The organism is Mycolicibacterium vulneris, from assembly GCF_002104765.1.
Classification (GTDB): domain Bacteria; phylum Actinomycetota; class Actinomycetes; order Mycobacteriales; family Mycobacteriaceae; genus Mycobacterium; species Mycobacterium vulneris.
This window is the reverse complement of record NZ_NCXM01000004.1, coordinates 1-56,943: the sequence shown is the minus strand read 5'-3', so window position 1 is coordinate 56,943 and position 56,943 is coordinate 1. Positions and strand designations below refer to the sequence as shown.

General features: G+C 65.9%; 58 protein-coding genes and 3 pseudogenes (1 of these 61 only partly in view). 31 read left to right on the top strand and 30 right to left on the bottom strand.

From position 1 onward, the window contains the following. Together B8W69_RS05085 and B8W69_RS05080 are read right to left on the bottom strand one after the other, a co-directional pair. On the bottom strand, window positions 1–1,520 hold the 5' portion of the coding sequence (locus tag B8W69_RS05085; protein ID WP_085288871.1) for an FAD-dependent oxidoreductase. It extends 97 nt beyond the left edge of the window; 1,520 of the gene's 1,617 nt are visible here — the first part of the coding sequence; it begins with the start codon at window positions 1,518–1,520; the stop codon falls past the left edge of the window. 14 nt (window positions 1,521–1,534) lie between these two features. Next, complete coding sequence (locus B8W69_RS05080) at window positions 1,535–2,212, bottom strand: IclR family transcriptional regulator (RefSeq protein ID WP_085288870.1); 678 nt, start codon at window positions 2,210–2,212, stop codon at window positions 1,535–1,537. A gap of 126 nt (window positions 2,213–2,338) precedes the next feature. On the opposite strand from B8W69_RS05080, the gene B8W69_RS05075 reads away from it, so the two are divergent. The 8 genes from B8W69_RS05075 to B8W69_RS05040 are packed head-to-tail and all read left to right on the top strand — an operon-like array spanning window position 2,339 to window position 11,495. Then, window positions 2,339–3,202: an alpha/beta fold hydrolase gene (locus B8W69_RS05075; protein ID WP_085288869.1), complete on the top strand. Its 864-nt coding sequence runs from the start codon at window positions 2,339–2,341 to the stop codon at window positions 3,200–3,202. Continuing rightward, on the top strand, window positions 3,202–4,923 hold the full coding sequence (locus B8W69_RS05070) for a bifunctional 3-(3-hydroxy-phenyl)propionate/3-hydroxycinnamic acid hydroxylase (RefSeq protein WP_085288868.1): 1,722 nt from the start codon (window positions 3,202–3,204) through the stop codon (window positions 4,921–4,923). The genes B8W69_RS05075 and B8W69_RS05070 overlap by 1 nt, the downstream gene beginning before the upstream one ends. Continuing rightward, the gene (locus B8W69_RS05065; RefSeq protein ID WP_245843128.1) at window positions 4,871–5,794 is read left to right on the top strand and encodes a 3-carboxyethylcatechol 2,3-dioxygenase; all 924 of its coding nucleotides are present in this window, start codon (window positions 4,871–4,873) and stop codon (window positions 5,792–5,794) included. The genes B8W69_RS05070 and B8W69_RS05065 overlap by 53 nt, the downstream gene beginning before the upstream one ends. A gap of 8 nt (window positions 5,795–5,802) precedes the next feature. After that, window positions 5,803–7,530: an FAD-binding protein gene (locus B8W69_RS05060; RefSeq protein WP_110881849.1), complete on the top strand. Its 1,728-nt coding sequence runs from the start codon at window positions 5,803–5,805 to the stop codon at window positions 7,528–7,530. 2 nt (window positions 7,531–7,532) lie between these two features. Beyond that, window positions 7,533–8,834 (top strand): LLM class flavin-dependent oxidoreductase, encoded by a 1,302-nt coding sequence (locus B8W69_RS05055; protein ID WP_085288865.1) that lies wholly within the window; start codon window positions 7,533–7,535, stop codon window positions 8,832–8,834. Between the two features lie 41 nt (window positions 8,835–8,875). Further along, window positions 8,876–9,703, top strand: a complete 828-nt coding sequence (locus B8W69_RS05050; RefSeq protein ID WP_085288864.1) for a coniferyl-alcohol dehydrogenase — start codon at window positions 8,876–8,878, stop codon at window positions 9,701–9,703. Further along, window positions 9,691–10,680 (top strand): cyclase family protein, encoded by a 990-nt coding sequence (locus B8W69_RS05045; RefSeq protein ID WP_085288863.1) that lies wholly within the window; start codon window positions 9,691–9,693, stop codon window positions 10,678–10,680. Before B8W69_RS05050 ends, B8W69_RS05045 begins: the two co-directional genes overlap by 13 nt. After that, window positions 10,677–11,495, top strand: coding sequence for an alpha/beta fold hydrolase (locus tag B8W69_RS05040; protein WP_085288862.1), 819 nt, complete (start codon window positions 10,677–10,679; stop codon window positions 11,493–11,495). Before B8W69_RS05045 ends, B8W69_RS05040 begins: the two co-directional genes overlap by 4 nt. A gap of 3 nt (window positions 11,496–11,498) precedes the next feature. Here B8W69_RS05040 and B8W69_RS05035 read toward each other — a convergent pair whose 3' ends face one another. Next, window positions 11,499–13,109 carry a multicopper oxidase family protein gene (locus B8W69_RS05035; protein WP_085288861.1) on the bottom strand — a complete coding sequence of 537 codons (1,611 nt, stop codon included), beginning with the start codon at window positions 13,107–13,109 and terminating at the stop codon, window positions 11,499–11,501. Window positions 13,110–13,318: 209 nt separating this feature from the next. Next, on the bottom strand, window positions 13,319–14,086 hold the full coding sequence (locus B8W69_RS05030; RefSeq protein ID WP_085289011.1) for an SDR family oxidoreductase: 768 nt from the start codon (window positions 14,084–14,086) through the stop codon (window positions 13,319–13,321). A gap of 169 nt (window positions 14,087–14,255) precedes the next feature. On the opposite strand from B8W69_RS05030, the gene B8W69_RS05025 reads away from it, so the two are divergent. The 10 genes from B8W69_RS05025 (at window position 14,256) to B8W69_RS04980 (ending at window position 25,152) form a co-directional block, all read left to right on the top strand. Beyond that, window positions 14,256–15,062, top strand: coding sequence for an SDR family NAD(P)-dependent oxidoreductase (locus B8W69_RS05025; protein WP_085288860.1), 807 nt, complete (start codon window positions 14,256–14,258; stop codon window positions 15,060–15,062). 159 nt (window positions 15,063–15,221) lie between these two features. Then, window positions 15,222–15,887 (top strand): TetR/AcrR family transcriptional regulator, encoded by a 666-nt coding sequence (locus B8W69_RS05020; RefSeq protein WP_085288859.1) that lies wholly within the window; start codon window positions 15,222–15,224, stop codon window positions 15,885–15,887. Between the two features lie 11 nt (window positions 15,888–15,898). Then, on the top strand, window positions 15,899–16,093 hold the full coding sequence (locus tag B8W69_RS05015; RefSeq protein WP_085289010.1) for a ferredoxin: 195 nt from the start codon (window positions 15,899–15,901) through the stop codon (window positions 16,091–16,093). A 1-nt stretch (window position 16,094) separates the two neighbouring features. Further along, complete coding sequence (locus B8W69_RS05010) at window positions 16,095–17,339, top strand: cytochrome P450 (RefSeq protein WP_085288858.1); 1,245 nt, start codon at window positions 16,095–16,097, stop codon at window positions 17,337–17,339. 153 nt (window positions 17,340–17,492) lie between these two features. Further along, window positions 17,493–18,554, top strand: a complete 1,062-nt coding sequence (locus B8W69_RS05005; protein WP_181447337.1) for an amidohydrolase family protein — start codon at window positions 17,493–17,495, stop codon at window positions 18,552–18,554. Next, window positions 18,554–19,807: a M24 family metallopeptidase gene (locus B8W69_RS05000; RefSeq protein ID WP_085288857.1), complete on the top strand. Its 1,254-nt coding sequence runs from the start codon at window positions 18,554–18,556 to the stop codon at window positions 19,805–19,807. Before B8W69_RS05005 ends, B8W69_RS05000 begins: the two co-directional genes overlap by 1 nt. Continuing rightward, on the top strand, window positions 19,797–20,924 hold the full coding sequence (locus B8W69_RS04995) for a M24 family metallopeptidase (protein ID WP_085288856.1): 1,128 nt from the start codon (window positions 19,797–19,799) through the stop codon (window positions 20,922–20,924). Before B8W69_RS05000 ends, B8W69_RS04995 begins: the two co-directional genes overlap by 11 nt. A gap of 2 nt (window positions 20,925–20,926) precedes the next feature. Beyond that, entirely contained in the window at window positions 20,927–21,922 is a 996-nt protein-coding gene (locus B8W69_RS04990; RefSeq protein WP_085288855.1) for an enoyl-CoA hydratase/isomerase family protein, read from the top strand. Continuing rightward, window positions 21,922–24,351, top strand: a complete 2,430-nt coding sequence (locus B8W69_RS04985) for a CaiB/BaiF CoA transferase family protein (protein WP_085288854.1) — start codon at window positions 21,922–21,924, stop codon at window positions 24,349–24,351. Before B8W69_RS04990 ends, B8W69_RS04985 begins: the two co-directional genes overlap by 1 nt. A 6-nt stretch (window positions 24,352–24,357) precedes the next feature. After that, complete coding sequence (locus tag B8W69_RS04980) at window positions 24,358–25,152, top strand: SDR family NAD(P)-dependent oxidoreductase (RefSeq protein ID WP_085288853.1); 795 nt, start codon at window positions 24,358–24,360, stop codon at window positions 25,150–25,152. A gap of 11 nt (window positions 25,153–25,163) precedes the next feature. Here the strand turns inward: B8W69_RS04980 and B8W69_RS04975 are convergent, their stop codons facing one another. After that, the gene (locus B8W69_RS04975; RefSeq protein WP_085288852.1) at window positions 25,164–26,003 is read right to left on the bottom strand and encodes an SDR family NAD(P)-dependent oxidoreductase; all 840 of its coding nucleotides are present in this window, start codon (window positions 26,001–26,003) and stop codon (window positions 25,164–25,166) included. A gap of 85 nt (window positions 26,004–26,088) precedes the next feature. On the opposite strand from B8W69_RS04975, the gene B8W69_RS04970 reads away from it, so the two are divergent. Beyond that, window positions 26,089–26,580: a MarR family winged helix-turn-helix transcriptional regulator gene (locus B8W69_RS04970; protein WP_085288851.1), complete on the top strand. Its 492-nt coding sequence runs from the start codon at window positions 26,089–26,091 to the stop codon at window positions 26,578–26,580. A 17-nt stretch (window positions 26,581–26,597) separates the two neighbouring features. Next, window positions 26,598–27,014 (top strand): DUF5313 domain-containing protein, encoded by a 417-nt coding sequence (locus B8W69_RS04965; RefSeq protein WP_085288850.1) that lies wholly within the window; start codon window positions 26,598–26,600, stop codon window positions 27,012–27,014. Window positions 27,015–27,017: 3 nt separating this feature from the next. Here B8W69_RS04965 and B8W69_RS04960 read toward each other — a convergent pair whose 3' ends face one another. Then, window positions 27,018–27,866 carry a mycofactocin-coupled SDR family oxidoreductase gene (locus tag B8W69_RS04960; RefSeq protein WP_085288849.1) on the bottom strand — a complete coding sequence of 283 codons (849 nt, stop codon included), beginning with the start codon at window positions 27,864–27,866 and terminating at the stop codon, window positions 27,018–27,020. A 235-nt stretch (window positions 27,867–28,101) separates the two neighbouring features. After that, the gene (locus B8W69_RS04955) at window positions 28,102–28,752 is read right to left on the bottom strand and encodes a TetR/AcrR family transcriptional regulator (RefSeq protein WP_085288848.1); all 651 of its coding nucleotides are present in this window, start codon (window positions 28,750–28,752) and stop codon (window positions 28,102–28,104) included. 243 nt (window positions 28,753–28,995) lie between these two features. Between B8W69_RS04955 and B8W69_RS04950 the strand changes: the two genes are divergently transcribed. Continuing rightward, window positions 28,996–30,183, top strand: coding sequence for an acyl-CoA dehydrogenase family protein (locus B8W69_RS04950; RefSeq protein WP_085288847.1), 1,188 nt, complete (start codon window positions 28,996–28,998; stop codon window positions 30,181–30,183). An 8-nt stretch (window positions 30,184–30,191) separates the two neighbouring features. On the opposite strand, the gene B8W69_RS04945 is transcribed toward B8W69_RS04950, so the two are convergent. The 8 genes from B8W69_RS04945 to B8W69_RS04910 form a co-directional block, all read right to left on the bottom strand. After that, window positions 30,192–30,461: a DUF4190 domain-containing protein gene (locus B8W69_RS04945; protein WP_085288846.1), complete on the bottom strand. Its 270-nt coding sequence runs from the start codon at window positions 30,459–30,461 to the stop codon at window positions 30,192–30,194. A 147-nt stretch (window positions 30,462–30,608) separates the two neighbouring features. Further along, a complete protein-coding gene (locus B8W69_RS04940; RefSeq protein WP_439330591.1) occupies window positions 30,609–31,367 on the bottom strand; it encodes an acyl-CoA dehydrogenase family protein in 759 nt (252 codons plus the stop codon). Window positions 31,368–31,442: 75 nt separating this feature from the next. Then, a complete protein-coding gene (locus tag B8W69_RS04935) occupies window positions 31,443–32,540 on the bottom strand; it encodes an acyl-CoA dehydrogenase family protein (RefSeq protein ID WP_085288844.1) in 1,098 nt (365 codons plus the stop codon). 17 nt (window positions 32,541–32,557) lie between these two features. Continuing rightward, entirely contained in the window at window positions 32,558–33,028 is a 471-nt protein-coding gene (locus tag B8W69_RS04930) for a nuclear transport factor 2 family protein (protein ID WP_085288843.1), read from the bottom strand. Beyond that, the gene (locus B8W69_RS04925; protein WP_085288842.1) at window positions 33,006–34,226 is read right to left on the bottom strand and encodes a metal-dependent hydrolase family protein; all 1,221 of its coding nucleotides are present in this window, start codon (window positions 34,224–34,226) and stop codon (window positions 33,006–33,008) included. The genes B8W69_RS04930 and B8W69_RS04925 overlap by 23 nt, the downstream gene beginning before the upstream one ends. A 3-nt stretch (window positions 34,227–34,229) precedes the next feature. Then, a complete protein-coding gene (locus B8W69_RS04920; RefSeq protein WP_085288841.1) occupies window positions 34,230–34,553 on the bottom strand; it encodes a hypothetical protein in 324 nt (107 codons plus the stop codon). Next, window positions 34,537–35,814, bottom strand: a complete 1,278-nt coding sequence (locus B8W69_RS04915; protein ID WP_085288840.1) for an aromatic ring-hydroxylating oxygenase subunit alpha — start codon at window positions 35,812–35,814, stop codon at window positions 34,537–34,539. Before B8W69_RS04915 ends, B8W69_RS04920 begins: the two co-directional genes overlap by 17 nt. Window positions 35,815–35,833: 19 nt before the next feature. Beyond that, the gene (locus tag B8W69_RS04910; RefSeq protein ID WP_085288839.1) at window positions 35,834–36,352 is read right to left on the bottom strand and encodes a carboxymuconolactone decarboxylase family protein; all 519 of its coding nucleotides are present in this window, start codon (window positions 36,350–36,352) and stop codon (window positions 35,834–35,836) included. Window positions 36,353–36,740: 388 nt separating this feature from the next. On the opposite strand from B8W69_RS04910, the gene B8W69_RS04905 reads away from it, so the two are divergent. The 9 genes from B8W69_RS04905 to B8W69_RS04865 all read left to right on the top strand — a co-directional run bounded on the left by B8W69_RS04905 (window position 36,741) and on the right by B8W69_RS04865 (window position 44,553). Further along, window positions 36,741–38,039 carry an amidohydrolase family protein gene (locus tag B8W69_RS04905; RefSeq protein ID WP_085289008.1) on the top strand — a complete coding sequence of 433 codons (1,299 nt, stop codon included), beginning with the start codon at window positions 36,741–36,743 and terminating at the stop codon, window positions 38,037–38,039. 127 nt (window positions 38,040–38,166) lie between these two features. Next, window positions 38,167–39,333, top strand: coding sequence for an acyl-CoA dehydrogenase family protein (locus B8W69_RS04900; RefSeq protein ID WP_085288838.1), 1,167 nt, complete (start codon window positions 38,167–38,169; stop codon window positions 39,331–39,333). Between the two features lie 52 nt (window positions 39,334–39,385). Next, window positions 39,386–40,213 (top strand): enoyl-CoA hydratase/isomerase family protein, encoded by an 828-nt coding sequence (locus B8W69_RS04895; protein ID WP_085288837.1) that lies wholly within the window; start codon window positions 39,386–39,388, stop codon window positions 40,211–40,213. A 4-nt stretch (window positions 40,214–40,217) separates the two neighbouring features. Next, on the top strand, window positions 40,218–41,372 hold the full coding sequence (locus B8W69_RS04890; RefSeq protein ID WP_085288836.1) for a thiolase family protein: 1,155 nt from the start codon (window positions 40,218–40,220) through the stop codon (window positions 41,370–41,372). Window positions 41,373–41,501: 129 nt separating this feature from the next. Continuing rightward, a complete protein-coding gene (locus tag B8W69_RS04885; protein WP_064951214.1) occupies window positions 41,502–42,116 on the top strand; it encodes a TetR/AcrR family transcriptional regulator in 615 nt (204 codons plus the stop codon). Then, window positions 42,113–42,619 carry a hypothetical protein gene (locus tag B8W69_RS04880; protein WP_085288835.1) on the top strand — a complete coding sequence of 169 codons (507 nt, stop codon included), beginning with the start codon at window positions 42,113–42,115 and terminating at the stop codon, window positions 42,617–42,619. Before B8W69_RS04885 ends, B8W69_RS04880 begins: the two co-directional genes overlap by 4 nt. Window positions 42,620–42,781: 162 nt before the next feature. Continuing rightward, window positions 42,782–44,053, top strand: coding sequence for a cytochrome P450 (locus B8W69_RS04875; RefSeq protein WP_085288834.1), 1,272 nt, complete (start codon window positions 42,782–42,784; stop codon window positions 44,051–44,053). Then, window positions 44,050–44,238, top strand: a complete 189-nt coding sequence (locus B8W69_RS04870) for a ferredoxin (RefSeq protein ID WP_085288833.1) — start codon at window positions 44,050–44,052, stop codon at window positions 44,236–44,238. Before B8W69_RS04875 ends, B8W69_RS04870 begins: the two co-directional genes overlap by 4 nt. A gap of 30 nt (window positions 44,239–44,268) precedes the next feature. Further along, the gene (locus B8W69_RS04865; RefSeq protein WP_085288832.1) at window positions 44,269–44,553 is read left to right on the top strand and encodes a DUF1330 domain-containing protein; all 285 of its coding nucleotides are present in this window, start codon (window positions 44,269–44,271) and stop codon (window positions 44,551–44,553) included. A 3-nt stretch (window positions 44,554–44,556) separates the two neighbouring features. Here B8W69_RS04865 and B8W69_RS04860 read toward each other — a convergent pair whose 3' ends face one another. The 10 genes and pseudogenes from B8W69_RS04860 to B8W69_RS04815 all read right to left on the bottom strand — a co-directional run bounded on the left by B8W69_RS04860 (window position 44,557) and on the right by B8W69_RS04815 (window position 52,396). Next, window positions 44,557–44,757 (bottom strand): ferredoxin, encoded by a 201-nt coding sequence (locus tag B8W69_RS04860; protein WP_007777398.1) that lies wholly within the window; start codon window positions 44,755–44,757, stop codon window positions 44,557–44,559. Between the two features lie 10 nt (window positions 44,758–44,767). Beyond that, entirely contained in the window at window positions 44,768–45,973 is a 1,206-nt protein-coding gene (locus B8W69_RS04855; protein WP_085289007.1) for a cytochrome P450, read from the bottom strand. 268 nt (window positions 45,974–46,241) lie between these two features. Beyond that, window positions 46,242–46,348: pseudogene (locus B8W69_RS32180) on the bottom strand (NAD(P)-binding domain-containing protein); the annotation flags it as partial. Next, window positions 46,345–47,160: an NAD(P)-dependent oxidoreductase gene (locus B8W69_RS04845; RefSeq protein WP_085288831.1), complete on the bottom strand. Its 816-nt coding sequence runs from the start codon at window positions 47,158–47,160 to the stop codon at window positions 46,345–46,347. The gene B8W69_RS04845 and the pseudogene B8W69_RS32180, both read right to left, overlap by 4 nt. After that, window positions 47,161–48,114, bottom strand: a complete 954-nt coding sequence (locus tag B8W69_RS04840; protein ID WP_085288830.1) for an alpha/beta hydrolase — start codon at window positions 48,112–48,114, stop codon at window positions 47,161–47,163. Then, window positions 48,111–49,766, bottom strand: coding sequence for a thiolase C-terminal domain-containing protein (locus B8W69_RS04835; RefSeq protein ID WP_085288829.1), 1,656 nt, complete (start codon window positions 49,764–49,766; stop codon window positions 48,111–48,113). Before B8W69_RS04835 ends, B8W69_RS04840 begins: the two co-directional genes overlap by 4 nt. 152 nt (window positions 49,767–49,918) lie before the next feature. Then, window positions 49,919–50,242, bottom strand: coding sequence for a hypothetical protein (locus B8W69_RS04830; RefSeq protein WP_085288828.1), 324 nt, complete (start codon window positions 50,240–50,242; stop codon window positions 49,919–49,921). Window positions 50,243–50,413: 171 nt separating this feature from the next. Then, window positions 50,414–50,757: pseudogene (locus B8W69_RS04825) on the bottom strand (acyl-CoA dehydrogenase family protein); the annotation flags it as partial. A 41-nt stretch (window positions 50,758–50,798) separates the two neighbouring features. Continuing rightward, a complete protein-coding gene (locus B8W69_RS04820; protein WP_065031036.1) occupies window positions 50,799–51,095 on the bottom strand; it encodes a ferredoxin in 297 nt (98 codons plus the stop codon). Continuing rightward, on the bottom strand, window positions 51,092–52,396 hold the full coding sequence (locus tag B8W69_RS04815) for an NADH-ubiquinone oxidoreductase-F iron-sulfur binding region domain-containing protein (RefSeq protein ID WP_085288827.1): 1,305 nt from the start codon (window positions 52,394–52,396) through the stop codon (window positions 51,092–51,094). The genes B8W69_RS04820 and B8W69_RS04815 overlap by 4 nt, the downstream gene beginning before the upstream one ends. A gap of 36 nt (window positions 52,397–52,432) precedes the next feature. Here B8W69_RS04815 and B8W69_RS04810 point away from each other — a divergent pair, with 36 nt between their 5' ends. Beyond that, entirely contained in the window at window positions 52,433–52,906 is a 474-nt protein-coding gene (locus B8W69_RS04810; protein WP_085288826.1) for a hypothetical protein, read from the top strand. A 17-nt stretch (window positions 52,907–52,923) separates the two neighbouring features. Here the strand turns inward: B8W69_RS04810 and B8W69_RS04805 are convergent, their stop codons facing one another. From B8W69_RS04805 to B8W69_RS31780, 5 genes and pseudogenes are all read right to left on the bottom strand, one after another. Beyond that, on the bottom strand, window positions 52,924–53,790 hold the full coding sequence (locus B8W69_RS04805; protein ID WP_085288825.1) for an alpha/beta fold hydrolase: 867 nt from the start codon (window positions 53,788–53,790) through the stop codon (window positions 52,924–52,926). Between the two features lie 15 nt (window positions 53,791–53,805). Next, window positions 53,806–54,204, bottom strand: a complete 399-nt coding sequence (locus B8W69_RS04800) for a Rieske (2Fe-2S) protein (protein ID WP_085288824.1) — start codon at window positions 54,202–54,204, stop codon at window positions 53,806–53,808. A gap of 1 nt (window position 54,205) precedes the next feature. Continuing rightward, a complete protein-coding gene (locus B8W69_RS04795) occupies window positions 54,206–55,351 on the bottom strand; it encodes an amidohydrolase family protein (RefSeq protein WP_085288823.1) in 1,146 nt (381 codons plus the stop codon). 29 nt (window positions 55,352–55,380) lie between these two features. Beyond that, window positions 55,381–56,472 (bottom strand): amidohydrolase family protein, encoded by a 1,092-nt coding sequence (locus B8W69_RS04790; RefSeq protein WP_085288822.1) that lies wholly within the window; start codon window positions 56,470–56,472, stop codon window positions 55,381–55,383. Between the two features lie 205 nt (window positions 56,473–56,677). Then, window positions 56,678–56,821, bottom strand: a pseudogene (locus tag B8W69_RS31780) (NAD(P)-binding domain-containing protein); the annotation flags it as partial. Between the last annotated feature and the right edge of the window lie 122 nt (window positions 56,822–56,943).

Below are 56,943 nucleotides of genomic sequence, written 5' to 3'. Positions count from 1 at the left end.
GCCCGTCCGGTCGCGCCGCCCATCGCGTTGCCCGCAGCGAACAGGCCCGGTATCGGCTCGCCGCCGACATGCAGAACGCGGGCATCGTGATCGGTGCGGGGGCCGCCCTTGGTTCCCATCGCGCCGATGCTCACCGGCACCGCGTAGAACGGGGCGGTATCTATCGGGCCCAGCGTCTTACCGGTCGGTGTGGTCGCGCTGTCGTCGCCCCAGTAACCGTCGTAGGCGCTAGAGCCACGGCCGAAGTCGGGGTCGGCGCCGGCGGCCACGTGACGGTTCCAGCTCTCGACCGTGCGGGTCAGGCCGTCGGCGTCGATACCCGTCTTGGCGGCCAACTCGGTGAGGTCCGCCGACTCGCAGAACCAGTCCGGGACGGGTTGTCCGGGTTCGATCCCAAGAAAACCATAGCGCTGCAGGTGAATCGAGTCGAATACCATCCATCCGCGATCGTTGACGTAGCCGTCACGAGGATCCAGGTAATGGAAGGCGCCGGCCATCGAGTTGTAATCGCATGCCTCGTTGACAAAGCGTCGGCCCGCCGAGTTGACGATGATGCTGCGCGGCCGTGTTCGCTCCAGCCGCACGCTGCGGCTGCGCGGCTTGCCCTCGATGGTGTCGCCCGGGATTTGCACGATCGGTACCCACCAGGCCTCGCCCATGTTGGCCAGGTCGGCCCCGTGCTCCATTGCCATGCGCAAGCCGTCGCCGGTGTTGTTGGGCGGCGAGACCGCGCCGTGCATGGGGCCGCGCAGAAAAGCTTGTGTCAGAGCGGGATCCCACTCGAAGCCGCCGGTGCCCAGGATGACCCCGTGCCGGGCGCGAACACTGATCGTCCGATCCGGCAGGGCCACGCGCACCCCGGTGATTTCGCCGTCTTCGGCGATGAGACCCACGGCCCGAGCGTTGGTGTGTGGGGTCACCCCGGCGTCCAGCAGGCCTTTGAGCAGGCCCGCGATCAGCGCGGTGCCGGCGACGCACAGATGGCTGGTTCGTTCGTCGATCGCCGCGTGCAGGCGCGCCCTGGTCTCGGCATCGAAGCCGACGTTGGACCAGTCGGCCGGGAAAGACGTTATCTGCGTGGCCCATTCGCCGAGTTGAGCCAGGTCGAAGGGGGCCGCGCTGAGCGACCGGCCGCCGCCCGGCTGCCCTCCCGGCAACTCGGGGCGGTAGTCGGGGAATCCGGTCGCGATCTCGAACTGAAGACCGCTGTGTGCCTCGATGAAATCGAGCATCGCCGGCCCGGTGCGCACGAACGTTTCCACCAGCTCGTCGTCCATCGATCCGAGCGACTGGGCACGCAGGTACCGCAGCGCGTCGGCGGCCGTCAATGCGCCATCGGGAGAACGGTTGTGGGCGGGAATCCACACGATGCCGCCGGACACGGCGGTGGTGCCGCCGACGGTCGGGGCCTTCTCGTAGACCTCAACCGAGGCGCCCGTGACGGCCGCGGTCAGTGCGGCGGTGAGGCCGGCGCCGCCGCTGCCGAGCACGACGACGTCGACTTCGTGGTCCCATGGCATGGACTGCTGACCCTTCAGCTCAGTAGCTCCGACAACTGCTTGGCGGCCTTGACGACCGCATCTTTCCCGCGCATCACGACGTCTTCCCGGTGCGAGATGAGGTTGATGCACGTTGGTGGGGACGGCACCGGACGGCGCACCCCCACGGCCAAGCCGTAGGTATTCGGTTCGATCTCACCGTAGGTCGTCACCCAACCACGTTCGCGCGCACGGGAAACCAGCTCTCGTTCACCCGGGCGTGGAGGCATGCATGCGAGCAGGGCGATCCCGGCGGCGCCGCGGTCCAGCGGGTAGCGGCTGCCTTCGTGGAAGGAAAGCTGGTAGGCGACATGGCTGGGCACGATGACCGCGATGGCCACCTGCTGGTCGCCTTCCGCGATGAGCAGGGACACGGTGGTGCCGAGCTCGTCGGCCAGCGCCCGCAGCGTCGGCAGGCTCACTTGTCGCACGTTGCGGTCGAAGGAAGCGCCGAGCACTGCCAGGCCCGCGGCCGGCCGGTAGCGGCCGTCCTCCCCCTTGGCCACCAGCCGGAACTCGGCCAACGTCGTCAACAGCCGATAGGCGATGGTGCGATGCACCCCGACCTGATCGGCGACCTGTTGCACCGTCAGTCCGCCGGGGGAGTCCGCCACCATCTGCAGCGCGGTCAGACCCCTGGCCAGGGTCTGCGAACCGGTACCTGACCCCGTCACAGCCTTGACAGACCTTCCCGCGAGAGCGAAGCTCTATATATAACGCACATTAGTGTGCGATATTAGCACACTAGGTAAGCCGAAAACGAGAACGAGATTTTCCCGATCTGGAGGCCGGACAGCGCCGTGACGGAGTTCGAGAGCATCTGGAGCGATCTCCAGGGCGTCGCGTTTGAGCAGGGCTACCTAGACGCCGGAGGAATACGGACCCGCTACCTGCGTGCCGGTGATCCGGGCAAGCCGGTACTGGTGCTGCTGCACGGGTCCGGTGGCCACGCGGAGGCCTACGTCCGCAATTTGGGCGCGCACGCCGAGCATTTCTGGACCTGGTCGATCGACATGCTGGGCCACGGATACACCGACAAGCCGGGTCATCCGCTGGAAGTCACGCACTACGTCGAGCACCTGATGGCGGTGTTGCGCACCATCGGTGTGGACCGCGCCTACATCAGCGGCGAATCGCTTGGGGGCTGGGTGGCCGCCCGCACCGCGGTCGACCATCCGGATGTGGTTGAGCGGCTGGTGCTTAACACCGCAGGCGGTTCGCAAGCCGATCCCGTGGTGATGCAACGGATCATTGCGCTGTCGATGGCCGCCGCCGAGAACCCGACCTGGGAGACGGTGCAAGCGCGCATCAAATGGTTGATGGCCGACAAGTCGAAGGGCTACGACGACCTGGTTGCCAGCCGCCAACGAGTTTATCGCCAACCGGGATTCGTCTCCGCGATGAGCGACATCATGGCGTTGCAGGATCCGCAGATCCGCGCGCGCAACATCCTCGGACCGGACGAATACGGGTCGATCATCGCCCCGACGCTGGTGCTGTGGACCAGTGACGACCCCACCGCAGACGTGACGGAGGGACGCCGCATGGCGTCGATGATTCCGGGCGCGCGCTTCGAGGTGATGCCCGGCTGCGGCCACTGGCCGCAGTACGAGGACCCCAAGGCGTTCAATCAGTTGCATCTCGACTTCCTGCTGGACCGGTAATGGTTGCACCGGGGCGGGAGGTACCTGACATCGAGACCGATGTGCTGGTGGTGGGCGCGGGGCCGGTCGGCTTGACCCTCGCCAACATCCTTGGCCTGCAAGGCATCCGCACGGTGTTGGTCGACGAGCGGGTCACCCTCATCGACTACCCCCGCGGGGTCGGCCTGGATGACGAGGCGCTGCGGACCTTCCAGTCGATCGGGCTCGTCGAGCGGGTGCTGCCGCACACCGTGCCCAACCAGATTCTTCGGTTCGTCGACGCCAAGCGCCGAGTGCTCGCCGAAATGGCGCCACCGGACGCACGTTTCGGGTGGCCGAAGCGAAATGGCTTCGTGCAACCGCTCGTGGATGCCGAATTGCTGGCCGGCCTGGACCGATTCGAACACGTTCAGGTGCGCTGGGGATGCCCGATGACGGCATGCCAGGAGAACGCCGACGGGGTGACCGCCGAACTCGGCAACGCCGACAACGACGGTGACACCTCACGCGTGCGGGCGCGCTATGTGGTCGGGTGCGACGGCGGCCGCAGCATGACCCGGCGGGTGATGGGTGTGTCGTTCGACGGCACGACGTCGTCGACCCGGTGGTTGGTGGTCGACATCGCCAACGACCCGCTCGGGCACCCGAACAGTGAGGTCGGCGCCGACCCCGAACGCCCGTACGCCTCGATCTCGATCGCTCACGGAATTCGCCGCTTCGAGTTCATGATTCACGCCGACGAGACCGACGAGCAGGCCGAAGATCCCGCGTTCCTGACCCAGATGCTGGCCCGAATGGTGCCCCACCCCGAGCGGGTCGACGTGATCCGGCGCCGGGTGTACACCCACCACTCGCGGATCGCCGGGGCATTCCGCCAGGGTCGGCTGCTGCTGGCCGGCGATGCGGCCCATCTGATGCCGGTGTGGCAGGGCCAGGGGTACAACAGCGGGATCCGCGACGCGGCGAACCTGGGCTGGAAGCTCGCCGCGGTGGTGAGTGGGCGGGCCGAAGACAAGCTGCTGGACACCTATGACGTGGAACGCCGCAAGCACGCCCGCGCGATGATCGACCTGTCCACCATGGTGGGCCGGGTGATCTCGCCGACCAACCGCCGGGTGGCGACCGCGCGAGATCTGTTGGTGCGCTCGGCGTCAATTGTCCCGTCGCTCAAGCGATATGTGCTGGAGATGCGGTTCAAGCCGATGCCGCGCTATGAATACGGGGCCGTCGTACACGCCGCGCCGGGCCGCACCGATTCGCCGGTGGGAACCCTGTTCATCCAGCCCCGCGTCGACACCCGGGACAAGCAGAACGTGTTGCTCGACGACGTGCTCGGTCCGTGGTTCGCCGTGCTGTGCTGGAATAACAACCCGCGCAAGATTCTCGGCGATGTGGCGTTCGCGAACTGGAAAGCCGTAGGAGCCCGGTTCTTCGCGCTCCGCCCGGCGACCCAACTGCACTGGACCGGACACGACGACCCCGATGTCGTGGTCGTGGGTGACCGGCACGGTGGCCTCAAATCCTGGTTCGACACCCACTCCGACTCGGTGCTGTTCCTGCGTCCCGACCGGTGCATCGCGGGTGCCTGCATCGCTCAGCGCGCCCCCGACCTGAGCGCCGCGCTCCTTGGCGTACTTACACTCACGCCGCGAGGAGGTGAATCGCAAAGTGGCACTGGCTCTGTGCTGTATGTCGCACAGCCCTCTCCTGAATCTTCCGGGGCCGTCGCAGGACCTGCTTGACGACATCGAAGGCGCGATCGCCGCAGCGCGCGGCTTCGTCGAAGAGTATGACCCCGAACTGGTGGTCAGTTTCTCTCCCGACCACTACAACGGCTTCTTCTACAAGGTGATGCCGCCCTTCTGCATCGGAACCAGCGCCTGCGGAGTCGGCGACTACGGCACCCATGCCGGCCCGCTGAACGTGCCGGAAATGCTTGCCACCGAATGCGCGAAGGCGGTCCTCGACGCGGGCGTCGACATCGCGGTGTCGGCCAGCATGGACGTGGACCACGGCACGGTTCAGCCGCTGGAAAAGCTCTTCGGTGACGCCACCGCCCGTCCCGTGATACCGATCTTCGTCAACGCCATCGGCGTGCCGCTGGGCCCGATGCATCGCTGCCGTGCGCTCGGCAGGGCCGTCGGCGACTATCTGGCCACCCTGGACAAGCGAGTTCTGATCCTGGGATCCGGTGGGCTCTCGCACAGCCCGCCGGTGCCGACCCTGGCCACCGCGCCCGCGCCCGCGCCGGTGCTGGAGCGGATCGTGCATGGCCGGCCGATGACGTCCGAGCAGCGGCAGGCCCGACAGGCAGCCGTCATCGACGCGGCCAAGAGTTTCGCCGCCGGCGAGAGCGAGCTGCAGGCGCTCAACCCGACGTGGGACCGCCGATTTCTGGAGATCATCGACGGCGGATGGCTAAGCGAATTGGCCGGGTGGTCGAATTCGTTTGTCGCCCATGAGGGCGGCAGCTCCGCGCAGGAGATCCGCACCTGGGTGGCGGCGTTCGGGGCGCTGGAAGCGGCGGGGCCCTACGAGACCACTGACCGCTACTACAAGCCCGCACCCGAACTGATCGCCGGTTTCGCCATCAGAACGGCACTTCCGAAATGACGGGTGCGTTGGACGGTTTCGATCACGTTGTCGACGTGCTCATCGTCGGGTCCGGCGGTGGCGGCATGACGGCCGCGCTGACGGCGCAGGCCGCCGGGCTTGACGCACTGGTGATCGAAAAATCGTCCCACTTCGGGGGTTCCACCGCTTTGTCCGGTGGCGGCATCTGGGTGCCCGGGGCTCCCGCGCAGCGGCGGGAGGGCTATGTGCCCTCGCCCGAAGCCGTCGTGGGTTACCTCAAGCTGATCACCGACGGATTGGTCAGCGAGGCCCGGCTGCGGCAGTACGTCGAGAGTGCGCCGCAAATGCTGCAGTTCTTGGAGCAGCTGTCCGGATGGTTCGAATTCGTCTGGAAGCCCGGTTATGCCGACTACTACCCCGAGCTGCCCGGCGGCTCCGAGCTCGGCAGCACGATCAACGTGCCCGCGATCGACCTGCGGAAGTTGGGTCCCGACGAGCAAAAGCTGCTCGCGCCCCTGGCGCTGGCCCCGAGGGGAATCTGGTTGGGACCCAAGGACCTGCGCACGTTCTATCGGATCAGGCAGTCGTGGGCGGGCAAGGCCGTGCTGCTCAAGTTGATTGGCCGAATGGTCCGGGCGAGGGTGTTCGGCGAGCGGATGGCCGCGATCGGACAGTCGCTGGCGGCCCGGCTCCGGCTGGCGTTGCGGGAACGCGGCATCCCGCTCTGGCTGGACTCGCCGATGGTGCAGCTGCTCACCGACGCCGACGGGTCGGTCACCGGCGCGGTGGTGGAGCGCGAGGGCAAGGCGCAGCGGATCGGTGCGCGGCTGGGCGTCATCCTGGCGTCCGGCGGATTCGACCACGACCTGGCCTGGCGCAAAGAGCTTCTACCCGAGGTGGACCAGGACTGGAGCTTCGGCAATCCCGCGGCCATGGGCGACGGCATCCGCGCGGGTCAAAAGGTCGGCGCTGCAACGGATCTGCTCAACGAGGCCTGGTGGTTTCCGGCGATCCAGTGGCCGGACGGCCGTATGCAGTTCATGCTCAACGAACGGATGATGCCGGCGCAGTTCATCGTCAACGGCGCCGGTGAGCGATTCATCAACGAGGCGGCTCCCTACATGGACTTCGGGCACGCCATGATCGACGGCCAGCGATCCGGCGTCACGCATATCCCGTGCTGGCTGATCACCGATCGCAGATCGTTCAACCGCTACGTAGTCGGGGGGCACCTGCCGATACCCAAGATTCCGGGAGCGCCGGTTCCCACCGGCCGCAAGATGCCGCCGGCCTGGCTGGAATCGGGCGTCGTCAAAGCGGCCACGACGTGGGACGAAATGGCGGCCAACATCGGCGTGCCCGCGGGCCAGCTCGCCGAAACCGCCCGCCGCTTCAATGAACTCGCCCGCAAGGGCCACGACGACGATTTCAACCGCGGCGACAGCGTGTACGACAACTACTACGGCGACCACACCCTGCCCAACCCGAACCTGTATCCGCTTGGTGATCCGCCGTACTACGCCTTCCGGATCGTGCTCGGGGACCTCGGGACCTCGGGCGGCCTGCTGACCGACGAACACGCCCGCGTGTTGCGGGACGACGGCAGCGTGGTGCCGGGCCTGTACGCGGTGGGCAACACGTCCGCGCCGGTGATGGGCCGCAGCTACGCCGGTGCCGGTGCGACCATCGGCCCAGCCATGACCTTCGGGTATGTCGCGGCGAAACACGTTGCGGCCCAGGCAGCCAACCGTGCCATTAATACTCATAGGAGGTAACGATGAAAATCTCACTGTTCTACGAATTCGCACTGCCCCGGCCCTGGGCGCCCGACGATGAACACGTCATGCTGCAGGACTGTCTCAACGAGGTCGAGGCCGCCGACAAGGCGGGCTTCTCCACCGTGTGGCTGACCGAGCACCACTTCCTCGAGGAGTACTGCCACTCGACGGCACCGGAGATCTTCTTGGCCGCGGCCAGCCAGCGAACGAAGAACATTCGCCTGGGATTCGGCATCATGCACCTGCCGCCGGTGGTCAACCACCCTGCCCGGGTGGCCGAGCGCATCGCCACCCTCGACCTGCTGTCCAACGGCCGCGTCGAATTCGGTACCGGCGAGTCGTCGTCGGTCGGTGAACTCGGCGGATTCAACATCGACCCCGCCGACAAGCGCGCGCAGTGGGAAGAGGCCCTCGAGGTGTCGATCCGCTGCATGATCGAGGAGCCGTTCACCGGGTTCAACGGCGAATACGTTCAGATGCCCGCGCGCAACGTCGTTCCCAAGCCGCTGCAGAAGCCGCACCCGCCGGTCTGGGTCGCCTGCACGCGGCCGGCCAGCGTGCAGATGGCGGCCCAAAAGGCGATTGGCGCATTGAGTTTCGCCTACACCGGTCCCGGACCCCTGACCGAGCGGGTCAACGGCTACTACAAGGAGTTCGAGGAGAACGGCGTACCGGTAACTCCCCGGATCAACCCGAATATTCTGGCCATCGGCGGGGACCTGTCCATGATGGTGGCCAAGACCGACGAGCAGGCATTGCAGCGGCTCGGGCAGGGCGGCGGCTTCTTCTCGTTCGGAATCATGCACTACTACATGACCGGAGTGCACACGCCGGGGCGCACTGGAGTCTGGAAGCGCTATCTCGAAGAGGTGGAGAAGGATCCGACGCTGGCGTACGGGCCCGGCCGGGGTGCCATCGGCTCTCCGGCCACGGTGCGCGAGTTCCTGCGCGGCTACGAGGAGAGCGGCGTCGACGAGATCATCTTGCTGCTCAACCCGCGTAGCCACGAGGGCACCATGGAATCCATCGAGCTGATGGGCAAAGAGGTGCTCCCCGAATTCATCGAACGGGACGCAAAGGCCCTGGCGGAAAAGGCGAAACGGCTGGAGCCCGTCATCGAAAAGGTGGAGGCGCGCCGCCCGAAATCGACCGCACCGCAATTCGACGAGGATTACTCGTTTGGTGGACTCCCGACGGGTCGCGGCGGTAAATTCACCGCCAGCGAGATCCCCGAAGCCATGGCGGAGATCAACGAAGGCCGTGTACAGGCGGCGCAGCGCGCAAAGGACCAGCAGAAGTAGTGCCCGACGGCATCTGAGTCGGGAGAATTTCGAGGCGAGCCTTGGGAGAGATCGACGAGCTGTGGCGCTACGACGGCCGTCGTGCGGTGGTGACCGGATGTGCTTCCGGCATCGGCGAACACGTGGTGCGTCAGCTCACCGAGCTTGGTGCCGAAGTCATCGGGTTGGACAAACGGCGACCGGACTTCGCGACCGACGAGTTCCATGAGGTCGATCTGGCCGATCAAACGTCGATCGAGTCGGCGGTCGGCGCGGTGACGGGTCAGGTCGATGCCCTGTTCAACGTTGCGGGCGTGTCGTCCGGGATCGGCGATCCGCCACTCGTCGTGACCATCAACTTCCTGGGGATGCGCCACGCCACCGAGGCACTGATTCCGAAGATGGCCGCCGGGTCATCCATCGTGAGCGTGTCATCGCTCGCGGCGGCGGCGTACCGGGAGCACCTGGCGGAGGTGGCGCCGCTGCTTTCCACCGCGACGATGCAGGAGGGTATCGACTGGTGCGCCCTGCATCCCGATGCGCTGGGGACCGGCTATCAGTTGTCCAAGGAAGCGATCATCCTGTACACCATGCGCAGCGCGACGCCGCTGGGCGCGCGGGGAATCCGCATCAACTGCACCGGCCCCGGGGTCACCGAGACGCCGATCCTGGACCAGCTGCGCACGGCGTACGGGCAGGGCTTCCTCGACGACATTCCCAAGCCGTTGGGCCGCGTCTCCGGCCCCGCCGAGCAGGCCTCGGTGCTGCTCTTCCTGAATAGCAATGCCGCCAGCTATATTTCGGGCCAGGTGTTGTGGGTCGACGGCGGAAACGTGGGCGCCGCAATCGCGCGTGAACTCGAGGAAGGGCGTGCCCCGTGGCCAGTGTGACCGACTTTCGCCGGACCGCTCGCGATGTCAGCAACTGGGGCCGTTGGGGCGATGACGACGAACTCGGCACACTGAACTTCATCACCGAGGAAAAGATCGCCCAGGCCGCAAGTCTGGTCCGGCACGGCAAAGTGTTTCCACTCGGCGTGGATTTCGGCTCGTCGGGGCCTCAGGGCGCCTTCGGTTTTCGGCACAATCCGATCCATGTGATGACGGTGGACGGCGGTGACGCCAGCACGCTGGCCCAGTACGGGCCGGATTGGCACCGGAACCCGACGGCGGCGCAGATGGGTCCGTACTTCGTCGACAACCTGTTCCGGTTCAACGACGACATGATCATCATGCCGTTGCAGGCGGCTACCCAATGGGACGCGTTGTCGCACGTCTATTACGACGACCAGCTCTACAACGGGATCCCCGCGGGTTCGGTGACCAGCCTCGGCGCCTGCCGGCTCGGCATCGAAAAAGTGGACGGTAAGGGCATCACCTCGCGCGGTGTGCTACTGGACCTGGTGCGTCACCGCGGCGCGGAGGTCTTCCTGGAGCACGGAAACCCCATCACACCGGAGGAATTGGACGACGTGGTCCGCGCGCAGGGCGTGACGATCGGACGTGGCGACGTTCTGCTCATCAAAACCGGTTGGTGGACACGGTATCTGCAGACGGGAAACAAGACCGAACGATATTCCGGCCTGGACTGGCGGTGCGCGCAGTGGCTGCACGATCATGAGATCGCGGCGGTCGCGTCCGACAACCTCCAGGTCGAAGACCCGGTGTCCGGGGTTGATGGCGTGTTCTTACCCTTCCATCTGCTGACGCTGCGCGACATGGGGCTGATGCTCGGTGAGTACTGGGACCTGACCGCACTGGCGGCCGACTGCGCCGCCGACGGCGTGTACGAGTTTCAACTCATCGCACCACCGCTGAGATTCGTTGGGGCAGTGGGCTCACCGGTGAACCCGATCGCGATCAAATGATGCAGCGCAAAACCCTGTCAGTTGACGGCCTGGCCACCAGCTATCTGGAAGCCGGCGACGGCGACCCGGTGGTACTGCTGCACGGGGGTGAGTTCGGCGCCGGCGCCGAACTCGGCTGGGAACGCAACATCGCCGCGCTCGCCGCGCGGTATCGGGTCCTGGCGCCGGACCAGCTGGGGTTCGGGGAGTCCGCCAAGGTCATCGACTTCGTCGACGGCCGCGGCATGCGGATCCGGCATGTGGCGCGGTTCTGCGAACTGCTCGGCGTCGATTCGGCGCACTTCGTGGGCAATTCGATGGGCGCCATCAACCTGCTCACCGACGTCACGTCCGACGCGCCGCTGCTCCCGGTGCGCAGCTTGGCGATCATCTGTGGCGGTGGCGAGATCCAGCAGAACGAGCATTTCGAGGCGCTGCAGAACTACGACGCGACGTTGCCCGCGATGCGCCGCATCGTCCAAGCGCTGTTCTTCGACTCCGGCTACCCCGCCGACGACGATTACGTCCGCCGCCGCTACGAGTCGAGCACCGCGCCGGGAGCATGGGAAGCCATCGCCGCGGCAAGGTTCCGCCGCCCCGGCGCCACGCCGTCCGCAACCCCGTCGACCGCCCGGGCCTACGAACGCATCGGCGTGCCAACGTTTGTCGTCGAAGGGGCGGGGGACAAGCTGCTTCCCGCGGGCTGGGCCGCCGAGATCGCCAAGCAGATCGACGGGGCCCGTTCGGTTGTGGTCGACAAGGCCGGACACTGCCCCCAGATCGAGCAGGCCCCGGGGGTCAACGAATTACTGATGGATTTCCTGGGCGCATTTTGAACATCAGAAGACGTAATCCAGCCGGGTCATCATTCCGGCGACCTGGTGATAGGTGTTGTGGCAGTCCATCACCCAGGTCCCGGGATTGTCGGCGACCAGGACGGCGACCAGCTTCTGCTTCGGCAGCACCATGACGGTGTCCTTGCGGGCGCCGAGGCTGCCGTCGGCCCTGATCACCTGAAACGTATGCCCGTGCAGGTGAATTGGGTGATACATCATCGTGGCGTTGTCGAACGTGATGCTGGGCCGTTGGCCCTGCTGGACGTGCAGCGGATTGGTCTTGCTGTAGCGCTCCCCGTTGATCGTCCAGTTGTATTGCATCATGTTGCCGCCCAGGACCACGGGGAGATCGAGGCTGGGATCGGGACGTCCTAGGTTGACCGGCGTTGTGGCCGTGAACATCTCGACGGTGCCCACCCGTTTGGTGAGTTCGCCCGGCTGGAACTGCGGGTCGGGGGCGCTCCCCGAAGCCGTGGAGAGCAAGGCGCGGGCCACGCCGTTCTTGCCTTCGGCGACCGCGACAAGTGGGAAGACACCGTCCGCGGCGGTCACGGCCACGTCGTAGCGTTCGGCCATCCCGATGAGAAGCGCGTCGACTTGCGCGGGGACCACGGGGTAGCCGTCGGTGTGAGTCACCGTCATCGCATGGCCGGCCAGTGCGACCCGGAAGGTGGTGTCGGACGCGGTGTTGATGAAGCGGATCCGGATGCGCTGGCCCGGCTTGGCGTTAAACGTCATGGGGGAAGCGGGGATTCGCCCGTTGATCAGATAGTACGGGTAGGCGATGTCTCCGGCGTCGCCACCGAGCAGGTCGCTGGTGCCGACGCGTGCCGCCGCGGCCGTCGGGCTGGTCGACGTCGTCTCGGTCGTCGTCGTGGGCGACGTCTCGGTCGTCGTCGTCTCGGTGGTCGTCTCCGAAGTCGTCGTCTCGGTCGTCGTTTCGGTCGTGCTCTGCGGAGGCTTGTTAGGGTTGCTCAGTTCGCTGTAGAGCTGCTGCGGGCTCTTCCCGACGCCATCGGTCCAATCGTCAAGGACGACGATCCATTCGGCGTCGTAATTGCCCTCGGTCGGGTCGTCGACGATGATCGGCAGATACAGACCGGTGTCCTCGTCCAGGCCGGTGTGCGGATGCGCCCAGTAGGTACCCGAATTCGGCACGGAGAACCGGTAGGTGAAGTCGTGGCCGGCCGCGATGTCGGGTGTGGCCGGCTCGGCGCCGTCCATGTCGTTGCGCAGCGCGATGCCGTGCCAATGCACCGAGGTCGGATGATCGAGCCGGTTCGACACCGTCACCTCGACCTCGTCGCCGATACGGGCCCGGATCACCGGGCCCGGGATGCTGTTGCCGTAGGCCAGCGTGCGCACGACCGGCCCACCCAGGTCGACCTCGACCTGCTGGGCTGTGAGCTTGGCGGTGACGGTACGGCCGCTATGCGGTCGGCCGGCCTCGGTTTCGGCGATGGCGGCGGCCAACCGTGCGTTGCCCGTCGCCTCCGGTTTCGATTGGCCGCACGCCGCAAGCGCCAATCCGCCGGCGATGCCCGCGGCCATGAAACCGCGCCTGGTGAGCCGAGTTCTGTCGACAGGGACACCGCTTGTGGGCTGCACGGGCAATCGGTGCTCCTCGTCTTGGGCTCGCCCTAACGTTCTCGTGCTTGGATGCTAGGCGGAGCGCAACCGCGAGCGCTAGACCCTCCAATGATCGCGCGAAGGCATACGCCCGAGCGCGGCGGCAGTACGCAATCACTTCAATGTGATTCCGCGTAAACGCATCTGGGGACTGCGACCGCTACTCGATGTCGCCACTTGCTCGCACTCTGGCCCTACTGGGCACCGCTTGCTGCCTGCGCAGCCATCCAGTCGCTGAAGGTGGTGGGGTAGACGGCCACTTCTTCGTCGTCGGTGGGAACGATGCTGCGGTCGTCCAGAACCGCACCGTAATAGCGGGCATCGTCATCCGTCACCACCGTGCGCGCATCACCTGTGGCCGCCAACCGCGTGCGGATGAAGTCGTCCATCCCATGCTTCTCGGGACCGGCGACGTTGATCACGGCGTTGACCGGATCGTCCGTCGCCGCGCGGGTGACCGCCAGGGCCACATCCGCGGCGGCAATCGGCTGGAACGCCCCGTGCGGGGCACGGACGGTGTCGCCCTCGGCCAACGAATCTGCAATGCCGTCAACGAATTCGAAGAATTGCGTTGCCCGCACGATCGAATACGGCTGTCCCGATTCCACGATAACTTTTTCCTGCGCGACCTTGGCCCGCATGTAACCACTCTCGGTCGCCCGGTCGGCTCCCACGATCGACAGGGCGACGTGGTGCTGCACGCCCCCGGCCCGCTCCGCGTCCAGCAGATTGCGGGTAGACGTGGTGAAGAAGTTCAGGACATCGTCGTCGGCCCAGGACGGCGAGTTGGACACGTCCACCACGGTGTGGACTCCCGCGACGGCGTCGGCGACACCTTCACCGGTCACGGCATTGACGCCCGTGCTCGGCGACGCCGGGACCGCCTCGTGTCCCAGCTCGGTGAGCCTGGCGACGACCTGTGACCCGATCAGCCCGCTGCCACCTATCACCAACACCTTCATGATCACGCCTTTCCCGTTTCCCGACGAACTGGCCTCCTCAGCATGGCGCAGACGCCGGAGGGCGGGAGCCCCGGGAGGTTCCGTGGTCCTGGCGCACACGAGGATCCGTCTGCCATCGCGTTAAATCAGTTGCTTGACTTAACGCGGCATGCGCCGATTAACTCGTCGTGTGGTTAACGAATTGGACGGCAAGGTCGCCGTCGTCACCGGCGCGGCGTCCGGCATCGGCCGCGGCCTCGCGGAGCGGTTTGTGGCCGAGGGCGCACGGGTCGTCATCGCCGACGTCGAGACCGACCGGGGCGAGGCGCTGGCGCAGTCGCTCGGTGCCAATGCCGTCTTCTGGCAGACCGACGTCTCCGACCCCGAACAGGTGGGAGCCCTGGTGTCCGGCGCCGTCGAGACGTTCGGCGGCCTGCACGTCATGGTGAACAACGCCGGGATTTCCAGCCCGCTGCGCAAGCTGCTCGACGATGACCTCGCCGATTTTCACCGCGTGATGGGGGTCAACGTGCTCGGCGTGATGGCGGGTACCCGGGATGCCGCGCGGTACATGGCCGAACACGGCGGCGGGTCGATCATCAACATCACCTCGATAGGCGGCATCCAGGCCGGCGGCGGCGTGATGATCTATCGCGCCTCGAAGGCCGCCGTTATTCAATTCACCAAGGCCGCGGCAATTGAGTTGGCATACCACGAGATTCGGGTCAACGCCATCGCGCCGGGCAACATCCCGACGCCGATCTTGGGGAAGTCGGGGACCGGCATGGACCCCGAGCGGCTGAAGCAGTTCGAGGCGCGGATCCGCGAGACGATGCGCGAGGATCGCCCGCTGAAGCGCGAGGGCACGCCCGAGGACGTCGCCGAGGCGGCGCTGTATTTCGCCACCGACCGCTCGCGCTACGTCACCGGGACGGTGCTCCCGGTCGACGGTGGGACCGTGGCGGGCAAGCCGATCCGATCGAAGAAGCAGGCCTGACATCGCCGAAGGGCCCGAGCGTGACGATGCGGTCACGTTCGGCCTCCGGCGTGACGATGCGGTCACGGTCGGCCCGCGCACGGCGGTGGTCGGCCGGCGGCAGCCAACAATTTAAATCAATCACTTGACTTAAACTCGGCTACGAGGTTGACTGATCCGATGACCACCGCCGGCCGGACCGTTCGTACCGAGCGGGCCAGTTCCACCCAAGAGGCGATCCTGGTGGCCGCCGAGCGCCTATACGCCGAGCATGGCGTGTTCGCGGTGTCCAACCGGCAGGTCAGCGAGGCCGCGGGCCAGGGCAACAACGCGGCCGTCGGTTACCACTTCGGCACCAAGGCCGACCTGGTGCGGGCGATCGAGCAGAAGCATCGCGGGCCCGTCGAGCAGCTACGCGAACAGATGGTGACCGAACTGCTCGACACGGGCGGTTCGACCGAAATGCGCAACTGGGTGGCCTGTTTGGTGCGCCCGCTCACCGATCACCTGGACGAGCTCGGAAACCCCACCTGGTACGCGCGTTTCGCGGCCCAGGCGATGACCGACCCGGCCTACTACAACATCATCGTCAAGGGAGCGCTGAGCTCCTGGTCGCTGGTCCAGGTGGTCGAGGGCATCAACCACTGCCTGCCCGAACTGCCGGCCGAAGTGCACTTCGAACGCAACATCATGGCCCGAAACCTGTTGATGCACACCTGCGCTGACCGTGAACGCGCGCTGGCCGCGGGCGCGGTGACGTCTCATCGTTCATGGCGGGCCGCGGCGTCCGGGCTCATCGACGCGATCGTGGGCCTCTGGCTGGCGCCCGTGACGGCGTACGAGTGAGGGACTCGCAGATGAAAGTGACTGTCGATCAGAATATTTGCGCTTCTTCGGGCAACTGCGTGATGAACGCGCCCGAAGTGTTCGACCAGCGCGATGACGACGGCGTCGTCGAACTGCTCAATCCTAATCCCACAGCCGAACAGGCCGAAGGGGCGCGGCGGGCGGCGGCGGCCTGCCCCGCGCTTGCCATCCACATCGAGGAATGACATGTCAGACACATTGACGAGCACCGCGACAGCGCAGACCTCCGATATCCCGGACTACCCGATGGCCAGGGAGCCGCGCTGCCCGTTCGCGCCGCCACCGGACGTCATGGCGCTGGCCGAGGCCAGGCCGATGTCCCGGGTGCGGATCTGGGACGGCAGCACGCCGTGGCTCATCACGGGCTACGAGCAAGTGCGCGAACTGTTTTCGGATTCGCGGGTCAGCGTCGACGACCGCCAGCCCGGGTTTCCGCACTGGAACGAAGGCATGCTGTCCACGGTGCACAAGCGCCCGCGGTCGGTGTTCACCGCGGACGGCGAGGAGCACACCCGATTCCGGCGCATGCTGTCGAAACCGTTCACATTCAAGCGAGTCGAGAACCTGCGCCCGACCATCCAGCAGATCACCGACGACCACATCGACGCGATCCTCGCCGGACCCCAGCCTGCCGACATCGTCACCGCGCTGGCGCTGCCGGTGCCGTCGCTGGTGATCAGCCAGCTGCTGGGCGTTCCCTACGAAGACGCCGACATGTTCCAGCACCACGCGAACGTCGGCCTCGCGCGTTACGCCACCGGTGAGGACACCGTCAAAGGTGCGATGAGCCTGAACAAATACCTCGCCCAGCTGGTCGAAGCCAAGATAGAGAATCCGGCCGAGGACGCGGTGTCCGACCTCGCCGAGCGGGTGAAGACCGGTGAGCTCAGCGTGAAGGAGGCGGCGCAGCTGGGCACCGGCCTGCTGATCGCCGGACATGAGACCACCTCCAACATGATCGGGCTCGGCGTGCTCGCCCTGCTGCATAACCCCGACCAGTTGGCCGTCATCCGCGAGGCCGAAGATCCGAAGGTCGTCGCCAGCGCGGTAGAAGAACTCCTGCGCTACCTCAGCATCATTCAGAACGGTCAGCGCCGCGTCGCGCTCGAAGACATCCACATCGCCGGCGAGACGATCCGTGCCGGCGAGGGCATCATCATCGATCTGGCCCCGGCCAACTGGGATCCGGACGCGTTCGCCGAACCGGACCGCCTGTACCTGCACCGCTCGGGCGCCGACCGCAACGTCGCCTTCGGCTACGGCCGGCACCAGTGTGTAGGACAGCAGCTGGCCCGCGCCGAGCTGCAGATCGTGTTCCACACCCTGGCCCGGCGCATTCCCGCACTTCAACTTGCCATTCCGATCGAGGAGGTTCCGTTCAAGGACGACCGACTCGCCTACGGCGTCTATGAACTGCCGGTGAGCTGGTAGCCCGGCTCGCTACTTATCAAAACTGCGGATCCGAACGGAGGGTCAATGATGACGACTCAAACAAGCACGCTCTACCCGCCCGGAGGCTATGGCGCTCCGAAGGATCGGCGTGGCCACGCCGTCGGCAGCGACATCGGTCTACCGCAGGGGACCGTGGTCTTCTCGGCCGACAACCACATCTCGCTCGCGGATGACATCTTCTACCAACGCTTCCCGGACGACCTGAAGGATAAGGCGCCGCGGATCTGGTACGAGGACGGCGCCTACCAGGTCGGCCGCAAGGGACAGTCGTTCCTGCCGGGCGACTTCAGCGCCGTGCTGATGCAGTACGACGACCTGCCCGGGGCGGCGAGCACCAACATCGAGGCCCGGATCCAAGAACTGCACGACGACGGCGTCGAGAAGGAACTGGCGTTCCCCAACGCGGTGCTGGCGCTGTTTCACTACCCGGACAAGCAGCTTCGCGAACTCGCCTTCCGCATCTACAACGAATACATCGCCGAGCTGCAGGAGCGCTCGAACGGTCACTTTTACGGCGCCGGGCTGATCAACTGGTGGGACCCGCAGGGTGCCCGCAAGACGCTGGCCGAGCTGAAGTCATTGGGAATCAGGACCTTCCTGCTGCCGCTCAACCCCGGCAAGGATGACGACGGCAACATCATCGACTACGGCAGCACCGCAATGAAGCCGGTCTGGGACGAGATCGAGGCCGCCGGTCTTCCAGTGGCCCACCACATCGGGGAGACGCCGCCGAAAACCCCGTGCCAGTTCAACAGCGTGGTGGTCGGCATGATGATCAACATCGACGGCTTCCGCGAACAGTTCGCCAAGTACCTCTTCACCGGAATTCTCGATGATCATCCCGGGCTGAAAATCGGCTGGTTCGAAGGTGGGATCGCCTGGGTGCCTTGGGCTTTGCAGGACGCCGAGCACCTGATGGGGTCGTACCAACACATGTTCAACCGGACCCTCGAGCACGAACCGCGCTACTACTGGGACACCCACATGTGCGCGTCGTTCATGGTCGACCCGCTGGGCCTGCAGCTGATCGACCAGATCGGCGTGGACAAGGTGATGTGGTCCAGCGACTACCCGCACAACGAGAGCACCTACGGCTACTCCGAGAAATCGCTGAAATCCGTTGTGGACGCGGTGGGTCCGGAGAACGCGGTGAAGATCGTCAGCGGCAACGTCACGAAGTTCCTGGGTCTGTAGTGACGACGTTCGCGCAACTGGATATCAACACCGGCAACGGACTGGTGATCCCGGAAACGGCCGACCTGGCTCGCCTGCGCCGCGAGACGGGGGCCCGGCTGCGTTCGGCGATGTCCGAGCGCGGGGTCGACGCGATGATCCTGCTGGGCAACAACGCGGTGGTCTACGCCACCGGTGCCAGCTGGCCACTCGGCGACGCCGGATTGTCCTACGTCGAACGGCCGGTGGCCGTGGTGCTCGCCGACGACGCATGGCCGCACCTGTTCCTGCCCTTCCGCGAGGGGGCCTCGCAGGAGTCGGACCTGCCCGCCGACCACTTGCACGGGCCCGTTTACCTCGAATTCGACGAGGGCGTACAGCATTTCGCGCATCAGCTGGCAGACCTCATTCCGGCCAAAGCGGTGGTCGCGGTCGACGAGTTCACCGGCGCCATGTCGCGCGCCGCGAAGCTCCTGTTCCCGGCCGGTGCTCCGGTTGATGCCGCGGCCATCGTCAGCGCCGCCAAGTCTGTAAAGACGCCGGACGAATTGTCCTGCATGCGCACCGCGATCCGGATCACCGACGAGGCGATGGTCGAGGTCCAGAAGAGCCTGGCCCCCGGAATCCGGCAGATCGATTTGTCGGCAAGCTTTTTGCGCCTTGCCTTCGAGCTGGGCGCCACGGCCAGCATGCTCGAGCCGATCTGGCAGGTGATGCCGCCGAGTAAGGCCGAGGGAGTCTGGACCACGCACGGCGATTTGGCGCTGCCGCTACTGACCACTGAACGCGAGCTGGCCGAAGGTGATGTGTTGTGGACTGACGTCAGCATCACCTATCGGGGCTACTGCTCCGACTTCGGGCGCACCTGGATCGTCGGGCAAGATCCGTCGCCGCGTCAGCGGGCGCAGTTCGACAAATGGTTCACGATCATGAGCGCAGTCCTCGGCGTTGCCAAGGCCGGTGCCACCGCGGCGGACCTGGGCCGGGCCGCCATCAAGGCGAACGGCGGCACCAAGCCGTGGCTGCCGCACTTCTACCTGGGCCACGGCATCGGGGTCAACGCCGCCGAAATGCCGATGATCGGAACCGATCTCGGGCAGGAGTTCGACGAGAACTTCGTCCTGCAAGCCGGGATGGTGCTGGTTCTGGAACCCGTGGTGTGGGAAGACGGCACCGGCGGCTACCGCAGCGAAGAGGTCCTGGTGATAACCGAGGAAGGCTGGATCCGTTTGACCGACTACCCCTATGACCCGTATGGCTGCCATGTCAGTTGAAGTTTGCCCTGACGAGCGCACGCTGCGCTCGGGGCGGCGCCAGCGGGCGCTGGCTCAGATGGCGGCACACGATCTCGACGTCCTGGTCCTCGGCCGGCAGGCCAACGTCCGTTACGTCACCGGCGCGCCGCAACTGTGGGTCGCCGGCACCCGGCCGTTCGGCCCGACCTGCGTGCTGGTGCGTGAGACCGGCGCCGTGCACCTCCTGAGCACCTGGGATGAGGGCGTTCCCGAGGACATCCCCCACGAGAACCTCTACGGCATCTCGTGGAACCCGATGAACACGATCTCCGCCCTGCAGCGTATCGACGGCGCGGCAACCGCCCGGCGCGTCGGAACCGATGCGCTCTCGCCGGTTTTCGCGCAGCTCCTGCCGACCGCGTTTCCGAACGCGCAGCTGGTCGATGGCGAGCTCGCCATGCGCGCCGCACGCCGCATCAAGACACACGAGGAGATCGCCGCGCTGCGCGAGTCCGTCGCGGTGGCCGAGTCTGCGCTGGCGGCCGCGGTCTCCGAGTTGCGGCCGGGCGTAACCGAACAAGCGCTGGCCGGAGTCTTGCTGGAGGCCTCTGCGGCCGGCGGTGTGAGCACACCGTCGAATCAAGATGTCGCATGGGTGACATCGCGCACGCACCCCTGGCGACGCGCCCGCGGCGACGGTCGCATTCAGGACGGCGACCTGGTGGCGTTCTCCGCGGGAGTGCTGGCGGGAGGCTACGTCGGCGAAGTGGGCCGGACCTGGCCCGCCGACAACCGACACGCGCCCGGCGGCGCCGCGGCCCTGCACGGGCGATGGAAACGACTGTGGGACAAGCTGATTGCTGCATGCCAGCCCGGCGCGGGCGCGAGCGAACTGCTCGGAGCCTACCCGGCTGCCGACGAGCCCGAGCCGCCGATGCCGGTGGCCCGCGGTCTGGGCATGGGGTTCGACCCACCCGTCGTTTCCAAGCACCTGCCTAACACCGCGTCCGACGAACGCCTGGAGCCCGGGATGGTGCTGGCCGTGACGGGCCACGTGTGGGACGAAGGAGTCGGGGCGGTATTCGGGCGGGAAGCGGTCCTGATCACCGCGGACGGCCCCGAAGTGCTCACCGCGAGCCCGTTCTGGCAGCCCTAGCCGTGCCCGAGCCTTCGGAGCCGGTGGCCGAAGAGATCATCCGGTACCACAAAGACGCCGCGACGCGGATCGCCACGATCACGTTCGACCGGCCGGACTATCTCAACGCGCCGACGGTCGCCGCTCGCCTGCGCTACGCGGACTTGTTGCACCGGGCCGGCATTGACGACGACGTCAAGGTTCTGGTGGTCCGCGGAGCGGGTGACGACCTTGGTTCGGGTGCGGATCTGACCGAGGTGATGCGGATGCGTGATGCGGCGGACCAGAGCCCGCGGCTTGCCGAATACCGGATCGGCGCCGACGAAGTCCGGTATCCGCCGCAGGGTTCGTTCCGCAACGGCGCCACCCTGGGCCAGTGGTACGCCAACCCGAACTCTGGCATCCGCGGCCTGCAGGACTTCAAGAAGATCTCGATCTTGGAGGCCAAGGGCTACTGCTACGGCTGGCACTTCTACCAGGCCGCCGACGCCGATCTGGTCATCTCCAGCGACGACGCGCTGTTCGGGCATCCGTCGTTCCGGTATTACGGCTGGGGTCCCCGGATGTGGTGGTGGGCGCAGACCATGGGCATACGCAAGTTCCAGGAAATGGTGTTCACCGGAAGGGCGTTCACCGCCGCCGAGATGTATGACTGCAACTTCGTCAACAGCGTGGTGCCGCGGGACGAACTCGAGGCCGAGGTAAAGAGATACGCGTTGGCCTGCGCGAGAAACCGCCCAACCGACACGGTGTTCATGCAGAAGGTCTTCTTCGAGATCATGAAGCAGTTCCAGGGCGAATACCTCGGCAGCATGCTCAGCGGCGTCTTCGAGTCGATGGGGGGCAGCGTGCGCCCGGATGGCGGCGACGAGCTGATGCTCGACGACGCGATCAAGCGGGGTCTGGGCGACGCGGTCAAGGACAACGACGACAAGTTCCCCGCCGAATGGCGGCTGAGCAAGAACGCGCGCAAGAAGGCGCGTGCCGACAAGGACGCGAAAGCGAAGAGAAAGAAATAGTGACGCCACACCGCGTCGAACCGCCGCTGGCCGGCTATACGGTGATCGACCTGTCCACCGGGATAGCCGGCGCGTACTGCACCAAGCTGCTCGCCGACGGCGGTGCCGACGTCGTGAAAATCGAGTCACCCGAGGGTGATCCGCTGCGCCGGTGGTCGGCATCGGGCGCCACCATCCCGGCCGACGGTGACGGCGCCCTGTTCAGCTTCCTCGCCGGGGCGAAACATAGCGTCGTTTGCGATCTCGCCGACGACGCCGACGCCGAGCTGGTGAACCGGCTGCTCGCGTCCGCGGACGCGGTGGTGTGGTCGGCCGGCTCGAAAGTGGCCGAGCACCGGGACTTTACGCCGGACGCCATCCACCGTCGCCACCCGCAGCTCACCGTCACCTCGATCACACCGTTCGGGCTGGAAGGCCCCTGGCGAGACCGCGCCGCGACCGAGTTCACCCTGCAGGCGTGGTCGGGAGGGATCGTCGGGCTCGGCCGCGGCGAGCAGGAGCGTGCGCCCGTGTTCGTCGGTGGTCAGGTCGGTGAGTACCTGGCCGGCGTCTATGCCAGCGCGGCCACCCTGGCGTCGCGCTGGCGTCGAATCGACGGCGGAGCAGGCGAAGTGCTGGACCTGTCGATGCTCGAGACACAGATTCTGTGCCTCACCTATTACCCGGTGTCCTACTTCGAAGTGCTCGGACGGCCGTGGCGAGACATGCGACGGCCGACCATCCCGGGTGTGGCCCAGGCCAAGGATGGGCTGGTGGATCTCGGCTGCGGGACCGCGCAGCAGTGGTTCGACCTGTGCGCGATGGTAGGCCACCCGGAGTGGATCGATGAGGAATCGCCGCTGTCGATCACCGAGCAGGCCAACATCCACTCCCAGGAGCTCTTCTCCTGGCTGGCGGAGACCCCTGTCGACGAAATCCGGGAGCTGGCCTCGGCCTTCCGTATTCCCAACGCGCCGGTGGCCAACGGCGCCAACGTTACTTCTTTCGATCAGTTCGTGGAGCGCGATTCATTCGCACGCAATCCGCGCGATGGCTTCCAGCAGCCGAGGCACCCGTATCGCATGCGGCCCGCGCAATTGCGCGCCCCCCAGCCGGCGCCGCGGCTGGGCGAACACACCGAGCGCTACCGCACCGCACCTCTTCCGGCGCGGCCGGCACCGACCGGAGCGGCGAAAGCGCTGCCGCTCAGCGGCATTCGAGTGCTGGACATGACGACGTTCTGGGCGGGCCCGTGCTGCACCCATTCGCTGGCATTGCTCGGGGCCGAGGTCATCCATGTCGAGTCGACCCGCCGTCCCGATGGCACACGAATGATCGCCGGCGTCCCGATCACCGAGGACCAGTGGTGGGAGAAGTCACCGATCTTCGAGGCCCTCAACACCAACAAGAAGGGCCTGACCCTGGACCTGCAGAGTCCGCAGGGCCGCGAGTTGCTGCGTGAGCTCATCGCGACGTGCGACGTTGTGGTGGAGAATTTCACCCCGCGGGTGCTGGACCAGATCGGGCTGGATTTCGCCACGGTGCAATCGATTCGGCCGGACACCGTGATGGTGCGGATGCCCGGCTTCGGCCTTGAAGGTCCGTGGCGAGACAACCCCGCTTTTGCCTACGTCATCGAATCCGCGTCCGGCGTGAGTTGGCTTACCGGCTATCCGGATCGAACGCCGTATGACCCGTATTCGATCGGCGACCCATGCGCGGGTGTGCACGCGCTCAACGCGATACTGCTCGCGCTCGAGCACCGGCGTCGCACCGGCGAGGGCGTGTTCGTCGAGGCGGCGATGGTCGATGCCGCGCTCAGCATCGCCGCCGAGCAGGTCATCGAGTACACGGCGTACGGGGCGCGGCTGGAGCGGGCCGGCAACAGGGGGCCGACCGCCGCGCCGCAGAACCTCTACCTCAGCGGCGACATCGACGAATTCGGCCGGCTCGACAGCTGGATCGCCATCGCGGTGGCCACCGACGATCAGTGGGACCGCCTGTGCCGGGCGCTCGGATCGCCCTCCTGGGCAACCGATCCCAAGCTCTCCACCGAATCCGGCCGGCGCACACACCACGACGCCATCGACGAGCAACTCGCGACCTGGTGCGAGCACCGCAGCCGCGACGAAATCGTCGCCGTCCTGTGGGACGCCGGCGTGCCGGTCGCCAAAGTCATGCAACCGCACCGCCAATCCGAGCTGGAACAGTTGGCGTTCCGGGATTTCTTCGAAGAGGTCGACCATCCGGTCAACGGCCCGGCTAGGCTCAGCAGCGTGCCGATGAGGTTCTCAGCCGGGCCCCACAAGTTCCACACCGAGCATGCGCCGCTGTTGGGGCAGCACAACCATGAACTGCTGTCCGCCCTGGGCCTGTCCGATCCGGAGATCGCCGGCCTGGAAGCCGACGGGGTGATCGGCAGCGCGCCTGCCGTGCGCGCGAGGAGTTGATCGACCATGGCGATCGATCCCTCGAACATCCTGCTCACCGGTCGGGTGGCGGTGGTGACCGGTGGGGGAGCCGGTATCGGGCGCGGCATCGCGGCCGGGATGGCGGCATTCGGTGCCCGGGTGGCGATCTGGGAACGCGACCCGCAAACCTGTGCGCAGGCAGCCGAATCCATTGGTGCCCTGGGCATCGTCACCGATGTCCGAGACAGTGAGCAGGTGGACGCCGCACTGGCGCGCACCAGTGCCGAACTCGGCACACCCACGATCCTGGTCAACAACGCCGGCGGCGTGTTCTCCTCGCCACTGCTGGAAACCAGCGAAAATGGCTGGGACGCCTTGTATCGTGCGAACCTGCGCCACGTGTTGCTGTGTAGCCAGCGGATCGCCCGGCAGATGGTGTCGGCGAGCCTGCCCGGCAGCATCATCTCGCTCACCTCGATCGAGGGCGTACGAGCCGCCCCGGGCTACGCGGCATACGCCGCCGCCAAGGCCGGTGTCATCAACTACACCAAAACCGCCGCGCTGGAACTGGCCCCGCACAGCATCCGGGTCAACGCGATAGCGCCGGATATCACGCTCACCGAAGGGCTGGCGAACCTTGGCGGCGAGGCCGCGACGGCCGCCATGGGCAACATCGTGCCGCTGGGGCGTCCCGGTCATGTCGACGAAATCGCCAGTGCCGCAGTATTTCTGGCCTCCGACATGTCGGCCTACCTGACCGGCCAGACGCTACACGTCGATGGCGGCACCCAGGCGTCCAGCGGCTGGTATCACGATCCGCGGACCGGCGACTACCGGTAGGGGCCGGCGGGCTAGTGCGTCCAGCCCTCGGCGGCCTGTTCGTCGAAGGTGCGGTCGATGCGCTCGAACCTGCGCTTGACCGACGCCCGGGCCGCTTCGTGCGGCAAGATGTACAAACGGTTGGCCAGAATCGCGTCGGCCGTCAGCCGTGCCACGCCATCGACCGACACCGTGTCATCCTGCGTCGGCGGGAGCTGTCCGAAGCCGCTCGTCAGGTCTGGCGCCGACGCGAGCCCGTCGTCCGCGCCGCGGATTCGTTCCGAGTTCGCGACCAACCCCGTCTCGATGACCATCGGGCAGAGCACCGAGACGCCGATGCCGTTGTCCCTGACTTCGCGGGCCAGCGTCTCGGCCAACCCGACGACGCCGTACTTGGCAACGCCGTATGCCCCGAGGCCGGCGTTGGGCACCAGCCCGGCGAAGGACGCGGTGAAAGCGATATGGCCGCCCCTGCCCTGCTCGATCAACTTCGGCAAGAACGCCTCGACGGCGTGGATCGAACCCCACAAGTCGATATCGATGACCCAGCGCCAGTCCTCGTGCGTCATCGCCGCGAGCGGACCGGCGACGACGATGCCCGCATTGCTGAACACGACATCGACCTGACCGAGCAACCGGAAGGATTCATCCGCGAGGTGAACCATTTGATCGAGATGCCGCACGTCGCACGTCACCCCGTGCGCGTCGAACCCCTCGTCCTTCAAGTGCGCCACGGCTCGTTCCAGCGCGGACTCATCGACGTCGGCCAGCACCACGCGGGCCCCGCGGCGGGCGAATTCGGTGGCGGTGGCCAAACCGATGCCACTCGCACCGCCGGTGATGACTGCCCCGCGTCCCTCGAAACCGTCCATGGATTCCGAGCGTATTACTCGTCCAGGAGACGGTATGAAAGACATCATGTAGATAGCACCCTAGCAATTAGGGCACCATATAAGTATGGCCGCTCCCACTGCGCGCGACATCGATCCGCTGGCGCTCGAACACCAGGTGTGCTTCGCGCTGGCGACGACGAACCGGGCGGTCCTGGCGGTGTATCGGCCCCTGCTGGAGCCGCTCGGCCTGACCCACCCGCAATACCTGGTGATGCTGGCGCTGTGGGATCACCGCAAGGCGCCCGGGGCGGATGAGTTCCCGTTGTCGGTCAAGCAGATCGCCGCCGCGTTGCAGATGGACTCCGCCACGCTATCGCCCATGCTCAAGCGCCTGGAGGCGCAGGGACTGATCACCCGCGCCAAGAACGCGGTCGACGAGCGCACCACCGACGTGATGCTGACGCAGCGCGGAATCGCCTTGCGGGAGCGGGCGCGTGAGATTCCGCCCGCCGTGGTGGCGCGTCTGGGTGTCGAGCTGGCCGAACTCGAGAACCTACGTCGGGTCCTCACCCGTATCAACGCCGCCGCCGTAACGGCCGGCGCATTGCAATCCTGACACCCCGAGGAGCCATCATGACCGACGCGAAACCCAATCTGTGGCAGCGGATCGGCTATTCCTACGGCCGGCGACTGCCCGACTCGATGCGCACCTGGGTGGCCCGCGACCTGGCCGGGGAGGGAGCCGTCCGCCGGCACATGATCAGGTGGGCCATCCCGCCCCTGCTTGTCCTTGCACCGTTCTGGCTGCTGCCAGCCTCGCTCTACGTGCACACGGAGATGACCGCGCCGCTCTACATCTGGGCGCTGCTGATAATTCTTGCCCTGAACAAGGTCTGGCGCCGGCACCGGCTGGCGGTCCATGGACTGGACCCGAACCTGGTCGACGTGATCGCCCGACGGAAACAGGCGCGGATGCACGAGGACTACATCGCCCGCTACGGGCCGCGACCCGAATCGGCCGAATGGCAGTCCAACAGCAGCCCCTTCTAGCGGCTACTTCAGGCAGCTACCCGCGTCGATGGGCAGCGTCACACCGGTGATGTAGCGGGCTTCGTCCGAGGCGAAGAACAACACTGCGTTGCTGATGTCGATCGGCTCGACCCAGGGGATAGGCAGCGTGTGGAACAGCTGGCAGATCGGCGCCATGTCGTCCGGGCCCGGGTTTTCCAGGTCCGGGCGGAACATCTTGAAGGTACCCTCGTTGTGCAGCATGGGCGTTTTGACGTGGGTCGGGTGCACGGAGTTGACGCGAATCATATACTGTCCCAGCTCAACTCCGAAGGCGCGCATCAGCCCGACGACGCCGTGCTTGGCCGCGACGTAGTGGCCGGTGTGGGGGTAGGCCTTGAGCCCGCCCACCGAGCTGGTCAGGATGATCGAACCGCCGTTACCGCCCGCGATCAGGTGCGGCACACCGGCTTTCACCGTCTTCCACACACCGGCCAGGTTGATGTCGATCATCTCGGTCCAGTCTTCTTCACTGGTCTTGTCCAAAGTCTCGCCGCCGTTGCCGATTCCGGCGTTGGCCACGATGATGTCGAGCCGGCCGAGCTGCTCGACGCCGGTGTCCACCACCGCCTTGAGTGCGTCGAAGTCGCGTACATCGACTTCGGCCGTGAAGATCCTGCGGTTGTGGCCCTTGACCAGGTCGGCGGTCTCGGCGAGGTCTTCGGGCGTCGACGCCGGGATCGCGGTGTCCACCACACCCTCGCGGATGGGCTTACAGATGTCGACGGCGATGATGTCGGCACCCTCCTGGGCCAACCGCACCGCGTGGCTGCGGCCCTGACCGCGCGCCGCTCCGGTGACGAAAGCGACTTTGCCCTCAACACGTCCGGTCATGGCTACCTCAACTCCTGACTTTCGATCGGCACGCCTCGGCGGGGAACAAGCGCGTTCGGAGGACCGCGGGTCTTGCCGCCCTTGAACTCTGTCATTCGGCCGTCACGGGTGTCAATGACGGATCCGTTTCGGCTATCTCTGGTTCTAGATATTAGAGAATCGCATTCTCACCGGCAAACGGCGTGCGCTATTTGCTCACCGAGAGATGAGGGGGGTGCGGCGGTCTCGGGGTGTACTACGCGACGAATCCGCGTGCGCAGAAATCCCATACCTCGTCGGCGGTGATGGGGTGCATCGTCGCGTCGTCGGGCCCGCCGCTGGATTGCGCGATGAACATGACCGTCTGCATGGTCATGGCGGCCACCCGCTTGGGGTTGATGGTGGTGCGCAATTTGCCGGCGTCGTGGGCCGCTTCCATCAGCTCTGTCAGCAACGCGAGCAGCGGCGCATGAGCCACTTTGACCTCGGCGGGGTGGGTTACCAGCAACCTCGGAGCAAAGTCGGTGAACAGCGGACGCTTGGCCGTGGGGTCCGGACGGGACGCCTCGTAGAGGAGCTGGACGGCGACCTGCAGCCGCTCCAGCGGATCGGCTTGGCTCTCGGTGGCGGCGCGGATCTGGTCGGCCGACCGGCTCAGGGCGTCCTCGAACAGCGCCAGCAGCAACTCGTGCTTGCCGTCGAATTGCAGGTAGAAGCTGCGCAGCGACTGGCGGGAGCGGTCCACGACCTCCTGCACGGTAAAGTCCGTGCTGCCCTTTTCGATGATGATGGCCTGGGCCGCGTCGAGGAAGCGCTGAACACGTTGCGCCGCGCGCAGTTTGGCAGTCTTGATGGACCGCTCGACGGCGCGCTGCTTCCAGGCCGGCTCTTCGCTGGGGTTGGTCACGGCCGGCTCAGCTGATTGCCGCGAGGGGAGAACATGGTTGGACTCTACCGGAGAACGCCGTGACATCGCTGCGCTCGACCCCCCTCACGGATCACGTGTCGGAGATTGTAACTTTCTTACCACGAGAATACTATTCTCCGAGACGTGTGTTTGGAAGCGTAATCGTAAGAGTGAACCCCGTCGTCGGCGGAAACCCGAATCTACCGACGGTGCGGTGCGCTCGGAATCGTCCCGGGAAGTGCTGTGCAGCTGACGTTTGACGCCGATGTGGAGGCGTTCCGAGCCGAATTCGTGGCTTTCCTCGACGCACATCTGCCTCCCGAGGCCGAGGCGCTGGTGCGGCCGCAGTCCAGTTCGGACATCCCGGAGTGGGCCCGCCGCTGGCAACGCCTGCTGTTCGACAGCGGATGGCTACAGCCCGGCAACCCGCCGGAGTTCGGCGGGCGCAACGCCACGCTGTTGCAGCAATACGTGTACCAGGAAGAGCTGTCCCGCCGGCGCATCTATCAGAGTTTCAATCCGCAGGGCGTGGGCATCATCGCGGCGTCATTGCTGTCGTTCGGCACACCCGAACAAAAGCAGCGTTGGGCGGTGCCGATCCTGCGCGCGGAGATCACCGCGTCGCTGGGGATGAGCGAACCCGGCGCGGGCTCGGATCTCGCGTCGCTGAAGACGCGCGCAGTGCGCTCGTCTGATTCAGAAGGCGACCACTTCGTCGTCAATGGCCAGAAGGTGTGGACGTCGGGCGCCCATCACGCCGATGTGTTGCTGACATTTGTGCGCACCGATCCGGACGCGCCAAAACACAAGGGCATCAGTGCTTTACTGATTCCGACCGACACCCCCGGTGTGGTCCGTCGCCCCTTCGCATCGGTGGGCGACATCGAAGACGTCGACTTCAACGAGGTCTTCTTCACCGACGCGCGGGTGCCGGCCGAGAACTTGGTGGGCGAACTCAACGCAGGCTGGCGCGTCGCGACCGGTTCTCTCGGCCACGAACGCGCGATGCTCTGGCTCGATTACGCAAACATGTTGCACGCGTTGACCGTCGAGTCCAGGCCCGCGGGGCCCGTCCAGCGGGATCACTACGCGACGCTGGTGATGGATTTCTACGCGATGCGCCTGCTGGGGTCGGCGACGCTGGCCAAAGCCGCACGCGGCGAGGAGGACGTGCCCGCCCAGTCGGTGCTCAAGCTGCTCGGCTCGGAGGCGATGCAACGCGCCAGCGAGGACCACCTCAATGCCAAGGACGGCGACGGACTGGCACTGCGTGCGGTCACCGCCCCTTTCGCGCCGCTCAACCTGGACAGCCACTACGGCAGCTGGTTCGACCGGTACACCCGCACCTTCGCCGCGACCATCGCCGGCGGCACGTCGGAAATCCAGCGCAACATCATCGCCGAACGCGTACTCGGGCTGCCGCGCAATTGAACTGTGCGTCAGTGATTCCGGGCGTCCAACTGGGCGTAGTAGCCGATGGCGACCAGACCCGCCACTATCGCGATCGCCCCTAAAACCATGCCGGCTACGGCAGTTCGGCGGTTGTTCGCCTCCCCGCGGGCAACCCGACGGCGGGCGATGTCGCCCGTCACCACTGCCGCGATGCCGAAGGGCACTCCGAGCAGCAACCAGCAGGTGAGGAGTCCCACCAGGCCCAGCAGCAGCGAGGCGACGCCGAACTGGTTTTGTGGTGCGTCGGGGTGACTCATTTACGTCCCAACCTCCTCGGGCTGACAGCCGGCGCCGGTTGGCCGCCGCGCCCAGTCTGCTCCGCGCTGCGCCCGCTGGACAAGAAAGGGGCATACCGCGCCCTGATGGCCGACGCGTCGTCCCGCGCGGCCTCCGGGGGCGTCCCGCTACAGTTGCGCGAGCCGTGGCGCAGATCCGGCCGCCACCACCGCTTTTCCAGCGGCACGCGTCAGTTCGCGAGAGTTGCCCAATAGTCCGTCGAGAATCAGCGACCGCTTGATGTGGTGGTGCAACGGATGCTCGGCGGTGAACCCGATACCGCCCAGCACCTGCTGGCAGTGGCGTGCGGCGGTCAGCGCGGCCTGGCCGGCCGCGGCCTTGGCCAGCAGGGAAGCCAGTCCCTGCGGGTCGTCGCACTCCGTGGCGGCCTGCAGTGTGGCCTCGGCACCCTCGATCACGACGAGTGTCTCGGCCAGCCGGTGCCGGATCGCCTGGAACGAGCTGATGTGCCGGCCGAACTGAACGCGGTCCACAGCGTGCTGACGGGCCAGTGACAGCATGGCGCGGCTGGTGCCGACCAGCCACCAACCCAGAGCTCGCCAACCCGCTTGCAGTGCGGCCGACGGCAAGGGATCTGCTTGCGGCACAGGGTGTATCGGCAGCAGCTCGTCGATCGCGGAGCCGGGATGGTCGCGGCGCTCCCACAGCACCCAGGAGCCGCCGGCGAACGGCAGCGGCAGCGTGCCCCCTGGCGCGTCGCCAACTGCGCGTAGCACCACATCGTTGAGCACGGGAGCATGCGCCCCGGTCTCACCGAGCAGCTTGAACACCAGCGGGATTGCGATATCTGGCATTTCGTCGAGCATGTCACGCCAGCCGAGGTCGGTCAGCGCCGTGTCAAGTTTGGCTCCCGAGGCGGCGCTCATCGTCGTGCGCAACGAGTCCGCCAGCAGGCGCAGCGATTCGGGGTCTGAGTCGGTGTCTGTCGAAGGGGCCACGGTTCACTCCTTCCCGAGGTCGAGCAGCCGGCGGGCGATGATATTGCGCTGGATTTCGGCGGTGCCGCCGTAGATCGTTGCCGCGCGCGAGTACAGGTATTCCGAACGCCACGACGTGTCTTCGAGCTCGAGCGTCCCCGGCAACACGTCGCGGACGGCGTCGTAGAGCCGCTGCTCGGCGGAGGCCAGCAGCACCTTGTCGATTGAGGTGTCGGGCCCCAGTCGGGCTCCGTCGCGCATTCGGTGCTGGGTGGCACGCGACCGACAGCGCAACGTGTGCAGCGCGAGATAGGCTCCGCCGAGCGCGGATTCGTCGGGCTCGCCGGTTTCGGAGGCCGCAGTGATCAGGTCGTCGAAACGCGAGTAGAGGTAGGCGATTCGCTGCCAGAAACAGGCGGAACGCTCATAGGGCAGCAGGTCCATGGCCAGTCGCCAGCCATCGCCGGGCTTGCCCAGCATCCGGCTGGCCGGGATCACCACGTCGTCGTAGTACACCTCGCAGAATTCGTCGACCCCGTGCATCGTCCGCAGCGGGCGGACGGTGATGCCCGGCGTATCGAGGTCGACGAAGAACGCGGTGATTCCGTCATGCCCGGGCGCGGTGCGGGTGAGCAGAACGCACCGGCTGGAGAACTGCGCGAAGCTGGTCCAGACCTTTTGGCCGTTGACGATCCAGTTGTCGCCGTCCTGGACCGCGCGGGTCGTCAACGAGGCTAGGTCGCTGCCCGATCCCGGCTCGGAAAAGCCTTGGCACCATTGCTCTTCGCCGCTGAGCAGGCGCGGCACCATCTCCTTGGCCAGCTCCGCCGGTGCGTAGTCGATCATCGTTGGCGCGAGCACCTCGAGCATCGAGTAGGGGCCGGGTTCGGCCAGCCGACGACCCACCACCTCTTCGCCGACGATCGCGCGCAACACCGCGGGACCGCCCAATCCGCCGACCTCGACCGGCCAGCCGAACCGCATCCAATCGGCGTCGTAGAGCGCACGGCTGACCCGGGCGAACTGCCGCATGTGTCCCTGCAGCGAGTGGTCGGGCTCGGGGGTCAGATCGTTGTCGTCGAGCCACGCGCGCAGGTCGGCCCGGAACTGCTCGACATTCACTTCGATTGGTCGGCTCCTTAAGTCGTTGCCTGGGCCGCGGAGTCACCGGCGGGACGCCCGATGGCGTGCGGGCGTCCGGAGTCGTGCACACCGCTGCGGCGGATGAAGGTCATGGCGCGGGTCTTCAACCGCCACCCGTCGGCGGTCCGCAGATAGGTGTCGCGGTAGTAGCCGATCCGCATGTCGTGAGTGGCGTGATCGATGAAGCACAGCGGCTGGGTGCCGCTGGCTGCATCCCCGTCCAGGTCGACCACCGCGGTTCCGGTGAGGAACAAGCCCTTTGGGGCCGCGGCCACCAATTCCGGGAATCGGCTCAGGCTGTAGGTTTCACCAAAAGCGCTGTAGGTGCCGTCGGGAGTGAACACGGCGACGAGGCCCTCGATGTCCCCCTGGGTGATGGTGACCGCGTAGCGGCCGAGCAGCTGCTGAATCTCGACCAGGTCGTCAGTTCTGGTTGGGCCGCTCTTAGGCTGATCGGGCGTCGACATAGACCTTGCCGCCTTTCATCACGAAGCTGACGTTCCGGGTAACGGTGATGTCTTCCAACGGGTTTCCGGGTACCGCGATGATATCGGCGAGCTGGCCCGTCGCGAGGCGCCCCCTGTCGGTGACATTGATCAGGTCGGCGGCGACGATCGTGGCGGCCCGCAGCACCGCCAGCGGCGGCATGCCCCATTCCACCAGCGTGACGAGCTCGTCGGCGTTCTTACCGTGTGGGATGGCCGGCGCATCGGTGCCGACCGCGATCTTCACCCCGGCCTCGTAGGCGGCCTTGATCGATGTTTCGGCCTTGGGGAACATTTCGGCCGCCTTGTCCTGCAATGCCTTCGGAGCGCGGGACACATCCATCGCCTGGGCGAGCCTGCGGGTGGTCACCAGGAACCTGCCGTTATCGACCAGCATCTGGATGGCCTCGTCGTCCATCAGGAAGCCGTGTTCGATGCAGTCGATACCGCACGCGACCGCGTGCTTGACCGCTTCCGCTCCGTGGGTGTGCGCGGCGACGCGCAGCCCGCGCCGGTGTGCCTCGTCGACGATCGCACGCAGTTCCTCGTCCGAATAGTGTTGTGCCCCAGCCTCACCGGTCAACGACATCACACCGCCGGAAACGCACACCTTGATCAATTGGGCGCCGTGCTTGATCTGGTAGCGCACCGCCTTGCGGATCTCGTCGACGCCGTTGGCGATGCCCTCTTCGATCGTGAGCTCGAGTGCGCCCGGCATGAACGCGGCGAACATCGTCGGGTCCAGGTGCCCGCCGGTGGGCGTGATGGCGTGGCCGGCCGGGACGATCCGGGGTCCGTCGATCCAGCCCGCGTCGATGGCCTTGCCCAGCGCGACGTCGAGCAGGTAGCCGCCGGTCTTGACGAACAAGCCCAGGTTGCGCACGGTGGTGAAGCCGGCGCGCAGCGTGCGTCGGGCGTTGCCGACCGCGCGCAGCACCCGCGTCGGTGGGTCATCCTGAACCTGGGACAGCCCGGGCGTCTCGCCGCGGCCGCCCATCAGGAGGTTGACCTCCATGTCCATCAGGCCCGGCAGCAGAATCTGGTCGCCCAGATCGATGATCTCGCCTTCGGGGTCGCCCCCGACGCCGACGATCCGATCGTCGTCGACCTTCAGGATGCCGGGCCGAACGATCTCGCCGCCATCAACATCGAGCAGCCCCGCGGCCTTGAGCGTCAGCACGTGTCAGATCACCGGCTCCCGGATCACTTCAACCCACGCCGCGCCGCTGTCCGGGACGCGCGGTTGTTTCCACGCCTCGATCGGGAACGACACCATGACCAGCGACTGCATCATGTGCATCAGGCTCTTCGCGTCGTCGGGCAGGTCGTCAAGCGAAAACTTGTCGCAGTACGCGATGACGTCGTTCAGCTTCGGGAACGCCACGTCGTAGAACGCCTGCATCTCGGCCATCGTCGAAGCCAGCCGCTTCGCGTAGCGCTCGGGCTCGGTGGCCAGATCCCAATCCAAATAGGGCTCTAGGGCGGCGAATTCAGACGGTAGCGCCATTGCGCTGGTACTCCTTCACGTAGTTACTTGTCGTCTTGTGCAGGTGGCGGATCAAGACTTCCTGGTCACACAACAGGAATTCCTTGACGGCCCGGGTGCCGACCATGGTCTGCGTCGCTTCCAGCGTATTGGCGTCCTGCAGCGCGTACTCCTTGAACGTCACCGCGGCCAGCTCCTGGGCCAGGCGCTCCCGCGCATTGCGCGGCGGCACGAAATACAGCGAGGACTCGAAGATGTGCTTGTCCACCGCGGTCGGCCAGTAGTGGTAGGTCAGGTACCAGCCCGGCTCCCAGATCAGCAGCATGAAGTTCGGGTAGAAGAGCCACGAGTCGATGCCCCACTGCGGCACCCGCTTCACGTTGACACCCGGTGGCAGCTCGAGGTTCTCGATGATCTCGGGCTTGTCCCACGGACCGAACAGACCGCTGCGCAGCACCTGGTCCATCGGCTTCACCATGCTCATGTCCACCGGCGGCGCCTGGCCACCCCAGGTCGACTGCAGGTTGTGCGGGCCGGCCAGTTCGTAATGCAGCGCCTCGTAGCCGAACTTCTGGATCTTGGCGGCTTCTTCCTTGGTGTACTGCCCCTGGTGCAGGATCGGCGCGTGGTAGAACTCGACGAACGCGTCGATGAACAACTTCCAGTTGCTGCCTACCTCGGCCCGGTAGGAGTAGGTCTCCGTCATCTCGCCGAAGGGGTAGCCCTCGATGCTCTTGGCCAGCGGCCCGAGGTAGTCGATCAGCGGCGCTGCGTTGTCGTCGAAGTTGATGAAGATGAAGCCTTCCCACACCTCGCAGCGGACGGCTGCCAGGCCGTAGTCGCTCTTGTCGAGGTTGAAGAACTCTTCTTCCTGTTGGACGAAGGTCAGGTCACCGTCGAGGCTGTAGCGCCAGGCGTGGTACTTGCAGGTGAACTGGCGGCAGGTGCCGGAGGTCTCCTCGTTGGGAAAGTCGTTCCACACCAACTTGTTTCCGCGGTGCCTGCAGACGTTGTGGTACGCCTTGACGGTCCCGTCCTTGGTCTTGGTGATGATCACCGACGTGCCCTTGCCGGCCGACGGCAGTTCCCTGGTGAAGTAGCTGCCGGTGCGGGGGAGTCGTTCGACCCGGCCGACGTTGAGCCAGGTCTTCTTGAAGACGGCTTCGCGCTCGGCTTCGAAAAACGCCGGATCGATGGAGTCGGTGTAGTCGACCGGCTCGGTCCCCAGGTCGGGGTAGTTTTCTGTCCAGCTGCCGGCGGCCGGCTTGGGGAAGTGCGGCAACGTTCTTACTCCTCTTGTGTCAGTGCTGTTCGGCGTGTTCGAGCTGGATGCCAAAAGTGTTGAAGGCCATGGCCAGCAACGCGTAGCAGCCGACCGTGAAAACGAAATCCATGCGTTGCTGGTCGTCGAGGCGCTCGCCGAGCGCCGCCCAGGTCTGGTCGGACAGCTCTGATTTCTCGTCGAGCTCGTCGACCCCGGTGATCACGGCTTGGTCGAACGCGTCGGCGGCCTTACCTCGTTGCAGCGCTGCGATCTGGTCGTCGGTGATTCCTTCGTCCTTGGCCATCCGCACGTGGTGCGACCACTCGTAGGCGCACTGCCGGCGATGGGCCACCCGCAGGATGGCCAGCTCGCGGATGCGTGGCGGCAGCGTGGACGTCATCAACAGGTGCACGTTGAAGCGGAGAAACGACTTGGCCAGCGCCGGGTGGTGGGCCAGCGTGGAGAGCGCGTTATTAGTGTCCGCGCCACGCATGGCTGAGAGTGCCTGCCGGGTCGCCTCGTCCCACTGGTCAGCCGGCAGCGGCTGCAAGCGCATCAGCAGTGTCCTCTCGGTGAAAGAGAATCAGATTCTCATTTGCAACTAACAGACTGGCACGAAACGCTCGCCCGGTCAATGCCGGCGTGCCGGACGCCAAGAGTGCGGCCGCCACCCAGTGCGCCCAAGCGGCGAGATGGCTCAAAACTCGGCAGGCACCGCGCGCAGACGTGTCACGCCGGGTCCTACCTCATCGCATTGCCGTTCGAGGCCGAGAAATTCGCCGATTCGCTCGGCCGCTGGTCAGGCGGGTGCGGACGGGCTCAGCAACTTATGGATGTTGATTCTCGCCTGGCGAGAAGATAGTTTTCATTTTAGTGATCTTGGCACGGGAGAGTGATTCGCCGAGGCTGCAATCGATCCGGTGGATCCGATGGAAGGAACGGCCATGAACAAAGAAGACATGATCCTGATCAGCGTCGACGACCACACAGTCGAGCCGCCTGACATGTTCAAGAACCACCTCTCGAAGAAGTATCAGGACGACGCTCCCCGGCTGGTGCACAACGCCGACGGTTCGGACATGTGGAAGTTCCGCGACACCGTCATCCCCAACGTGGCGCTCAACGCGGTGGCCGGACGGCCCAAAGAGGAGTACGGCATCGAGCCGACGGGGCTCGACGAGATCCGGCCGGGTTGTTACAACGTGGACGAGCGCGTCAAGGACATGAACGCCGGCGGCATCTTGGCCTCGATCTGCTTCCCCTCCTTCCCGGGTTTCGCGGGCCGCCTGTTCGCCACCGATGACAACGACTTCTCGATCGCGCTGGTGCAGGCCTACAACGACTGGCACATCGACGAATGGTGCGGCGCCTACCCGGCGCGGTTCATTCCGATGGCGATACCGGTCATCTGGGACGCCGAGGCGTGCGCCGCCGAGGTGCGACGGGTCGCCAAGAAGGGTGTGCACGCCCTGACCTTCACCGAGAACCCGGCCGCGATGGGCTACCCCAGTTTCCACGACGACTATTGGGCCCCGCTGTGGAAGGCGTTGTGCGACACCGGCACCGTGATGAACGTGCACATCGGTTCCTCGGGGCGGCTGGCCATCACCGCGCCGGATGCGCCGATGGACGTGATGATCACGCTGCAGCCGATGAACATCGTGCAGGCCGCCGCCGACCTGTTGTGGTCCAAGCCGATCAAGGAATACCCGGACCTCAAGATCGCGCTGTCCGAGGGCGGAACCGGTTGGATCCCCTACTTCCTGGAGCGCGCGGACCGTACCTTCGAGATGCACTCCGCCTGGACGCACCAGGATTTCAAGGGCAAGCTGCCCAGCGAGGTTTTCCGCGACCACTTCCTGACCTGCTTCATCAGCGACAAGGTCGGGGTGGCGCTGCGCAACGAGATCGGCATCGACAACATCTGCTGGGAAGCCGACTACCCGCACAGCGACTCGATGTGGCCGGGCGCGCCGGAAGAGCTCTGGGATGTCTTGTCCATCAATAACGTTCCCGACGACGAAATCAACAAGATGACCCACGAGAACGCCATGCGCTGGTACTCGTTCGACCCGTTTACGCACATTTCGCGCGAACAAGCGACCGTCGGTGCGCTGCGCAAATCCGCCGAGGGGCACGACGTGTCCATCAAGGCCAAGGGCCACGACAAGGACAGGCGAGGCGGTTCATCCTTCGCGGATTTCGCGGCCAACGCCAAAGCCCTAACCGGCAACAAGGACTAAACAACACATCGCCGGAGGGCAAGCGTGCCCGTGGCGGTCGCAAGCGCCGCGCAGCCCGGCGCAGCGGGCCGACACTGAATGCCGGTGCGTTTCGATCGAAGGAGAATGAGCAGTGCCCGGCGCCGGAATGAACTTTGAGCTGACCGATGACCAGGAACTGATTCGTCGGTCAGTGGCTGAGCTGGCGCGCAAATTCGACGACCAGTACTGGATGGAAAAAGACCAGGCGCACGAATTCCCGACCGAGTTTTACCGCGCCATCGCCGACGGCGGCTGGCTCGGAATGACCATCCCCACCCAATACGGCGGTCACGGACTGGGCATCACTGAGGCGACGATCCTGCTCGAAGAGGTCGCCAAGTCCGGTGGCGCCATGAACGCCGCCAGCTCGATTCACCTCTCCATCTTCGGCATGCAGCCGGTGGTGGTGCATGGCTCCGATGAACTCAAGTCCCGGACGTTGCCCTCCGTCGCGACGGGTGAGGTGCACGTCTGCTTCGGCGTCACCGAACCCGGTGCCGGGCTTGACACGTCGCGTATCACCACGTTCGCCAAGCGGGACGGCGATCGCTACATCGTCAACGGTCGCAAGGTCTGGATCTCCAAGGCGATGGAGTCCGACAAGATCCTGTTGCTCACCCGGACGCAGAGCTACGACGAGGTCACCAAGAAGACCGACGGGATGACGCTGTTCCTCACCGATCTCGATCGGAGCCGGGTCGACATCCGCCCGATCCGCAAGATGGGCCGCAACGCCGTCAGCTCCAACGAATTATTCATCGACAATCTCGAGGTTCCGCTCGAGGATCGAGTTGGCGAGGAGGGCAAGGGCTTTCAGTACATCCTCGACGGCCTCAACCCGGAGCGGATGTTGATCGCGGCCGAGGCTCTGGGTATCGGGCGGGTAGCGCTGGAAAAGGCGGTGAAGTACGGCAACGAGCGCGAGGTCTTTGGCCGGCCCATCGGCATGAACCAGGGATTGCAGTTCCCGCTCGCCGATTCACTGGCCCGCCTCGATGCCGCCGAGCTGATGCTGCGCAAGGCCACCTGGCTCTACGACAACGGCAAATCGTGTGGGCGCGAGGCCAATACCGCGAAGTATCTCTGCGCCGATGCCGGCTTCGCCGCAGCGGACCGGGCCCTGCAAACCCACGGCGGCATGGGTTACGCAGAGGAGTACCACATCGCGCGATACTTCCGCGAGGCCCGGCTGATGAAGATCGCGCCCGTCAGCCAGGAGATGATTTTGAACTTCCTGGGAGCCAACGTCCTGAAGTTGCCGAGAAGCTACTGATGGCCACTGCCGGTGGACGACAGCATGGCGATCTGCCGCTCGTTCGACGTCGATGACCACAACCGATGGCCGCGTGCTGCTCTCGGAAGACCGCGACGGGGTGCGTACCCTCACGCTCAACCGGCCACGTCGCAAGAACGCGATCAATCCGGAACTGTGGCTCGCCCTGCGAGATGCGCTCGATGCCGCGGGCCACGATCCGGGCGTACGCGCCCTGGTGATCACCGGTTCGGGGGGCAGTTTCTGCTCCGGCGCAGATATCTCGGCTCCTGAGGACATTCACCCGAAGTACAAGTTGCAGCGGTTGACCGACGTCGCGCTGGCCCTGCACGAGCTGTCGGTCCCTACGATCGCCAAGGTGACCGGGGTGGCCGTCGGCGCGGGTTGGAACCTGGCGCTCGGCTGCGACCTGGTGGTGGCCACGCCGGAATCGACGTTCTGCCAGATCTTTTCGAGGCGTGGCCTGTCGATCGACCTGGGCGGCTCCTGGCTGCTGCCCAAAATTGTTGGCCTGCAACAAGCCAAGCGACTCGCTTTGCTGGCGGACACGATAGAGGCCGAGGAGGCGTGCGCCCTCAACCTGGTGACCTGGGTGGTGTCCACCGCGGAAATCGACGCCTTCGTCGCGGATCTTGCCAACCGGTTGGCCGCCGGTCCGCCAATCGCGCTGGCCCACACCAAGGCGTTGCTGAACGAGGGCGCCGACCGCACCCTGCGTGACGCGCTGGCCAACGAGGCCCGCGCGCAGGGAGTCAACTTCGCAACGGCAGACACCGCCGCGGCCTATGCCGCTTTCGCGCAGCGGCGGGAGCCATCGTTTACTGGTCGATGGGCCCTATCAAAATCTGATACGAGTTCGGGCGAGAAGCAATCGGAGTAGAGATATGCGTGAAACAGTCATCGTCGAGGCCGTGCGTACACCGGTGGGGAAGCGCAACGGCGCGCTGTCCGGCATGCATGCCGCCGACCTCTCCGCGGTCGTCCTGACCGAACTCATCGAACGCACCGGCATCGGTCCCGACATCATCGACGACGTGGTCTGGGGCTGCGTGTCCCAGGTGGGCGACCAGTCCAGCAACATCGGCCGTTACGCGGTCCTGGCCGCCGGTTGGCCCGAGACCATCCCCGGTACCACCGTCAACCGCGCCTGCGGGTCCAGCCAGCAGGCGCTGGACTTCGCCGTGCAAGCGGTGATGTCCGGCCAGCAGGACGTCGTCGTGGCCGGTGGGGTCGAGGTCATGAGCCGTGTTCCGCTCGGTTCGGCCCGGGCCACCGGCATGCCGTATGGCCCGAAAGTCCTTGCCCGATATGAAGATTTCTCCTTCAACCAGGGCCTGTCGGCGGAGATGATCGCCAAGAAGTGGGGATTCTCGCGCACCCGACTCGACGAATTCTCCGTCGAATCCCACGAGCGGGCCGGCGCGGCGCTGGATGGCGGCGCATTCACCGAGCAGATCGTGCCGGTCTTCGTCGACGGGGCCGACAACACCGTCTTCACCGCCGACGAAGGCGTGCGGCGCGGCAGCACCGTCGAGAAGCTCGGCACGCTCAAACCGGCCTTCGCCGAAGATGGCGTGATCCACGCGGGCAACTCCTCACAGATTTCCGACGGTGCCGCCGCGCTACTGGTGACCACCGCCGAGATGGCGGTCGAGCTGGGCCTGACCCCGATCGTGCGGTACCTGGCGGGTGCGGTGACCGGGGCGGACCCGGTGCTGATGCTCACCGGCCCCATCCCGGCCACCGAAAAGGTGCTGAGCAAGGCCGGCGTCGCGTTGTCCGACGTGGGCGTCTTCGAGGTCAACGAGGCCTTCGCGCCGGTACCGCTGGCGTGGCTGGCGGAGACCGGGGCGGACCCGGCGCGGATGAATCCGCTGGGCGGCGCCATCGCGCTGGGGCACCCGCTGGGCGCATCGGGCGCGGTGCTGATGACACGCATGGCGCATCACATGCGCGACAACGGGATTCGTTACGGCCTACAGACCATGTGCGAGGGCGGTGGGACCGCCAACGCCACGCTGGTGGAGCTGGTGAGCTAGCGGCGGCGGCCTGACGCGCGCAAAAAAACGTGCACCACGTGACCCTTGTCACAGCGGCCAAACTAACCTACTGTTTGTTCACTAGGTTGGTTTTTGGACGTCGCCACAATGTGGGTTGAGGGGGTTCTGGTGCCCGTCGCACGGCGATACGACACGCTCCTCGCCAAGGGCGAGGACCGCAAACAGCGGATTCTCGACGTCGCGCAACGGCTGCTCACCCGCAACGGCTGGCGCAGCACGACGCTCGCGCAGATCGCCGGGGAAGCAGGGGTCACACCCGCGGGGCTGCTGCATCACTTCGAATCGAAGGAGCAGCTGCTGCACGCGGTGCTCGACGCCCGCGACCTCGATGACGACACCCACGCGGACCGGACCGGCGACCTGTTCGACCAGATTGCCGCGGTCGCGGACCGTATTCACCGGGCGCCCGAACTGGTCGGCACGTTCACGGTGCTGCTGGTCGAGAACATCCTTCCCGAGGCCCCGCTACACGACCGCATGCTGTCCCGGTACCGCGCCGCGACCGACATCGTCGCCGATCTCATCCGTCGCGGTCAGGCCGACGGCCGGTACCGCGACGACATAGACCCCGCCGTCAAGGCAGTAGAAATCCTCGCCTTCGTCCACGGAATGGAAACGACATGGTTACTCGATCCTTCGATACCGCTAGCCGACGCGTTCAAGCAGTACGCCGAGACACTGGCGCGGGATTTCGCGCCCCCGAAGAAGTCCGAGACGACATGAGGTACCGGCTCGACGTCGTCGCCGCCACCGTCCTCGACGTGGTGAGATTCGCCGGCGGCTGGATCTTCGACCGGTCGATGGCGGGTTGGGACGTCACCGTGCTGGTCGCCGACCACCCGGATGACCGGCCCCTGCAGATCATCGGCGCCCAGGTGCTCGACCTCGAAGAGGCGCTGGCGTCGGTGCAATCGCGGCCCCGTCCGCAGGCCCTGGCTGCCGCGGCGGACCTGTTCGGCTGCGACGCCCGGGTGCGCCAGGGCGTGCTGCAGGCCCTCGATCACGGCGTCACCGAGGTCACGCTGTGGGGGGAGAGCTGGCCATCCGAGCTCGACGAGAGCGTCGGCCTGGTGCAACACCAGCTGAGCATGGCCGCGCAGACCTTCAAGGCCCAGGCGTTGGCGGCCGCGGCGGCACCGCACGCCCCGATCGGTCACGTGGAGATTTTCCGCAGCGGGCTGCTGGCTTGGCCGTCGGTCGCAGCCGACCTGATCCCCGCCAGCTAGCACGGCGCGGCCCGGGAACCGCGCCACCACACAGACCGGGCAATTCGCGCGTTTTGGCGCCGGGGCAGGGGTCCCGTCGTTGACGACCACCATGCCGTGTGAAAATGTAATACTCATCCGCGAGAGCCACGTTCTCGCTAGCCGAGATTCAAGGAGCAGGAGATGGCGAACGAATTCTCCGAGCCGGACTTCTTCCGCGGCAGCGAGCTCATCGAGAACCCGTACCCCTACTACGAGGCGCTGCGCGAGCGCTGCCCCGTCACCCGGGAGAGCCACCATGACGTCACTATGATCACCGGTTGGGACGAGGCTTGCGCGGTGCTCAACGACGCCGAGACGTGGTCGTCGTGCATCTCGGTCACCGGCCCGTTCCCGGGTTTTCCGGTGCCGATCGAGGGTGACGACATCACCGAGCTGATCGAGCAACATCGCGACGAGCTGCCGTTCAGCGACCAGCTGCCCACGCTCGACCCGCCGACCCACACCAATCACCGGTCCCTCATGATGCGGCTGATCACCCCCAAGCGCCTCAAGGAGAACGAGGACGCCATGTGGGCGCTCGCCGACCAGGCGCTCGACGAATTTCTCGCGCCGGGTCAGGGCGAGTGGATCAAGGGCTTCGCGGGCCCGTTCACGCTGCTGGTCATCGCCGACCTGCTGGGCGTGCCGATGGAGGACCGCGACAAGTTCGTCAAGGGCATCGCTGAGCACGCGGGTGGCGGCGTCGGGGGCACCAAGGGATCCCTGGCCCACAGTCCGCTGGAATTCCTCTACGGCCTGTTCTCCGACTACGTCACCGACCGCCGGCGCGAGCCACGCGACGACGTGCTCACCGGCCTGGCCACCGCGACGTATCCCGACGGCTCGGTTCCGGAAGTCGAGGACGTGGCGCGCGTCGCCGCCAACGTCTTCTCGGCGGGCCAGGAGACCACTGTGCGGCTGTTGGGTGCGTCATTGCAGACGCTGGGGGAGCGGCCCGACATCCAGGCGCAATTGCGCAAGGATCGCAGTCTGATCCCGAACTTCATCGAAGAGTCGCTGCGCCACGAGAGCCCGGTCAAGGGTGACTTCCGGATGAACCGGGTGCCCGTCAACGTCGGTGGTGTCGACCTGCCCGCCGGGACTACGGTAATGATCGTGCAAGCCGCCGCCAACCGTGATCCGCGCCGGTTCGAGGAACCCGCTACGTTCGATCCGGCCCGCAAGAACGCCCGCCAACACATCTCGTTTGGCCGCGGTATCCACAGCTGCCCCGGTGCGCCGCTGGCACGAGCCGAAACACGCGTGGCGATCGAACGGTTGCTCGACCGCACGACGGACATCAGGATCGATGAGAAGGTTCATGGACCGGCGAACGACCGCCGCTACCAATATGTTCCAACGTACATCCTGCGTGGCCTGACCGAACTGCACCTGGAGTTCACGCTGGCATGAAAGTTTGGGTAGACGACCAGAAGTGTCGCGGTCATGGCATGTGTCTCACGCTGTGCCCCGACGTGTTCAGCCTGACCGAGGACGGTTACGCCGAGGCCATAGATTCCGACGTTCCAACGGCACTGGAGGCGGCGGCTCAGGAGGCAATCCAATGCTGTCCCGAGCAGGCGATCAGCGAGAAGTAACCAAATAAACGGCCGACTAGGGAGATTCGAGTGGCAAAGGGTTATGTCATCCTCACCGAGGCGATCAAAGACCCGGAAGGCATGAAGGCATACGCCCAGGCCGCCGGATCGGCGATGAGTGGCGCCACCATTCTCGCGGTGGACACCTCACCCAAGGTCATCGAAGGCGACTGGCACGGCGACCAGACCGTCGTCCTGGAATTCGAGTCGGTGGACGCCGCCCAGGCGTGGTACGAGTCCGAGGGCTACCAAAAGGCGGCGAAACTGCGGCAGGCGGCGGCCGACTGCAACGCGGTCATCCTCTCCGGATTCTGACCGCTACTCTCCGACGATGGAGATCGCCTGCCGCGGGCATTGACGGACGGCCTCGCGCACATCGGCCTCGTTTTCCGGGGTCACTTCTTCCTGGTGGACCGTCAGCATGTCGTCGTCGCCGAGCTCGAATATGTCGGGGTTGATGCCCATGCAGACGCCGTTGCTCTCGCAGAGTCCCCAATCGACTTCGATCTTCTTGGTCACCGCGACCCCCTTACCGAAGCACCTTGACGGGCACGTTCTTCCAGCCCGCGACGTTCTGCATGTTCACCCGTTTGCATCCCGCCCAGTCCACTTCGTAGCGCGGCATGAAGTCGAGCAGCCGCTCCAGCGCGATCCGGCTTTCCAGGCGGGCCAGCGCGGCGCCGAGGCAGCTGTGGATCCCGTACCCGAGTCCGAGGTGCTGCGCCTCGGTCTGGTCACGTTCGATGTCGAATGTGTCGGCGTCGGTGAACGCCTCCGGGTCGCGGTTCGCCGCGGCGCCGCAGAGGAATACGGGTTTGCCCGCCGGGATCACGCCACCGCTGACGTGGGCCTCTTTGAGGGTGTAGCGGACGTTGTACTGCACCGGTCCCTCGTAGCGCAGTAGCTCTTCGACGGCCCCGGGAATCTTGTCGCGGTCCTCCTGCAGCTTCTGCCACTGGTCGGGGTGGTTGGCGAAGATGACCGCCGCGTTGCCCATCAGTTTGGTGACGGTCTCCGCGCCAGCGCCGCCCAGAAGGGTTGCGAATCCGCAGATCTCGATGTCGTCGAGCTTGCGGAGCTCGCCGTCTTCGCCCGGGATCTCGGCCGCGATCAGCCGGCTGATCATGTCTTCCTGCGGCTCCTGACGCCGCTCCTGGACCAGGCTGAAGTAGTACATTGCCGTATCGATGTTGGCCTGCATGCCGGCTTCGCTGATCTCGATCTGCCCCGGGTCGTGATGCAGGCTTGTGTCGATCCAGTGGCGAACCTGCTGGCGGTATTCCTCCGGCACGCCGGCCATCCGGGTGATGACCTCTACCGGGAACGGCCCGGAGAAGTCCTGCACCACGTCGAAATTGTCCGAGTCGACGGCGCCGAGGTACTTGTCGATCACCTCGATGATCGTCTCGCGCTGCGATTGAATGGCCCGCGGGGTGAAGGCCTTATTGAGCAGGCTGCGCATGTGGCGGTGCTCCGGCGGGTCCATGAAGATGATGGACTTCTGCTCGGGGGCGATGCCCCGGCGCACCATCGCCAGGTCGCAGCCGCGCGCCGACGAATAGGTCTCGAAGTCCTTGAACGCGGCCGCGACGTCTTCGTGTCGGGTCAGCGCGTAAAAATCCTCTTTCTCGTCGTAGTACAGGGGCGCTTCCTCGCGCATCCGCCTATAGATGTCGAACGGATTGTTGAAGTAGTCCTCGGCGTACGGGTCGAAGACAACCTTCGGTTTTGTCACTGAATCCTCCTCAGCGGCGAGGTTGGGCTGAACCTTTACAGCGGAGTCCCTGACTGTAACGCTAACGGTAATACCTTCGTGACGAACCGGAAAGACCAAAACGCTGGCATTTCGAACGCTCTTCGCGATGTCGATCTTCTCGATCACGTCATCCAGCGCACCCAGCCCGTCGCCCAACTCCGCGGGGATACCGCGGACGACGGCCACGTCCTTAGCGACGAAGTCGCCGGCGACCTCGGTGAACGACCCGACGGAACCGCCTGCCGCGGCGCTTTTCGACGCTCCGGCCCAGCGCGTGGACGTCATGACCGGCCGCCACCAGACGGCCCACCATGGGCGACCCATCCGCCCCGCGCCGATGAATCCGACTCTCACCGAGGATGGTCCATCAGGGCCAGCGCCGCGTCGGCCGCATCGAGCACGGCACCGCCGCTCGCCCCGACCCCGCCGGCAAGGTCGACCACGAGCCGGACGTCCTTCTGCAGCAGCCCTCCCGCGACACCGGCCAGCCTGTCCAGCCCGCCGATACCGCCGAGGGCGTTGAGCGCGAAGCTGTTGCCGCTACTGCGGGAGACCACCTCGGTGAGACGGTCCGGCTCGACGCCCAGCTCTTTGGCCAGGGACAGGGCGGTGGCCGCCGTGGCCAGGTTGGCGGTGAACAACAAGTTGTTCAGCAGCTTCGTGGTTTGTCCGGAACCCAGTTCGCCGAGGTGAACGACCGGATCGGCATAGGTTTCGAAGACCGGACGACAGCGCGCGACGACGTCGGTGTCACCACCGACCATCACCAGTAGCCGGCCCTCGGCCGCCGCGCCTCCGCCGCCGCTCACCGGCGCGTCGATGACGGAAACGCCCTGCGCGGTGGCCTTGTTCGCAAGCTCTCGGCAGGTATTCGGGTGCACCGTGCTGTGCACGGCGATGACGCTGCCGGGTTGCATCGTCGTCAATAATCCGCTTTCGCCGCAGGCGAGTTCGTCGATGTCGGCATCGCCCACCACGCAGAGGCACACCAGATCACTGGCCGCGGCCAGTTCGGCCGGAGACCCGGCGACTTTCGCCGGGGTGTCGGCGAACGCCTCGAGGGCCTCCGGTCTACGCGCCCACAGTGTGGTGGGATACCCGCCCTCGGCGATCCGCCGCGCCATGGGTCCGCCCTGGCTGCCCAAGCCGATGAATCCGACGCGCATCTACCCTGCCTCCTCGTCCGGCGAGCGTGACGCTGCAGCCACGTTCGGGCTCGAAGGTGACTGTGGCGTCACATTCGAGGAGCCGTCTGGGCGGGAGGCCGCTTCAGCCACGCATTCCCGCACGAACTCAAGGACTTTCGAGTGGTAATCGGGGGCGGCGTGGCTGAGGCTGATGTTGTGCGCGGCGTCCGGCTGTCGATGCACGATGAACCGCGGCGCCCCGGCGAACAGGGCGCCGATCTCGGTCACCGCAGCATCGTCGGTCTGCCAGACCTTTTCGTGCTCGGCGATGCTGAAGTGCACCGGGACGCGCACGGCGGGCGCGAGCTCCGGAAAAGTCTGTCGCGCCCAGTCCGACACCATCTGGTCCTCGTAAGACGGAGCCGACGGCGAAACCGTGGCGCCGCCGAGGACCGCGGGCGGATAGAGCTCCTCTGGGCTCCATAGCAATTCGCGCATGCCCGACGGGCGGCGTTCGCGGGTAGCGGTTTTCAGTATTTCCTTGGCCGCGGGGTGGTAGTGCCGGCCGGTGCCTGCGAGCTCGATGCCGAGCAGGTCGGCACCCCGATCGTCGGCGGCCAACCGGATCGTCAGCTCGCAACCGCCCGAATGACCCCACACGAATACGCCTGCGCCACGCGGTCGTTCGCCGAGTATGCGATCGACGGCACCGTAAGCCAGGTTGACGCGCTGCTCGCCGGAGACCATCGCTTCCGGGTAGGGTGCCGAGCTGCCGTAGCCGGGCCGATCCAGGGCCACCACGGTGAATCCGGCTGCCGCGCCGGTCCGTGCGAGGGAATACGACGGATGGCCCGGGCAGTCGAAATACATTGCGGTGGTACCGCCCCCGTGAATCGCCACGATCACGGCCTTGGGGTCCTCGGCTTCGGCGACCAACGCCGACATCGGTACCCCGTCCACGATCACGAGCCGGGGCCGCGGAGTCGCGTTCATGCGTCGGCCCGCAGCAAGAGCACACCGCTGGGGGTGAGGCCGCCACTGCTGACCACACCGACGCGGGCGTCGGCGACCTGGCGGTCACCGGCCTCGCCGCGAAGCTGGGTGATCGCCTCGTGCAGGAGTCCCATGCCGTGCGTGCGGCCGTGCGAGAGTTGGCCGCCGTGGGTGTTGAGCGGCAACAGGCCGTCGCGCGCAATGTTCTTGCCGCCGTCCAGGAATTCCTTGGCCTCACCGATACCGCAGAAACCCAGCGCCTCGATCCAGGACAGGCAGTTGAAGGAAAAGCCGTCGTAGAGCTCGGCGATGTCGACGTCGGCGGGCCGCAGCGAAGTACGCGTCCACACGTGCGCGGCCTGGCCCAACACCTGGGGTTCGTGGGTGAGAGTGCTTTGGTCCCAATCGAGTCTCTCGACGATCTGCGTGCCCACCGCTTCCACCAGCACCGGCGGCTTGGCCATGTCGCGGGCGGCGTCGATGGCCGAGACGATGACGGCGATGGCGCCGTCGCACGGCACGTCGCAGTCGTACAACCCGAACGGCGTGGTGATGGGCCGCGCGTTGAGGTAGTCGTCCATCGTCATCGGCGTTCGGTAGATGGCGGTCGGGTTGAGTTCGGCGTTGGCGCGCTGGTTCAACGCGATCCAGCCCAGCGTTTCCTTGGTGGTGCCGTACCGGTGAAAGTGCCGCTGCGCGTTCATCGCTAACGTGTGTGCCGCAGACGTCGCGCCGAATGGCATCTGCCAGCCGGACATTCGGCCCATCGACGGGGTGATCTTGCCTCGCTTCATCAGCTCGCCGTTAGTGGCTTCCCACAGCGTGCGGAAGCACAGCACGTGACGCGCCAGCCCGCAGGCGACCGCGAGCATCGCGGCGATCACCGAGCCGCCCGGGCCGAACGTCTCCATGGCGCCGTTGTGCCAAGTCGGCCGGATGCCGAGCGCGCCCTCGAGGGCGGTGGTGCCGCCCTCCCCAAAGCCGCCGACATTGATCGCGCCGGGGTAGGTGGACAGGCCGTCGATATCGGCGTAGGTCAGGCCGGCATCGGCGATGGCCGCTTCGCACGCCTGCACCGTCAGCGCCAGCGGCAGCTGCATCAATCGGCGTCCGATCGGCGACGCGCCGACCCCGGTCAGCGCGACCTTGTCCTCGAACTTCTCGGCGGTCAGCATCGGTCGGACGTGTTCGCCGAACCGTTCCGGCGCGATCTCATCGACCGGCAGGGGAGTGGACTGCCCGTCGGCACTCGGCTTGAACAGCGGAAACCAGACGTCTTCGACCTGCTCGAAGACGACCTCGACCTGTTGGCCGAGTTCGAGCTGATCGGGTTCGCACTCGACGATGTTGGTGGTCAACCGAACCCGGGGATCCTCGGCGATCGCCACCTGCGCGATCACGTAGGGCGCCGCCAGCCCGGGCAGGCTGAACCGCTCATTGACGGTGAATCCGGCGAGTGTCGCCCGGCCCGAAACGGCCCGCACACCGATGTCGCGGGACCGGCAGTACCGGCAGACCGGAGCCGGCGGATGGATCAGCGATTCACAGCTCTCGCATTCCTGCAGCCGTAGTTTTCCGTCGGCGCCCGAGGTCCAGAAAAATTCGTTCTCTTCTGTGATCAGGGGCAGCGGGCGTCCCGGTGCTGCAGACACGTCACCTCCGCGAGTCCAACGGTCCCCTGGAAGCGATCTGGTAGGCCCGTTATACGAATCGGAGAATTACGTTATCACTCCCGAGCAGGGGCGATCTAGACGGCGTAGGCGGTGCTCGCGATGCAGGTCAGGCGAGGTCGGGGCGCCCGCCGTCAGTACGGCACCCAGACGCCGTCGAAATAGGCACCCCATTGGTGAAAGCCGACGCTCCACATCGGTTCGTTCGGTGACCACGATGGCCGTGGTGGGGGCGGCGGTGGCACGTCCTGTGTCGCGAATGACGGCGAGTATGCAGGCGGGGCGGTGTACCACGGCGGCAACGCCGGTAGTGGTTTGCATTCAAACGTCGACACATTCCACGACATGTTGGGATCGCACTGCGCCGAGCTGATTGCCGGCGTGGCGATCCCCGCGACACTCATCGCCACGAAGGCGACCGCGATGGCAGCGGTCAGACGACCAAATAACCACCTCATGGTGCGCCTCCCCTTGGGGCCATCCCGACCCCGGCTGGTGCCAGCTTATTCCGTCGATACCGCCGCGACCAGAGGAAACATTCGGCGCGACGCAACACCGAGCTGGGCCGTCGTGGTGTCTCAGGTCGGCCGAGAGTTATGCTCGCGGACGCGGTATCAAGTACTTAGCATTCGGAGGGCTGGTTGCTCGACGCGCTTCTGCTCCTCGGTGCCGAAGGACAACAGCGATGCCGCGATGATGCCGACGCCTTGAGGATTGAAGCAGTGATAGATCCGGCGGCGTGACAGCTCCTCGCGATGCACGAACTGCTGCAGGATGTTTGCGTTGCGGCCGCCGAATTCCGGTGGGCTGCCCGGCAGTAGCCACCCGTGGTCGAACTGGAGCCGCTGCCAGGGCGTGACCATTCGGGCACGTGCGAGGTCGACGAAGGACGCTCCGCGGCATGAGCCTGCGTCGGCAGGTGGTCGGTGAGGAAGCTGACGAACTCCGCGCGGAACGCCTCTACTTCGGCGTCAAGGTGAGTTGCACGGCACTACTTTTCCGGGCGAGGACCGCTCAGCGCGTGAATCCCCACTCCGCCTCGTTCTCTTCGGTTTTGAGGTGCTCGGCCGGGTCCTCGGTGTCGGCGAGTGGCGGCGCAGATGCGCGCGAGGTGCGCTGACCGATTTCGGTGATGGCATGCACGGGGCAGTCGAGCAGCGCCCGCATGACCGCGTCGCGATCCGGCTCGGCCACCGTGCCGTCCCCGATGAGGGATGCGTACCCCCAGTCGTCCAGCGAGAAGTATCCCGGCGCGTGCTTGGCGCAGATGCCGAAGCCGTCGCAAATGGTGCGGTCCAGACGGATTTTCATGCTTGCCTCACAGGTTCCGCCTCGTAGGGACGGTCCGCGCGGAACGCGCCGGGTGTGCAGTCGGGACACGTGCCCTCGAGATGCGCACGGACTTCGTCCGGGAACTGATCGAGCAGGCTGGCGGCAACGTTGGTGGCGGCGTCCAGCGTTGCGCACGCGCCGCGTCCGCGCAGCAACACCGACCACCGGCGCAACCGTTCGACATCCTCTACCGTCGCGGCGCCGTCGCGCAGCGCCCCGGCGGCCGCGGCCATCGCCGCCGTTCCGTTGAAGCACGATCCGCATTGCCCGGCGTTTTCGCGGTCGAAGTACGCGAGCACCGATGCCGCCACCGCGACGGGGCAGTCGTCGGTGATGACCGAAATTGCGCCGCAGCCCAAACCGCTGCCGACACGTCGCATCGTCTCGTGGTCCAGGGTGGTCTCCAACACGGAGCGGTTGAGCAGACCGGCGAAGTAGCCGCCCATCAACGCACCGCGCACCTGGTCGGCTGAAACACCGTGCAAGGTGAGCAATTCGGTGAACGCCAAGCCGTGGGGGAGTTCGTAGAGCACCGGTGCCATACCCGCCCCGGTGATGGTGGCCAGGAAGGTGCCGGGCGACAACGTCGTGCCTTGCGACCGGTAGTCAGCACTGCCGTGGCTCTGCAGGTAGGGCAGGTTCGCCAGAGTCTCGACATTGCTCACCAAGGTGGGCCGGTCATCGACTCCCGCTTCGAAGGGCCGCGGCGGTTTGTCGGTCGGTTTGGCCGGGCCGCCGTTGATCGCCCGAACCGCCGCGGTCTCCTCGCCGGCGACGTATCCCGGCTGCACGGTGAGCATCTCGACCGTGACACCCAGCGCGTCGCGATCCAGCTCGCCGAGCGCCGCTTCGACGCTGTGCGCCGATTCCGGGTCGGACACGTAAATGTACGCGCGGTCGGCGTCGACAACCGTCGCGGCGAGCCGCAGCCCGTCCAGGACCAGGTGAGGACGATTGCGCAGCAGCCACCGGTCCTTGACCGAAGCCGGTTCTCCCTCTTCGCCATTCGCGACGACGACGGGAACGCCAAGCGAGCGTCCGTTGTCGCGCACCGACCGCAGCTTCACCGCGAGGGGAAACGCCGCACCGCCGCGCCCGACCAGGCCACTGGAATCGATTTCGCTCAGGAACTCGTCCGGGTTGGCAAGCGGGCGGTAGCCGCCGAGCTTCCGATAGGTCGCCAGATCTTCCCGGGCCTGGCCGGTGTGCTCACTCAGCAGCCGCGGCGTGCACCCGGGGAGGGTCGCGGTGGTGATGGTTGTGGACTCGGTGGTGTTCAAAGCTGGCCTGCCATCGTCCTAGTTAGGCTTGCGCACATGCGAACTGCGGTGGTGCGTGTCAACGTCGACCCGGACAGTGTGCTCACGCCCGCACAACTACGTGACGGCATGGCGGCTCTCCTCGAACTCGTGGCCACGGCCGGCGTGGACGTGGTCGAGAACGACCTCGTGTCCATGCCCGCAACCCGCCGCGAAGTCGAACTGCTCATTGCGGCCGAAGACGGCGATATGGCCAAAGACACGGCGATCGGATTGTGCGCCAGCGCGTTCGGCGGCGCGCCCGTTCCGGGTGTGATCACCTTTGTCAGCCGGGGCACCGACGACGACGCCCACGGGGTGCTGTCCGCGTTCGGGTTGACCGGTGACATCGAGCGCACGCCCGGCGATGACGGATTCGACATCGTCCATGTGACGCTGCGGGAGTCCGACCTCGAACGGATTCCGGAGAGCCGGGTACATACGGCGCTGGAGGCGTCGCTCAACTGTGAGGTCCACATCTACACTCGGTAATGCACCGTTTCGCGCCATTACGAGCCCAGGAATTCGAGGATCGCGGGTGCCGCCTGCACCCAGGTGTCGAACATGTTGAAGTGCTGCACCCGGCCCGCGGCGCGGTCTTCGGACGCCCGCTCCCAGGCGTCCTCGGGCCACGGCGGATCGATGAGCTTCGATCCCTTGATCAGGCAGCTGACTTCCAGCGACGTCCGCTTCGGGTGGTCCATGTCGTTCTCCCCGCCCCGAATGATCAACGTGGGGACCTTGATCCGGTCGAACATCTCGTCCTCGACGCCCGGAATCGTCTGCCCCGGCTTCGAGACGAAGGCGTTGAGCCAGCGCAGCATCAACTTGAGGAACTCGTCCTTGTCGAAGTCGAGGAACCGCTGCTTGTTGTTCGGGTTCTCCTCGATGCGCTCGCGCCATTCGGTCACCTTCACCACGCCGTCCATGCCGGTGCCGCGCACCGCCAGGATGCTGGGAATGATGTAGAAGGAGCCGAGCACGAAGGTGCCGTAGGTGCCGCCGACGATGTTCCACACCACGAGCTTGGTGACCATCTCGGGGTAGAGCATCGTGGTCAGCATGGAATCCCTTGCCCCGCCGGAACCTCCGGCCAGAATGCAGCGCTCGAAGCCCAGGCCGGTCACCAGCTTGTGCAGCGTCTCGGCGCGCATGTGCGACTCGCTCTGTCCGTAGAACTGCACATCGGAGGCGCCACAGTTGGGTCGGTCCCACAGCAGCACCCGGTAGCCACCGGCGGCCAGGGCATCGGCCAGCGGACGCAGGCCGGGGATCTCCTTGCTGAACCGGCCGCCCGGCGTCAGAGCAATGAGATCACCAGAGTCACCGAGGATTTCGTAGACGACGTTTCCCCCGTTGATCTCGATAGAAGGCACCCGATTCTCCTGTAGTTAGGCCTGAACCAAAACGTCGTTGCCGATGACGCGCACCGGATAGGTGCGGATACTCCATTCGGGCTTGACCGCGGTGGTACCCGTCGCCAGCTCGAAACCCCATTGGTGCCAGGGGCAGTAGATGTATTCCAGGTCGCGCACCATGATGGAGTCACCCGGCGCGGTCTCGTCGACGATCGTGCGTCCCCGGGCACGTCCCGAACACAGCGGCCCGCCTTGGTGGGGGCAGTAGTTCGCGATGGCGTAGAAGGTGCCGTTGACGTTGTAGACGCCGACGCCGTGCCGTCCGATCGGTACCAGTTTGTGTGTGCCCGGCGGGATTTCGTCTACGGTTGCGACTACGTGCTCGCGGCCCTGGGCGAGACGTGGCTCGGGCCGTTTGGTCTCCTCCGTCAACTCAGAGCACCCGGGTCTGACCCTCAAGGACCGGCACGGTCTCGGGCAGGTGATAGGTCGCGATGCCGTTCTTGTACATGACCGCGTCGCGGGCGTGCTTGGGCAGGTGCTTGACCAACCAGCGCGGGTCGTCGAACGTCCAGTGCGGGTAGTCCGAGGAGAAGAGCAGGATCTTCTCGCACTCCATCCATTCCAGCGCGCGGGTCAGTTCGGTCTTGTCCTCCGGGTAATCCAGCGGCTGGGTGGTGAACTTGATGTGGTCCTTGACGTACTCGGACGGCTTGCGCTTGATGTCGAGCCACGACTTGCGTGCGTCGTAGATCGCGTCCATGCGCCACATCAGCGGCAGGATCCAACTGAATGCGTGCTCGACGAAGACGATCCGCAGCGTCGGGAACCGGTCGAAGACTCCGTCGAAGATCAGGCTCATCACCTGGTTGGCCGCCAGCAGCGAGTAGGTCACCATGAAGTCGTGGTTGTAGCTGGGGAACCCCACCGGCGGGATCGGCAGCTCATCGAACTGGCTGCGTGACAGGTGGCAGCTCACGGTGATGTCGTGCTTGGTGGCGGCCGCCCAGATCGGGTCGTACTTCGGGTGGCCCCAGGACGGCCGCGGCTCGGCCTTGATCAGAATCTGCGCCATGAAGGGGTGTCCGGCCCAGCGTTCGATCTCGCGGACCGACTCTTCCGGCTCCTCGATGGCGATGCAGATCGACCCGCGCCACCGTTCGTGCCAGTTGTTGTGGCTGTCCAGCCAGTGCTTGGCCTGCCAGTCGTTCAGCGCGGCCGACATCGCATGCTGCGCTTCGGGAATGCGCGCCGGGTAGGCCGCGGGTTCCAGGATCGCGATGTCGGAGCCGGCCTCCATGATCAGCTGACGGAACGCCAGATCCGGGTCGCTGCAGGGAAACTCGCCGTTGGGGGGGAAGGAGTCCACGCGCATCGCGTAAGAGTGCGCGTAGTCCGGGGCGTCGTAGTAGATCTGCTCGCCAACGGAGCGAGTGAGGAAGTACTTGCTGCGCCACGGCTCGGGGATGTACGGGAGTAGCTCTCCACGCTTGGGCGCCGGGTGGACATCCGAGTCGACGCAGCGGACGGCTATGCGCTCGGTAGCGGGAACCCGCTCCTGCGAATGGGTCAACGTCATCTGGCTCTCCTCAGTCTTCCGCGATACTTCTACTCTGCGCTCACCCCGGCGGGAATGTCTATGCCGTAGAGCTGCGCCGCGTTGCGCCAGCACAGCTTCTCGCGCTGCTCGCCGGACAACGCGCTGGGCAGCTTCGTGACATCACCGCACTGCCAGTGTGGATAGCTCGAACCGAACATCACCATGTCGTCTTTGCCGGTGAAGCCGAACCATTCGCCGGCGAATTCGACGTCGCCGGGGCCGTCGAGACTGCCCTGAACGAAATACACGTGACCGGGCAGGTAGTCGCTGGGAATCCGCGGGGCCCAGGGCGTCTGCTCGAGGTGCGGCCGGCCGAACGTGTCCATGCGCCAGATGAACGGCGTGATGAAGTCGGCGGCGCCATCGCCCCATACGAACTTGAGGCCGTCGAACCGCTCGAATACTCCCTCGGCGATCATGTTCATCTGGTGATACAGGTAGTTCAGCGCCATAAAGCTGACGTACTGCTCGTAGGTGCGGGTGTTCCCGTTCGGCGTCGGCGGAAACGCGATGCCCGACCCGACTTCGATGTGCGCGGCGACGGGAAGCCCGGCGTCGACGGCGGCCTCCCAGATCGGCCAGAACTGCGGTTTGCCGTAGAGCTCGCGAGATTGCAGCGGGACGCCGATCTGGACCACCCGCGGGTGCGCACGCCATCTCTCGATCTCGCGCAGCGCGCCTGGGATGTCGTCGGGGTTGACCCGGATGGTGCCGCGGAATCGCTCGCCGAACTCGCTGGACTCCAGCCAGTTCGACACCATCATCTCGTTGTGCGCGGCGTGCAGCGCGCTGCCCAGATGCCGGTCCGGCATGATGCCGCGCGCCATCGGATGCAGGACCGCAACATCGACGCCGCGCTTCGAAAACAGTTCATTGCCAACGAAATCCGGGTCCGAACCCGGATACTGGCGGTCCGGGCCCTCGGCGTTGGGCGCGTACTCACCGCCCGGGGCGCCGTACCAGTCCATCTCATAGTCGGGGAAGCCGCGGCTTTTGAACGGCTCGCGCAGGGTCTTCCGGAGCGCTTTGGTGGACGGGAAGAAGATGTGCACGCTCGCGTCGATCAACGGTGTGCTGGTTCCGTCAGCGTGTTTGATCACGAGAGCCACCCTTCGGCTCCGGCGGCCGAAGCCGGCCGTGCGAGGTCATATGATAGCCAATCTAACATTTTCTTCAGCGGTCCATCAATGGGTTTCCGGTAAGCATTTCGTTTAATCATCATCCCTGGTAGCGGGCGTTTTGCGATCCTGTGGACAAATCCGGTTCTTCTTTCCGGATAATACCATTCTCCGAGTTGTGGACGGATGCGACGACATCATGTTTTTCACCGATGGGGCGAGATGCCATGGGAAAGCCCATGCTTCCCAGACCGATGAAGCCGATCTCCATGGCGCGCCCCTGGCCCCGATGGTGGCGACCCGCTGCGCCCGGCTCCGCCGCGCTAGCGATCGCCAGGCCCCGATGGTGGCGACCCGCTGCGCCCGGCTCCGCCGCGCTAGCGATCGCCACTGTCCCGATGGTGGTGACCCGCTGCGCCCGGCTCCGCCGCGCTAGCGATCGCCACTGTCCCG

Coding starts and splice junctions, on each gene's coding strand:
- B8W69_RS05070 (WP_085288868.1), top strand. CDS start 3,202: ATGGTTGCACCGGGGCGGGAGGTACCTGACATCGAGACCGATGTGCTG.
- B8W69_RS05065 (WP_245843128.1), top strand. CDS start 4,871: ATGTCGCACAGCCCTCTCCTGAATCTTCCGGGGCCGTCGCAGGACCTG.
- B8W69_RS05055 (WP_085288865.1), top strand. CDS start 7,533: ATGAAAATCTCACTGTTCTACGAATTCGCACTGCCCCGGCCCTGGGCG.
- B8W69_RS05040 (WP_085288862.1), top strand. CDS start 10,677: ATGATGCAGCGCAAAACCCTGTCAGTTGACGGCCTGGCCACCAGCTAT.
- B8W69_RS05030 (WP_085289011.1), bottom strand. CDS start 14,086: ATGAAGGTGTTGGTGATAGGTGGCAGCGGGCTGATCGGGTCACAGGTC.
- B8W69_RS05020 (WP_085288859.1), top strand. CDS start 15,222: ATGACCACCGCCGGCCGGACCGTTCGTACCGAGCGGGCCAGTTCCACC.
- B8W69_RS05015 (WP_085289010.1), top strand. CDS start 15,899: ATGAAAGTGACTGTCGATCAGAATATTTGCGCTTCTTCGGGCAACTGC.
- B8W69_RS05010 (WP_085288858.1), top strand. CDS start 16,095: ATGTCAGACACATTGACGAGCACCGCGACAGCGCAGACCTCCGATATC.
- B8W69_RS04995 (WP_085288856.1), top strand. CDS start 19,797: ATGTCAGTTGAAGTTTGCCCTGACGAGCGCACGCTGCGCTCGGGGCGG.
- B8W69_RS04980 (WP_085288853.1), top strand. CDS start 24,358: ATGGCGATCGATCCCTCGAACATCCTGCTCACCGGTCGGGTGGCGGTG.
- B8W69_RS04975 (WP_085288852.1), bottom strand. CDS start 26,003: ATGGACGGTTTCGAGGGACGCGGGGCAGTCATCACCGGCGGTGCGAGT.
- B8W69_RS04970 (WP_085288851.1), top strand. CDS start 26,089: ATGGCCGCTCCCACTGCGCGCGACATCGATCCGCTGGCGCTCGAACAC.
- B8W69_RS04965 (WP_085288850.1), top strand. CDS start 26,598: ATGACCGACGCGAAACCCAATCTGTGGCAGCGGATCGGCTATTCCTAC.
- B8W69_RS04960 (WP_085288849.1), bottom strand. CDS start 27,866: ATGACCGGACGTGTTGAGGGCAAAGTCGCTTTCGTCACCGGAGCGGCG.
- B8W69_RS04945 (WP_085288846.1), bottom strand. CDS start 30,461: ATGAGTCACCCCGACGCACCACAAAACCAGTTCGGCGTCGCCTCGCTG.
- B8W69_RS04940 (WP_439330591.1), bottom strand. CDS start 31,367: ATGAGCGCCGCCTCGGGAGCCAAACTTGACACGGCGCTGACCGACCTC.
- B8W69_RS04930 (WP_085288843.1), bottom strand. CDS start 33,028: ATGTCGACGCCCGATCAGCCTAAGAGCGGCCCAACCAGAACTGACGAC.
- B8W69_RS04920 (WP_085288841.1), bottom strand. CDS start 34,553: ATGGCGCTACCGTCTGAATTCGCCGCCCTAGAGCCCTATTTGGATTGG.
- B8W69_RS04910 (WP_085288839.1), bottom strand. CDS start 36,352: ATGCGCTTGCAGCCGCTGCCGGCTGACCAGTGGGACGAGGCGACCCGG.
- B8W69_RS04905 (WP_085289008.1), top strand. CDS start 36,741: ATGAACAAAGAAGACATGATCCTGATCAGCGTCGACGACCACACAGTC.
- B8W69_RS04900 (WP_085288838.1), top strand. CDS start 38,167: ATGAACTTTGAGCTGACCGATGACCAGGAACTGATTCGTCGGTCAGTG.
- B8W69_RS04895 (WP_085288837.1), top strand. CDS start 39,386: ATGACCACAACCGATGGCCGCGTGCTGCTCTCGGAAGACCGCGACGGG.
- B8W69_RS04890 (WP_085288836.1), top strand. CDS start 40,218: ATGCGTGAAACAGTCATCGTCGAGGCCGTGCGTACACCGGTGGGGAAG.
- B8W69_RS04880 (WP_085288835.1), top strand. CDS start 42,113: ATGAGGTACCGGCTCGACGTCGTCGCCGCCACCGTCCTCGACGTGGTG.
- B8W69_RS04875 (WP_085288834.1), top strand. CDS start 42,782: ATGGCGAACGAATTCTCCGAGCCGGACTTCTTCCGCGGCAGCGAGCTC.
- B8W69_RS04870 (WP_085288833.1), top strand. CDS start 44,050: ATGAAAGTTTGGGTAGACGACCAGAAGTGTCGCGGTCATGGCATGTGT.
- B8W69_RS04845 (WP_085288831.1), bottom strand. CDS start 47,160: ATGCGCGTCGGATTCATCGGCTTGGGCAGCCAGGGCGGACCCATGGCG.
- B8W69_RS04840 (WP_085288830.1), bottom strand. CDS start 48,114: ATGAACGCGACTCCGCGGCCCCGGCTCGTGATCGTGGACGGGGTACCG.
- B8W69_RS04830 (WP_085288828.1), bottom strand. CDS start 50,242: ATGAGGTGGTTATTTGGTCGTCTGACCGCTGCCATCGCGGTCGCCTTC.
- B8W69_RS04820 (WP_065031036.1), bottom strand. CDS start 51,095: ATGAAAATCCGTCTGGACCGCACCATTTGCGACGGCTTCGGCATCTGC.
- B8W69_RS04810 (WP_085288826.1), top strand. CDS start 52,433: ATGCGAACTGCGGTGGTGCGTGTCAACGTCGACCCGGACAGTGTGCTC.
- B8W69_RS04795 (WP_085288823.1), bottom strand. CDS start 55,351: ATGACGTTGACCCATTCGCAGGAGCGGGTTCCCGCTACCGAGCGCATA.